Origin of the sequence: Streptomyces sp. NPDC050508, from assembly GCF_040655155.1 — a bacterium.
Lineage (GTDB): Bacteria > Actinomycetota > Actinomycetes > Streptomycetales > Streptomycetaceae > Streptomyces.
The window spans coordinates 1-56347 of the sequence record NZ_JBFAJJ010000020.1 but is presented as its reverse complement, the minus strand read 5'-3'; the positions used below and the strand labels follow the sequence as shown (position 1 = coordinate 56347).

Genomic DNA, 56347 nt, shown 5'->3' with positions numbered 1-56347 from the left:
TTGACCACGTCGGCCCGGTTGCTCTCCCGGCGGGACTCGGGCAGCAGTACGTCGGTGATCCTGGTCGACAGGTAGGGCGTACCGAGCGCGTTCTGCTGCCCGACGAACGGCGCGATGAAGTTCTCGGCGTCGGGGAAGTCCGGGAACCAGCCGCGCCCGAACACCGGGTACTCGCCCTTCTGGTAGCCCGTCACGTACGTCTTCCATGGGCGGCTCCTGAGGGTGATCGTGAAGAGCCCGGAGTCGTCCAACTGCCGCTTGAGTTCCCTGAATTCGAGGGCGGTCTCGGAGCCGTAGCGGTCGGTCGTGTACCAGAGGGTGAGCGGGACGCGCCGGTTGATGCCCGCGTCGGTGAGGAGCTTGCGTGCCTTGGGGACGCTGGGGTCGCCGAAGTCGTCGAAGAAGGCGGTGGTGTGGCCGGTGAGGCCCTTCGGGACCATCGAGTAGAGCGGGTCGACGGTGTCGCGGTAGATCTTGTGGGTGATCGCCCCGCGGTCGACGAGCTGGGCGACGGCCTTGCGGACGGCGAGGTTCCCGGCCCACTTGTCCTTGGGGTTGAACACCAGGTAGTTGATGTCGGTTCCGGAGCCGTCGACCAGTTGCAGGCTCTTCGAGGGGCGGCCCTGGAGGGCGATGATGTCGTCGGCGGCGAGGCCGCGGTAGGTGACGTCGATCTTCCCGGCCCGCAGCGCCTTGACCATGGTGCCGGAGTCCTGGAAGTAGCGGATCGTCACCGCGCTGTTCTCACGCTTGGCGAAGCCCTTGTAGTGGTCGTTGCGGACGAGTCGGGCCTGCTTGCCGTCGTCGTACGACTTCAGTGTGTACGGCCCGGAGCCGAAGACCTTGCCGTCCTTGCGCAGGGAGTTCGCGGGGTAGTCGTCGGGGTCGACGATCGACATGGCCGGGGTGGCGAGCACGAACGGGAAGGTGGCGTCGGGCTTGTTGAGGTGGAAGACGACGTCATGGTCGCCCAGCACCTGCACCCGGTCGAGGCTGCCCAGCAGACCCGCGGGGCCGCCCGGCACGTTGATCTTCCGGATCCGGTCGATGGAGTGCTTGACGGCCTGGGCGTCGAGGGTGTCCCCGTCGGCGAACTTCATGTCCGCGCGGAGTTGGCAGCGGTACGCCGTGTTCGAACTGTCCGTGAATTCACAGCTCTTGGCGGCGTCCGGCTCGGGCGTGGTCGCGCCGGTCGGGTAGGCGAGCAGCGTCTGGTAGATGTTGCGGAACAGCTCCCAGGAACCGTCCCATGAGGCGGCCGGGTCGAGCGTGCTGGGGGCGCTGGTGGTCCCGACGACGATGGGTCCCCGGTCGTCGGAATTCCCGTCCGAGAACACCCCGCATCCGGCCACCAGAGATATGGATGTGATCGCCGCGGCTCTGCGCAGGCCTCGGTTCCGGATGAACACGCGCACGCTCCTCGATCCGCCGTACCAAGGGTCGGCAGACCATACCGCAGTGCCCCGGCCGATAAAGCTGGTTCGGACGGGGCTGTTGAGCAGCGCTTATATGACGACGTTGTCATCCGGCTGTGCGCGTTTTATGTCTCGACACGGGCGCCGATTCCGTCAAGGGAACAGCAAAGAAAACGGCGCCCGGGTCGTTCGGTCAGCCGACTCCGGCGTTCAGGAGGATGCCGCCGTCGACGACGAGGGTCTGGCCGGTGATCCAGTCGGACTGGTCCGACGTCAGGAACGCGGCGGCGCCGCCGATGTCGGACGGGACGCCGAGCCGGCCCATCGGGTACGCGGCGGCGGCCTCCGCCTCGCGGCCCTCGTACAGGGCGGCGGCGAACTTGGTCTTCACGACCGCCGGGGCGATCGAGTTGACCCGCACGCCGGGCGCGAACTCGTGCGCCAGCTGGAGCGTCAGGTTGATCATCGCGGCCTTGCTGACACCGTACGCGCCGATGAACGGCGAGGCGGAGACGCCGGCCAGGGAGGCGATGTTGACGATGGCGCCGCCGTTGTCCTTCTGCCAGGCGTGCCAGGTCTTCTGGGCGAAGCCGAGCGCCGAGATGACGTTGGTCTCGAAGACCTTGCGGGCGATGTTCAGGTCGAGGTCGGCGATCGGGCCGAACACCGGGTTCGTACCGGCGTTGTTGACCAGGAAGTCGACGCGGCCGAAGGCCTCCATCGTGCGCTCGACGACGACGGCCTGGTGGGCCTCGTCGTGCGCCTTGCCGGCGACGCCGATGACGCGCTCGGCGCCGAGGGTCTCGACGGCCTCCTTGAGGGCGTCCTCGCTGCGGCCGGTGATGCAGACCCGGTCGCCTCGGGCGAGCAGCGCCTCGGCGACGCCGTAGCCGATGCCGCGGCTGGCGCCGGTGATGACGGCGACCTTGCCGGAGAGTTCAGGCAGTTCAGTCATGGTTTCCCGCGTTCCCGTGTTCCTGTGTTCCCTAGTTGAGCGGTCCGCCGGCGACGTACAGCACCTGGCCGGAGACGAAGCCGGCCGCCTCGTTGGTGAAGAAGGCGACGGCGTTGGCGATGTCGTCGGGCTCGCCGACGCGCTGGACCGGGATCTGGGTGGCGGCGGCGGCCTTGAAGTCGTCGAAGCCCATGCCGACGCGGGCGGCGGTCGCCGCGGTCATGTCGGTGGCGATGAAGCCGGGGGCGACGGCGTTGGCCGTGATGCCGAACTTGCCCAGTTCGATGGCGAGGGTCTTGGTGAAGCCCTGGAGACCGGCCTTGGCGGCGGAGTAGTTGGCCTGGCCGCGGTTGCCGAGGGCGGAGGACGAGGAGAGGTTGACGATGCGGCCGAAGCCCGCGTCGACCATGTGCTTCTGGACGGCCTTGGTCATCAGGAACGAGCCGCGCAGGTGCACGCCCAGGACGGTGTCCCAGTCGGCGACGCTCATCTTGAAGAGGAGGTTGTCGCGGAGCACGCCCGCGTTGTTGACGAGGATCGTCGGCGCGCCGAGTTCCGCGACGATCCGCGTGATCGCGGCCTCGACCTGCGCCTCGTCGGAGACGTCGGCGCCGACCGCGAGGGCCTTGCCGCCGGCCGCGGTGATCTTCTCCACGGTGTCCTTGCAGGCGGCCTCGTCGAGGTCGATCACGGCGACCGCACGGCCCTCGGCCGCGAGGCGTACGGCGGTGGCGGCGCCGATGCCCCGCGCCCCGCCGGTGACAATCGCGACCCGCTGCTCAGTGGTGGACATTGCTGGTTCTCCTCGCCCTTGAGAATCTCTCGCCCTTGAAACGCGGCCCGCCGGTGAGCGACCGCTTAGTACCTTCGGCAGTCGTGACGCTAGAAGCCCTGGCACTCGGTGTCAACGTGCGCGCGGCCGGGTGTGATCCATTACCTCACCAGCAGGTCCAGCAGGCGCTCCGCCTCGGCCGCCGGATCGACGGTCAGCCCGGTGTGCACGGGCCCCGGCTGGACCACCGTGGACCGGGGCGCGATCAGCCACCGAAAGCGCCGCCCGGCATCGTCGGCCGCCGCCTGCCCGGCCGCCGCACCACCCGCGCACACACCTTCCACGGCACCCAGCGCGGCCCGGATCCCGGCCACATCGGCCGCCGGGTCGAGAGCGAGCAGCCTTGCCTCGTCCAGATGGGTGCGGGCGCCGACGTAGGACTGGGCACGGCAGTAGACGAGCACCCCGGCGTTGACGCACTCGCCGCGCTCGATGCGCGGTACGACCCGGAGGAGGGCGTACTCGAAGACGTCCCGGGTGTTCGCCTCGCTGGGGCGGATGATGTGGCGCTCGGTCACTGGAGTCCCTTGATGCGCTCGTGGAGGAAGGGCACGCGCGCGAGGAGCGGTGCCATATACGCCTCACGGAGGAGGTCCGGGGTGTCGAAGCCGGGTTCGCCGGTCAGCCAGGCGTCCGGGATCTCGGCGGTGACCTCGGAGAGGAGTTCCTCGGTGACCTGGGGGGCGAGTTCCGCGGCGGCCAGGGCGACGTCCGGGGTGAAGCGGGCGAGGGCGTGGTCGGCGGCGTCGTAGGGGCGGGCCGCGGAGGCCTCGGCGCCGGGCCAGTTGTGGTGCCAGATCATGGTGGCGCCGTGGTCGATGAGCCACAGGTCGCCCTGCCACATCAGCAGGTTGGGGTTGCGCCAGGAGCGGTCGACGTTGTTCACCAGCGCGTCGAACCAGACGATCCGGCCGGCCTCCTCGGGGCTCACCGTGAAGGCGAGCGGGTCGAAGCCGAGCGCGCCGGACAGGAAGTCCATGCCGAGGTTCGTGCCGCCGCTGGACTTGAGCAGTTCCTGGACCTGCTGGTCGGGTTCGCCGAGGCCCAGCACGGGGTCGAGGTCGAGGGTCACCAGGCGGGGCACCCTGAAACCCAGCCGACGGGCCAGTTCCCCCACCACGACCTCGGCGACGAGCGTCTTGCGGCCCTGTCCGGCCCCGCTGAACTTCATGACGTACGCCGCGAAGTCGTCGCCCTCGACGAGCCCCGGCAGCGAGCCGCCCTCGCGCAGGGGCGTGATGTAGCGGGTCGCGATGACTTCCTTGAGCATCGCCCCAGGTTACTGGTGCCCGTTACCGGTGCCTGTTCAGGGCTTGTGCCGGGCCGACAGCGAAACGACAGGGACGTTTTACGCACACCTGATCTCGATAAGGCCAAGCTCTCGACACCGTCTGAACGACGGTCGCCCGCACCTCGTACCCCTTTGCACACCCACAGATGCTTTCCATGGAAGGAACGTCAGCATGACCAGCGAATCGTTCGAACCCGTTACAGCGCCGTCCCGTCGCACCGCGTTGGCGGCGGTCGGCGCGGCGGGACTCGCCGTCGCGCTGACCGCGTGCTCGTCCAACGACGACTCGTCGTCGGACTCCTCGGGCTCCACCAACACCGCGGGTTCGTCCACCGCCCAAGGTGCCGCCGGCGGCACCGCACTGGCGAAGACCACCGACATCCCCGAGGGCGGCGGCAAGATCTTCGCCAGCCAGGGCGTGGTGGTCACCCAGCCGACGGCGGGCACCTACAAGGCGTTCTCGTCGAAGTGCACCCACCAGGGCTGTGCGGTGAGCAGCATCAGCAACGGCGTCATCGTCTGCCCGTGCCACAAGAGCGAGTTCTCCGTCACGGACGGCAGCGTGAAGAAGGGTCCCGCGACCCAGGCGCTGCCCGCCGAGCAGATCACCGTGACCGGGGACTCCATCACGCTGGCGTGACGGTCAGCCTCGGCGTGGTCGTTTGAGACAGCCCAGCACCTCGTCCGTGGTCGCGACCGTAGCGACCAATGCGAGGGTGTTGCGGATCATCGCGGGGGTGTACTCCGAGGGCACCCCCGCGATGGCGTCCTTGGGGACGACGACGGTGTAGCCGCGGTTGACGGCGTCGAACACCGCGTTGGGGATCGCCACGTTGGCCGAGACGCCGGTGACGATCAGAGTGCGGCAGCCCAAGTTGCGCAGCAGCGCGTCGACTTCGGTGCCCTGGATCGGCGACAGACCGTGCAGCCGTCGTACGACGAAGTCCTCCTCGGCGACCTCGATCGGGGGCGCCACACGCACCGCCGTGGTGCCCGACAGCTGCTGTACGGGCAGGCGTTCGGCGGCGCGGAACAGCCGGGCGTTGTGGTTCGCGGCCCGGCCGTCCGGGCGGCGCTCGGCGATCGCGTGGATGACCTGCACCCCGCTCTCGTGCGCGGCGGCGACCAGCCGGGCCACGTTCGCGAGGGCGCCCGACGAGCGTGCCTCGCGGGCGAGTTCGGGCAGCGCGCTCTCCGGGCCGACCACCCCCTGCTGGCACTCGACGGTGAGCAGCACGGTGCTCACCGTGTCGAGGATCTCACTGAGTTGTTCGTGCGACGGCATGGCTCTCCCTTGTCGTCGACGGCCGGGGCGGGTGACAGTAACGAGCATCGCGTGCGTACGGAAGACGGCCGACAGCCTTTCCGGCCACTCTCCTGACGTACCGTCAGAAGCGGCTGCCCGCCGCTCGTGCCGTAGCCGAAGGGGATCGCATGACCGCCACTCAGCGCCGGGGCCGGAAGATCATGATGACACCCGAGGAGCTGGACGAGTTCCTCGCCACCGAGCGCACCTGTCGCGTCGCGACCGCCTCCGCGGACGGGGCCCCGCATGTCAGCCCGCTCTGGTTCGCCTGGGACGGCACGTCGTTGTGGCTGTACTCGATCACGCGCAGCAAGCGCTGGGCGGACCTGCGCCGCGACCCGCGCGTCGCGGTGGTGGTCGACGGCGGGCACGCCTACGACGAGCTGCGGGGCGTCGAGCTGTCCGGAACCGTCGAGTTCGTGGGCGAGGCCCCGCGCACGGGCGAGCCGCATCCCGAACTCGTCGCCGTGGAGAAGCTGTTCGCGCAGAAGAACTTCGGCCTCGACGCGATGCCGTACGACGGCCGGCACGCGTGGGTACGCCTGACACCGGACACGCTCGCGTCCTGGGACTTCCGCAAGTTGGCTGCTCTGTAAGGCAGTTGTTCCGCTCCGCTCAGGCGACGGTCTCGGCCGCCGCCTGCAGCGCCTCGACCGCCGCGCGGATGGACGGGCGGCGGTCGGCGTCCGCGCGCCAGACGACGTACACATGTCGGCGCACCCGCTGCTTCAGCGGGACGGTGACGACTCCGGCGGGCATCGGCCGACGGCCCAGCAAGGGGGCGACGCACACGCCCAACCCGGCTGCTACCAGGCTCAGTTGGGTGTGCGTCTCGGCGGCGCGGTGGCCGATGATCGGCTCGATGCCCCGGGAGCGCAGCGTGAACATCAGCCACTCGTGACAGAACTCGCCCTCCGCCCAGGTGATCCACTCGTCCTCGGCGAACTCCCCGAGGTCCACCTCGTCGCGCCCGGCCAGCGGATGACCGGTCGACATCGCCACGTCGGCGGGGTCGTCCAGGATCGGCGCCTTCACCAGGCCGTCGGGCAGCGGCATCGGCTTGTTGTACCAGTCGAGGACGACCGCGAGGTCGAGATCGCCGCGCACGACGCCGGCGATGCCGCTCTCCGGCTCCAGTTCGGTGGAACGGACGCGCAGCGCGGGGTGCTGGGCACGCAGGGCGGCGAGCGCGGTGGGGAACAGGCCACGGGCGGCGGTCGGGAACGCGGAGAGCCGCAACTCGCCCACGACTTGCCCTCGTTGGGCCTCCAGGTCGGCCTGGGCCAGCTCGACCTGGGACAGGATGCGCCCCGCGTGCTCCGCGAGCAGCCGTCCGGCGTCCGTGAGCCGCACCCCCCGCCCGTTCTTCGCGAGGAGCTGCTGCCCCACCTCGCGCTCCAGCTTGGACATCTGCTGCGACACGGCCGAGGTCGTCACGTGCAAGCCCTCGGCCGCACCGCTGACCGAGCCGTGCCGGGCCAGGGCGTCGAGGGTGCGCAGGCGTTCCAGGTTCAACATGTAAGCGATACTACGACTTACCAGGCGTGAAATCTCGCTTGTGCTACGAGGTCAGCTGCAGCATCTTCGTACCCATGAGCACTGTCCCCGCCCGCCGGAACCTGATCCCGGGCGCCGCCACCGCGCCCCTCCCCCTCCCCCGCCCCGCCCTCGACTGGCGACTGCGTTTCGGGGCGCTGTCCCTCATCTGGGGCTTCAGCTTCCTGCTCATCAAGGTGGGCACGCAGAGCTACGCGCCCTTCCAAGTCACGTTCGGGCGGCTGTTGTTCGGGACGGGGGTGCTCGCGGCGGCGATGGTGGTGAAGCGGGAGCGGCTGCCGCGGGGTGCGCGTACGTGGGGGCATCTCGCGGTCGCCGCGTTCCTCCTCAACGCGCTGCCGTTCTCGCTCTTCGCGTACGCGGAGCTGACGATCCCGTCCACGCTCGCGGGCATCTGCAACGCGACCTCGCCGTTGTGGGGCATGGCGCTCTCCCTGGTCGCCCTCTCCGAGGACCGGCCGACCCGCGTCCGCGTCGCCGGTCTCGGCCTCGGCTTCCTGGGCGTCCTGACGGTCCTCGGCGCCTGGCAGGGCTTCAGCGGCCTGGACGCCACAGGCACGGCGATGGCCCTGCTGGCCTCGCTCAGCTATCCGATCGGCTGGATCTACGTCCGCCGGACACTGGCGGGCTCCAGCCACTCCAACCTGTCCCTGATGGGCGCCCAACTGCTCCTGGCCGCCCTCCAACTGGCCGTGGTCACCCCGCTGTTCACCTCCCTGCCGACCCACTTCCCGGTCCTGCCCCTGCTGGCCGTCGCCGCACTGGGCGCCCTGGGCACGGGCCTCGCCCTCCTCCTCCAGTACGGCCTGGTCGCCGAGGTCGGCCCCACGACCGCCCAGATGGTCACGTACTTCATCCCGGTCATCGCCACGGCGGCGGGCGTAGCCATCCTGGACGAGTCGCTGACGTGGTCGACTCCGGTCGGGGCGGCGATCGTGCTGGCGGGGGCGGCGCTCACGCAGGTGAGGGGGAAGGCGGGGCGGTAGCGAGGACTCTGCCGTCGACTCACGCCCCACCCATGACCTCGTACACGCCCCCTACGCGTAACCCCGAACCGGCGCGAGGCCGCAGGCCGACGCGATGGCCTCCGCCAGGGCGGCCGTCTCGTCGGGGGCCAGGGTCGAGACGGTGATCCGGATGCCGGGCGGTGCGCCCATGCGGAATCGGGCGCCGGGGGCCACGGCCCAGCCGGCGTGGAGCAGGCGGGAGACCGCGCCGGTCTCGTCCGGTACCGGGATCCACACGTTGAGGCCGCTGCGGCCGTACGCCGCGACCCCGCGTTCGGCGAGCGCGGCGATGAGCGCGTCCCGGCGACCGCCGTAGGCGCCGGCCACCGCCGGGGTGTCCACCGCGCCGTCGGCCCACAGTCGGGCCACGGCGCGCTGGGTGATCCGGCTGACCCAGCCCGGTCCCAGGCGCTGGCGGCCACGGACCCGGTCGAGGGTGACGGCGTCCCCGGTGAGCACGGCGAGCCGTAGATCGGGGCCGTAGGCCTTGGCGACCGAGCGGACGAAGGCCCAGTTGCGGGTGGTGCCGGACAGGGGATGCAGGGGCTGGTCGACGATGCCGTGGCCGTGGTCGTCCTCGATCAGCAGGGTCTCCGGGTGGCCGCGGAGCACGGAGCGCAGCGCACGCGCGCGCGTGGCGCTCACCACGGCTCCGGTGGGGTTCTGCGCCCGGTCGGTGACGATCAGGGCCCGCGCGCCGGAGTCCAGCGCGGCGCGCACGTCGTCGGGGAGCGGTCCGTCGTCGACGACGCGGACGGGGGTGACGCGCAGTCCGAGCGCCGGTACGAGGTCGAGGAGGCTGCCCCATCCGGGATCCTCGACGGCGACGGTGTCGCCGGGCTTCAGGTGGGCGGCGAGGACGCGCTCGATGGCGTCCAGGGAGCCGGAGGCGACGGCCACGGGGCCGGCCGGTACGCCGTCGGCGTCCAGTTCGGCCCGCGCGATGCGCGCCAGTTCCGGTTCGACCGGGTCGTCGCCGTACATGACCGGTTCGCGGTCGGACCGCTCGGCCGCCGAGGTGAACGCCCGCACGAGGGAGGGCAACTGGGCCGGATCCGGGTTGCCGTGGGACACGTCACGCACCCCCTGCGGCACGTCCACCCGGATGTGCTCGCGCCCGGTCGTGGCCGGCTTGGGCCGCACCCGGCTGCCCCGGCGCCCGGCGGTCTCGATGACACCGCGCTCCCGCAGGGTCCGGTACGCCGCGGCGACCGTATTGGGATTCACCCCCAGCTCGACCGCCAACTCCCGCATGGGAGGCAGCACTTGACCGGGCTCCAGCTCCCCGGAACCCACCGCGCGCTCGACGTCCGCCGCAATGTCTGCTGCGCGCCGACCTTCGATCCGATATCCTCCTAGCACAAAGCACATTATGCACTAGTGCAAAACGCATGGCAAGCCGGCCGTGCAGCACACCCCGAACAGCAACGAACAATGGAGAGCACAATGCAGGGGACCACCTCACAGCCGACGTCGCCGCCCACCGCCTACACGCCGACCGACCGGACCGTCCCCACCCGTTCCGCGGACCGGGCGTCGTACGACAAGGACCTGGTGCACGCGATACTCGACGCGGCCTACGTCTGCCACCTCGGCTTCGTCCGCGACGGCGCGCCGGTCGTGCTGCCGACGCTGTACGGCCGGGTCGGCGAGCGGCTGTACGTGCACGGTTCGACGGGTGCGCGCCCGCTGCGGATGACGGGGAAGGCCGACCCGGGGCTCCCGGTGTGCCTGACGGTCACGCATGTCGACGGTCTGGTGCTGGCCCGCTCCGCCTTCCACCACTCGATCAACTACCGCTCCGTGGTGGTGCACGGCATCGCCCACCAGGTGACGGATCCCGAGGAGAAGTGGACGGCGCTGGACGCGCTGGTCGACCACGTCGTGCCGGGCCGGTCGGCGGACTCGCGGCCCGCCAACAAGAAGGAACTCGCCGCCACCATGGTGATCCGCCTCGATCTCGACGAGGTCTCCGCCAAGCTCCGCACCGGCGGCGCGAACGACGACCCCGAGGACCTGGACCTCCCCCACTGGGCCGGTGTCGTTCCCCTCCAGCCCGCGTACGGAGCCCCGCTGCCGAACGACGACCTGGCCCCCGGCACCGAACTCCCCGGCTACCTGGCGGCGTTGTAATGCTCATCCACCCCTGGGACGCACCCCACGACGACACCGAGTGGCAACACTGGCTCGCCGCCCACGACTTCGGCCAACTCGCGGTCAACGGCCCTCCCGGCGAACCCCCGTTCGTACAACCCCTCCACTTCGCCTACGACCCCGAGCACGGCGAGGCGATCACCCACCTCGCCCGCCCCAACCCCCTGTGGCCGTCGCTGCAGGCGAATCCCCAGGTGGTGCTGAGCGTCGTCGACGACTACGTGTACGTCCCCGGCCCCTGGCAGGCGGAACCGGACGGCCCGGCCGAACACGGTGTGCCGACGAGCTTCTACGCGGCGGTCCAACTCCGGTGCACCGCCCACCTGGTGGACGACCCGACCGAGAAGGCGGCCCTGCTCAACCGCCAGGTCGGCCACTTCCAGCCCGAGGGCGGCTCCTCGTCGGTCACGGCGGGCGAGGCGCCGTACGGACGACTGTTGTCCGGCATCCGTGTGCTGCGGCTCGAAGTGACCGGCGTGCGGGCGAAGTTCAAGTACGCGGGCAAGCGGTCGACGGAGGTCCAGGACCGTATCGCGGCGGGGCTCGCCGGGCGGGGCGGCCCGCGGGACGGAGTGGCGCGCGAGCATCTGCTGCGGCGGCGGGACGCCTGAGGGGCGAGTCTCTCGTCACCCGAGGACCGGTTCGTCGTCGGGCCTCGCCGTGCGTGCTTCCGCCACCGCAAGGCCGGTGACCGAGCCGAGCATCAGCAGGGTGCCTGCCACGGTCGTGGGCGTCAGTCGCTCGCCGAGCAGGACGACGGCGAGGCCGGCCGCGCTCACCGGTTCGAGGAGCATGATCACGGAGACGGTGGCGGAGCGTACGACGGCCGCGGCGGCGAAGTAGAGGGCGTAGGCGAGGGCCGTCGGAACCGTCGCAATGTACCCGAGCAGCCACAGGACCCGGCCCGGCTGGGCGGTGTGCGGTACCAGCCCCTCGGCCAGGGCGAACGGCAGCACGCACAGGCTGGTGACCGCGAACGTCCAGACGGCCGTCTCGGACGCCTCGGTCCCGCCGTCGCGGCCCCATCGCCGGGTCAGCAGGGTCATGGCCGAGCCGCCGGCCGCCGAGACGAGCGCGAGCAGGACCCCCGACGGGCGTACGGTCGCCGCCGGGCCCAGTGACAGAACGGCGAGGCCGGCGAGCGCCCCGCCGACGGCGACCGTGCCGCCGGTGCCGAGGCGTTCGCCCAGGGTCAGCCGCGCCCCGAGCGCGACGAGCACGGGTCCGGCACCGAGCGCGACGACGGTCGCCACGGCCAGGCCGGTGGCCTCGACGGACGCGAAGTACGCCGTCTGGAAGACGGCGAGCCCGAGGCCGGTCGCCATGGTCCGCAGCACCTTCCGGCGGAGCGGTTCGGACACGGCCACGGCGGGACGGACCCGCGAACGTCGGGACAGGCGGACGGCGAGCAGCAGCACGAACCCGGCCGCGCAGCGCCAGAAGGACAGGGCGAGGGGGCCGAGGTCACTGGCCCGGTAGACCAGGGAGGCGGCCGCGCCCGCGGTACCCCAGGCGACACCGGCGATGGTCAGGTAGAGCAGGCCTCGCCCGACGGGCAGGCCGAGAGCAGCATTCGACACGAGTGGTCTCCGCAGAGGTGCAGAAGTGCGAGGAGGAGCCCCTGTCGGCGGGGTCCGTGGACTTCTTCTGCGGGCAGCACCGTTCCGCCCGGCGGTGCCGGGCGTGGATTCCGGAGGCCCGCCTCAGGCGGCCGGAGGCGGAAGGACCAGCGCGTTCCGATGCATGATCGGCAGCCTAGGCGGGTGTTTCCCGGGGCGACAACTCCCTTTCGGGGCCGCCGCTCGCGACCGGTTCCCCGGAGCCCTTCGTGGGCGCGGAGGACTGTGCGATGAACGCACCGAGCAGTACGACCGCGCCCCCGATGATCTGCGGCGCGGAGAGGTGCTCGCCGAGGAGAACCCAGGCCAGTACGGTCGCGATGACCGCTTCGAGGCAGGCCACGACGCCGGCGACCTGGGGGGAGAGACGGCGGACGGAGACCACTCCGGTGACGTACGCCAGGACCGTGGCGATCAGCACGATCCAGGCGAGCAGGAAGGCGGCCGGAACCGGATTGCCGTTCATGTGGGCGTCGCCCTTGAGGACGGACCAGTCCATGGTCCAGGGGCGGGCCACGGCGGTCAGCACGAGGGCGCCGACGAGCAGGCCGTACGCGATCACGCCGAGCGGGTCGGGGGCCTCGTCGCCGGCGTCGCTGCCCTGGTCGGACAGGACGAAGTAGCCGACCTGACAACAGGCCGCGCAGAGCGCGAGCAGCAGTCCTACGGCGTCGAAGCTCAGGCCTGTCCACACCTCGACGACGCAGGCGAGTCCACCGGCCGCGAGGACCACACCGAGCGCGGCGGCGCGGGTGACCGGACGGTGCTGCACGAACCGCACCCAGCCGAGCACGAGGGCGGGTGCCAGGTACTCGACGAGCAGCGCGACCCCTACGGGTATGCGGGAGATCGCGGCGAAGTAGCAGGCCTGGACACCGGCGACGGCGAGCAGTCCGAAGCCGAGGAGCAGTGCGGGGCGGCGGCGGACGAGCGCGCGATGGCGTACGGCGAGCGGCAGCATCACGAGGGCCGCGCCGGCCACGCGCAGCCACACCACGTGCAGCGGGTCGAGGCCCGCCTCGATCAGCGGCTTCGCCGCGACACCGGATCCCCCGAAGGCCAACGCGGACCCGAGCGCCAGACCGAGCCCGACACCCTTCCCGCCTTCGGCGGCACTGCTCTCAGACGTATGCACCAGCACATGATGGCAGGCGATGACAGGAGCGTCATCCCTGTTGACACCTGTCTCGATGCTTGGACGGCTGGGTGATGGACGGGGCGGGGCGCGTGGGCGAGGGCCACGGGGGCGGCGAACCGACCGGTGCGGTCAGCAACCCGTCTCCGTGCCCCCGACGTACTCCCCCAACCGGCTCTCGATCCACACCAGCACCTCGGGCGACTCGATTCCGGCGCGGTGGAGGACCTCGACGGCGCGGGCCTCGGGGTCCGCGACGATCGCGGCGAGGAGGTCGATGCCGCAGGCCAGGTCGGCGTCGCGGAGTTCGGCGCGCTCGCAGGCGTACTCCAGGGCACCCGCGGCCAGGGGCGACCAGCCCTCCGCCGCGGTGACCACGGGGATCGCGCCGGAGTCCTCGACGGTGCCCTGCCAGCGGAGGCCGTAGCCGATGCTGCGTTGGACGAGGTAGCCGAGGAGCCGGGCGATCTGCGGGCCGTCGCCGAAGACGGCGCGTGCCTCGGGGTCGGACTCCAGGAGGCTGTGCAGCAGGTGGGCCGTGTCGATCTGGCGGTCCCCGTCCCGCAGAGCCCGGCGGCGCGCACCGGCGACCACCGCTGCCAGCTCTGCATTGAGCCTCGCATCGTGGTCCGCGCGGTGAATTCCCTGCTCGCGGGTCGACTGCCTGGGGATCTGGGGTTGCACACTCTCACCCCATCAGTCCCCCGCACTGAGGGCATCCCCGGAGGGAAGCATTTCGTCGTCCCACACAGAGTGGACCCGGTGCGACGGAATCTCCTCCTTACGGATGAGATCACGCGCCGCAACCCTGAGAGGCGCGCGCCTCCCCGCCGCGCGCCCCGTGCGCAACCGCGCTGCACCCGGCGTACGTCTTTCGCGAACGTGGAGAGCAGGTGCTGGCTGGTGGAGCTGCCGGCGGTCGACGGCAGGCAGTACGTGTACCGGGTGTACGCCCCGGAGGACGCACTGCTCGCCGACCTGTTCTGGGACGCGTGGCACTGTCACGACGAGAGCGCCCACCCGCGCGCGTGGGATCTGTTCGACGCGGCGGTGATACGACAGGTCAGCTGAACCCCGCGGGCACAGGGACGAGTGCACGCACACAATTCCTGACGGTTCATCAGTATTGAATGTTGCGCGCCCTGCGGCTACGTTCCGCGACACCGTAGCCCGATACGAAGAGGTGGTCGCATGGCCGAAATCAGCGCGGAGGCCCGCATCGAGGCCCCGGCCGAGAAGGTGTGGGCACAGCTCACGGACTGGTCCGCGTACGGCGAGTGGAACGCGACCCACACCAACTTCCCCAAGGGCGGCCCGGAAGTCCTCGAAGTGGGCGGGACCTTCCAGGAGAACATGAAGCTGATGGGCTTCCCGGCCGAAGTCGAGTGGACCGTCGCGGAGTTGGAACCGGCCCGCGTGCTGGCCATCCGCGGCAAGGGCCCGATGGCCGTGAACGTCGCCACGCGCTACACGCTCACACCCGACGGCGACGCCACGACGGTCCGTATCGACGGCGAGTTCACGGGTGCGGCGGTGTCGTTGATGGCCGGCAAGCTGAAGGACTCGGGGACGGCCGCCCTGAACGAGTCGCTGCGCAAACTGGCCGGGCTGGTGACCTGAGGACGGCGCCGGGGCACCGCAGGAACGGGAACGCGCACAGGGAAGGCGCCCCACGGAAGTTCCGTGAGGCGCCTTGGCCTGCCACCTCTTCCGACCCGGAGGACATCAGTCCTCGTCGGCCAGAATCAGGTACAGCTTCTTACGGGCGTCGTTGATGACGGTCAGCGCCTTCTCGCGCTGCTCCTTGCTGCCGGTCTTCCAGACCTGGCCGAAGGCCTCCATCAGACCGAAGCCGGCCTGGCGGATCTCAGTGAGGGCCTCCCAGTCGACACCGCGGGAAGCCTCTTCCCAGGGGGCGTCCGGGCCTTCCTCGGCCGCGGTGCGGCCGGCCTCGGTGAGGGCGAACAGCTTCTTGCCGCCCTCCGACTCACTGGCGATCAGGCCCTCGTCCTCCAGCAGCTGCAGGGTGGGGTAGACCGAGCCGGGGCTCGGCTTCCACGCGCCGCCACTGCGCTCGGCGATCTCCTGGATCATCTCGTAGCCGTGCATCGGCCGGTCCTTGAGGAGGGCCAGGATCGACGCACGTACGTCGCCGCGCCGCGCCCTGCCGCCCCTCGGGCCGCCGCGCCCTCGTCCGCCCCAGGGGCCGGGACCGAAGCCCGGTCCGAAGCCGGGGCCACCGGGACCGCCCGGCCCACCGGGCCCGAAGGGACCGAAAGCCCCACGCCGCCCGTCAGGGCCACCCCGGCCGCGCCGGGAGGGGCCGTCCTGTCCATGTCCACGCTCGTATCCGTGGGTACGCATCGCAATCACTCCATTCCATCGTTGATCTGTCGCGATGCGTCAACGATATATCGGGACCGTTCGGATGGCAACCCCTTCCGACAACCCGGTGCGACGGCCCGGTCCGGCAGTCCCGTCCGCCCCCTTCCGACGGCACCCCCTAGAGTCACCGGCGTGACCGAGCAGCCGCCTTCCTATCTCGCCGCGATCCGGGAGTCGTACGACACCGTCGCCGCCGACTACGCCCAACTCGTCAAGGAACCGGGCGAGTTGGACCCGCTGTCACGTGCGATGCTGGCCGCGTTCGCCGAGGCCGTGCGGGCGGCCGACCTCGGGCCGGTGGCGGATCTGGGGTGCGGGCCCGGCAAGATCACGGCCCATCTGGCGGGCCTTGGGGTCCCGGTCTTCGGTATCGATCTCTCCCCGAAGATGATCGAACTGGCCCGGCGCGCCCACCCGAGCCTGACCTTCACCGTGGGCTCGATGACCGCACCGCCGATCGAGGACGACGAGCTCGGCGGCATCCTCGCCCACTACTCCACCCACCACACGCCGCCCGACCAACTACCCGGCGTCTACGCCGAGTTCCACCGCACACTCGCGCCCGGCGGCCTTTTGATGCTGGCCGGCCATGTCGGAGACGACCAACTCGTGCGCCCGACGCAGGCGTACGGCGGACACCCCGTGTCCTACGAGTCCCACCTGCTCCCGCCGGACCGGATCGCCGAGTTGCTCGCCCGGGCCGGACTCACACTCACCGCACGCCTCGTCCTGGAACCGGCCGAGGGGGCGAAGCGGACGCACGCAGCCTTCCTGGCCCGGAAACCGGAACGCTCCTCGGCGTCCTAGGCCGTGTCCGCAAAGTCCTGCCTACCCCTCTTCGGGCGGACGACGGGACTTTGCCGACACGACCCAGCGGCCCGCGGTGCAGGTGGGCCGGTGGCACCCGTTCGCCAGCCACCGCCACCGTCGCCGCAACCGGCAATTCGCCGACGGCACCCCGCACTTCGCCCCCGTCCCCGCCAGGTCCCCGCCCCCGCCCCCGCCCCCGAATCGGTCCAGTCCCCCCGAATTGGCCTTGGCCCGCGGCTCCACGCAGCCCCTAGCGTCGAGCCATGCGGATTCGAATCGTGGACGCCTTCACCGACCGTCCCTTCGCCGGCAACCCGGCCGGGGTGCTGCTTCTCGACGCCTTTCCGGCGGACGACTGGCTCCGGCACGTCGCGCTGGAGGTCAATCACGCCGAGACGGCGTTCGCGCACCGGCTGCCCGAGGGCGGGGACGCCGACTGGGCGTTGCGGTGGTTCACGCCGACCACCGAGGTCGCGATGTGCGGGCACGCGACCCTCGCCACGGCCCATGTCCTGCACACCACCGGCGCCCACGAGGGCACCGTGCGGTTCGCCACCCGCAGTGGTGTGCTCATCGCCACGCCGGCACCGGACGGGTCCGTCACCCTCGACTTCCCGACCGCCCCGCTCACCCCCGTCGAGATCCCGGACGGCGTCGCCGAGGCCCTGGGTGCCGAGCCGCTCACCGCGTTCGACACCGGCCGGAACATCCGCGACCTCCTCGTCGAACTCGCCGACGAGAAGACCGTCGTAGGACTCGCCCCGGACCACAAGGCCCTCGCCGCCCACTCCGAGCGCGGCATCATCGCCACCGCCCGTGCCGAAGACCCCGGCCGGGGCTACGACTTCGTCTCCCGCTGCTTCTTCCCGAACGTCGGTATCGACGAGGACCCGGTCACCGGGAGTGCGCACACGGCGCTGGCTCCCTACTGGTCCGAGCGGCTCGGGAGCACCGTCCTCACCGGCTTGCAGGCCTCGGCCCGCTCCGGGCTCGTCCGTACCGAACTGCGCGGCGACCGGACTCTGTTGACCGGTCGCGCGGTCACGGTCATCGAGGGTGAGTTGCTCGCCTGAGCCTCAAGAGGCCTGCCCCGCACAGGACTTACGCCGTCGGCAGCCAGCCCACCTTTCCCGCGAGCAGCGCATAGCCGACGAACGCCCCGATGTCGAGCAGGGAATGCGCCACCACCAAGGGACCCACCCGGCCCCAGCGCCGGTACAGGTACACGAACACCACGCCCATCACCATGTTGCCGACGAAGCCGCCGATGCCCTGGTAGAGGTGGTAGCTACCGCGCAGTACGGAACTGGCCACGAGCGCGGTGCCCGGCGTCCAGCCCAACTGGCCGAGGCGGCGCAGGAGATAGCCCACCACGATCACTTCTTCGAGGATCGCGTTCTGCATCGCGGAGAGGATCAGGACCGGGTACTTCCACCAGACGTCGGGCAGCGCCTCCGGCACCACCGTGAGGTTGAAGCCGAGGCCGCGGGCCGCCAGGTAGAAGGCGATTCCGGTGCTGCCGATCACCGCCGCGATCCCCGCCCCGCGGCCCAGGTCGGGCCAGGGGCGGGTGCGGTCGAAGCCGATCGTGCGCAGGCTCGCGCCCTCTCTCAGAAGGAAGTGCGCGACGAGCGCGACGGGGACGAGTGCCGACGCGATCCCGAACAACTGCCAGGCGAGATCCAGCCAGGGACGGCCCGGTGCGGCCGAGGCGTTGAGGGTGGCCGCCTGGTCCTTGAGGCCCCCCGGTTTCGTGACCGATCCGACAAAGCTGATCAGGGCGGACACTCCACTCGCACCGAGCGAAAGCCCCAGAACGAGCAGTGCCTCGGACCGGAGAATCCGCCGCGTCGGCCGCTCCAGCGGAAAAGTTTCGGCCACCTGCCCTGCCTCCACCTGCACACCTGCCTTCAGTTCGGAAATCCCGCCTCATGCCCATCTTCGCCCCGCTAGGGTCTCGAAAGAACATACGAAGATCGTGCGCGACAGGCCGTTGGGGGGACGGACGCCGTACGGGGCGAACCTTCCCCATGTCTGCCATACGGCCGCATACCGGCACGAGGTTCAACAGGGAGGGGCACCACCGTCATGGGACGTCACAGCTTGCCCGATCAGTACGGGGCGGGCGGCAGCGACCCCCGGCCTCGGGCGCGCCGCCGTTCGGTGGCCATCGCCACGGTGCTCGTGCTGACCGTCGCCGGCGGTACCGCGGTAGCGGTGCAGAGCGGGTTGCTCTCCTTCGGTTCCTCCTGCCGGAAGGACGCGGTACGGCTGAAGCTCGCCGCCTCCCCGGACATGGCTCCCGCGCTGCGTGCGGCGGCCGGACAGGCGCGCGACGAGAACATCACGTCCGACGGGCAGTGCCTGAACATCTCGGTGACCGCCCAGGAGTCGTACAAGTTCGCGGACACGCTCAAGGCGGGCAAGCACCCGGACGTTCAGGTGTGGGTGCCCGACTCGGAGCTGTGGGTGAGCCAGGTGACGTCGGCTGCCGACGCCGACGCGACGGAGGTGACCCCTGCGGGCAACGTGGCCTCCACGCCGGTCGGTATGGCGATGGTCCCGACCGCCGCGAAGTCGCTGGGGTGGCCGCAGAAGACGTACACCTGGCTGGACCTGGCCGGTGCCACCCTGCGGGACGACTCGCTCCGGCTGGGTGCGGCCGACCCGGCGCGCAGCGCGACCGGGCTGCTCGCGCTGACGCAGCTGAGTACGGCCGCCGCCAAGGTCAAGGACGGGGCCACGCAGGCCGCGGCGATGATGAAGACGTTGTCGCAGCGGATCTCGGACACCGACAGCCAGGTCCTGGACACGCTGCCGCGCAACTCCTCGGGCACCGAGCAGGGCAATCCGAAGCGCAACCAGGCGCTGGTCCTCAGCGAGCAGTCGGCGTTCGCGTACAACGCCTCGGCCGACGGCGACGGACGTCTCGACCTCTTCTATCCGAAGGACGGCTCCCCGCGGCTCGACTACCCGTACAACCTGGTCGACCAGGAGCGGCTGACGACGGACGAGAGCCGGGCCGCGATCCGGTTCATCACCTATCTGAACCAGCCGGCGCAGCAGAAGCTCATGGAGAAGCACGGCTTCCGCACCGATGACGACGACGCGCCGAAGGCGGTGGTCGCCGAGGCCGGCGGCATCAGTCCGCAGCCGTACGCCGCCGCCCCGGTCGAGGCGGCATCCGACGCGGCGCTTCAAGAGGCCCTGGGTACCTGGACGATCACGGTGCAGAGCGCGCGGATCACCACGGTCGTCGACGCGTCCGCCTCGATGTCGGAGTCGGTGCCGGGAACCGGGCAGTCGCGGATGGACGTCACCAAGGCGTCGCTGCTGCAGGCGCTGGCCACGTTCACGCCCGAGGACGAGATCGGGCTGTGGGAGTTCTCGACGAAGCTCGACGGCGACAAGGACTACCGCGTCCTGGTGCCGACCGAGCGGCTCGGCGACCGCAAGGGCAGCGGCACCCAACGGGACTCCCTGTCGGCGGCGTTCGGCTCGCTGAAGCCCGTACCGAACGGGGCGACCGGGCTCTACGACACCACGCTCGCCGCGTACAGGGCGGCCACGTCCTCTTATGTGAAGGGGAAGTTCAACGCGCTGGTCATTCTGACCGACGGGGTCAACCAGGATCCGGGCAGCATCTCCCGCTCGACGCTCGTCAAGGAGTTGCAGCAACTCGCCAGCCCCGAGCGGCCGGTGCCGCTGATCATGATCGCGGTGGGTCCGGAGGCCGACAAGGACGAGGCCCGGCAGATCGCCGAGGCGACCGGCGGCTCGGGCCACGAGGTGAGCAACCCGGCCCAGATCCAGTCGGTGATCCTCCAGGCCATCGTGGCGGCGGGCGCGTCGGGCGCCTCCGCCAACGCGGGCTGAAACAGCCGCAGTTCACCCCAGCGGCACCGGCTCCGGCAGCCCCACGGGCCACGTGTGGACGGGCTCCCCGAGGTGCATCAACTCGCTGTAGCGGCGGGTGGTGGCGGCCAGCGCGGCCTCCCTGCCGAGGCCCTGTTCCAGGGCGCGGTGGAAGGTGGCGGACTGCCAGGTCGCGCCGTTGGCCCGGCGCCGACACCGTTCGTCGATCACGCCCAAGTACAGGTCCCGGTCGGCCGGTTCGACCCCCCACGCGTCCAGGCCGGCCTCCGCGAGCGGCAGCAGTTCGTCGCGTACGAGGGCCACCGCGTCGATCTCGGTGGTGCCGCCGAGGCGTCCGCGCCGGGGCCAGAGCAGGCGGGCGTCGATGCCGTGGCGGCAGGCGGTGTCGAAGTTGGCGGCGGCGGCCTCGAAGGGCAGCCGGGTCCACACCGGCCGCGACTCCTCGGCGAGGGCGCGGACGACGCCGTAGTAGAAGGCGGTGTTGGCGATGACGTCGGTGACGGTGGGGCCTGCGGGCAGGACGCGGTTCTCGACGCGCAGGTGCGGGACGCCGTCGGCGATGCCGTAGACCGGGCGGTTCCAGCGGTACACCGTGCCGTTGTGCAGGACGAGTTCGGCGAGGGTGGGGATGCCGCCGGTGTCGAGGACGTCGAGGGGTTCCTCGTCGTCGTGGATCGGGAGCAGGGGCGGGAAGTAGCGCAGGTTCTCCTCGAAGAGGTCGTACGCCGACGTGACCCAGCGTTCGCCGAACCAGGTGCGGGGGCGGACGCCCTGGGCCTGGAGTTCGGGCGGGCGGGTGTCGGTGGCCTGCTGGAACAGCGGGGGCCGGGACTCGCTCCACAGCTCGCGGCCGAACAGGAAGGGCGAGTTGGCTCCTACGGCGACCTGTACGGCGGCGACGGCCTGGGCCGCGTTCCACACGTCGGCGAAGCGGTCCGGGGTGACCTGGAGGTGCAACTGCACGGAGGTGCAGGCGGCTTCGGGTGCGATGGAGCCCGAGGTGCAGGTGAGGTGCTCGACGCCGTCGATGTCGAGGACGAAATCCTCGCCGCGGGCGGCCACGATCTGGTCGTTGAGCAGGGTGTAGCGGTCGACCGCGGAGAGGTTCGAGGAGACCAGGTCGTCCCGGTCGAGCGTCGGCAGAATGCCGATCATCAGTATTCCGGCGTCGACCTCGCCCGCTTTCCGATGGGCATATGCCAGCGACGTGCGGATCTCCTCGGCGAGCCGGTCGAATACCCGGCCTTCCAATCGGTGTGGGGCAATGTTGACTTCCAGATTGAACATGGCGAGTTCTGTTTGGAAATCTCGGCTTGCGATGCGTTCCAGCACTTGCCCATTCAGCATTCTCGGCATGCCGTCGGCACCGACGAGGTTGAGCTCGATCTCCAGCCCCATGAGGTTCTTGGGGCGGTCGAACCGCTTCTCGGCCAGCAGCCGCTCCAGTCCCGTCAGGCACCGCCGCAGCTTGTCGCGGTAGCGCCGGCGGTCGGCCAGCTCGATCGGCCCTGCCACGACCTTCTCCCCCACGATGCGTCACCTCCTCGTCACACTCGTCCCCGGGTCAGGAAGGATGATGCCCAGACCTGGCGATCGATAACGTCCCCGGACCGGCCCGGAGCCCGCTACTCTGGTCGGACGTGATCCGCGGCACATTCACGAGGCATGCGGCAGCGAGCAGTTCCCGCACAATGAAGACCTCGTGAAAAACGCCGACGAGAATTGGCCGACCGCGCGGGTGACATATCCCGAGGTCATCGCCGTATACGCCGTTCGGAACCGGGATGATTCCCGTGAATCGCTGGCCGAATAGCCCCTTGTTGTTCATACGGGAAACGGTTAGACGAAACATCGCCTGAACACGTGTCGTATAAACTCCGCGAACAAGGCAGAAGGTTGGCGCCCACGGTCATGGTCCTGCCGTCCAGGTGACGTGCGGCAGGCCGTACGCATGTTCACAGCACCCGGCCCCGGCCTCCCTGACCCCGAGAGCTGACAGCGCCGTCCGCCCCCCGTCCCGCCCTCGCGCCACCGTGCCTGTCGAATGAGAGGCGACCCATCATGCCGCTGCATGTCCCCCCGGCTCCCGCGCCCGCCCTGCGCTCCGTTCTCACGGCACTCGGTTCCCCCACCGCAGTCCGCGAGGCCCGAACACCGTCCCTGCGCGCGGCCCAGGGACCGGCAACCCCCGAACTCCCTCTGCCCGTCCATGTGTTGGACAGCGTCACCCCGGAAGGGACGGCCGTCACCCGGCTGGCCGGGTGGCGTTTCCTGATCCGCTGCGGTGACCGCGCGGTCGCCGCGGCCGAGACGATGCTGACTCCCGACGGCTGGGCGTTCTCGCACTTCTTCGAGGGCCCCTACATCGCCGCGACCGAGCGGGCCCTGCGCCAGGCCGAGAACATGAAGGGCGCCTACCAGCCGCGCCTCCTGTCCGTGCCCGGCCTCTACATGCTCACGCTGTGGCTGCACGGCGATCTCACCGCGGACGGCGCCGACGGCCACCCCGCCGCGTCCGATCTGCTGGTCCCGCTGGCCCCGGCACCGCCCGGCATCGCGGCCCACCGGCCGCACCGGGTCGCCGAGTTGCTGCCGGTGCTGACCCATCGGGTGACTCCCGCGCCCCTGCTCGGCTCCCCCGCCTGACTTTCCCCTCCGTCACCTCCGTACCCCGCCGCCGAATTCCCGGCAGCGGGGTACGATCGCGTTTCCGGCCCTTATTACGCTCGTAACGCTCGTACGAGCAGGAAAAAGCTCGTACGAGCCGGGAATTGGGATGAACCGTCCGCGCGGGTGATGCGTCATCAACCTGTGAGAAGCGGTGCTGCTAAATCCCTGCGGATTGACGTCCATGGGGCAACACTGGGTTCGGACCGACTCAACACCACGGGGGACGGACATGACCACAACAGAGCGAGAGATCCCACCAATGTGCAAGCACCAGCCACCGTGTCCCACAGCCGAATCCGCCGACCGGGAATCCGCCCGCCTCATGGCGCACCACCCGGAACAGGGCTGGAGCCTGCTGTGCAACGGCGTTCTCCTGTTCGAGGACACCGGTGAGCTCCTGCCCGACGGCCAGATCATCGCCCCGCACCGCCAGGTGGTGACGGCCGCCTGAACACCACCACGGGCGGTACCGCCGCACCGCCCGTCGCTGTGCACTGCAAGAACTAGAGGGGCCGGCCGCACACACTCGGTGCGCACCGGCCCCGACGCGTATCCGGGGTTGTTCACTCCCCGTAGTCGGCCGTTATCGCAACGCCTCACGGAGCGCGTAATAGGCCGGTTTCGCATTCAGTTGCTCGTCCCACGGAAGTGCCGCCCCCTCGCCCGGGAAGAACGCCGGAATCCACGAATACCTGTCCGTGTAATCCCAGACGGTCACCCCCACACACCGGCGCACCGCGAGGCACGCCCCGGTCAGGTCCCGGTACCAGGTCGCCTGCTCCGTCAACTTGGCGTCGGTCGCCGGAAGTTGCATACGGACGTCGACCTCGGTGAACGCGGTATCCAGCCCGAGGCGGGAGAAGCGGCGGAGGTTGTTCTCCAGGGTCGTCGGATAGCCGTACTGGAGGGCCAGGTGCGCCTGGAGCCCGATGCCGTCCAACGGCACGTGCTGGGCCTTGAGTTGCTTCGCGAGGGCGTAGTACGCGTCGCTCTTCGGGCCGGTCGCCTCGATGTTGTAGTCGTTGAGGTACAACTTGGCCTGCGGGTCGGCCTGGTGCGCCCAGCGCAGGGCGTCGGCGATGTAGCCGGGGCCGAGCGTCCGGTACCAGATGGTGTCGCGGTAGGTACCGTCCTCGTTGAGCGCCTCGTTGACGACGTCCCAGGAGTAGACCTTGCCGCGGTAGTGCCGTACCTCGGTGGTGATGTGCTTCTTGAGTACGGCCCTCAGCTCGTCCGCCGTCCAGGTGCCGGACGTGAGCCAGTCGGGCAGTTGGCTGTGCCAGACCAGGGTGTGGGCGCGGACCCGCTGGTGGTTCGCGCGGGCGAGGTCGACGATCTGGTCGCCGTTCGTCCAGTCGAAGACGCCCTGTCGGGGCTCGGTGGCGTACCACTTCATGCCGTTGCCCGGGGTGATCATGTCGAACTCGCTGCCGAGGATCGAGGTGTACGCGGTGTCGGTCAGCTCCGGGTTGTCGGTGGCGCTGCCGAAGTAACGGCCGTGGCGCTCGGCGAGTTGGGCGAGGGTGCGCGGACTCTCGTGAGCCTGGGCGGGCGGGCCGGTGGCGATGCCCGCCGCGATGAGGACGGCGACGAGGGTGCCCGCGAGTCTCAGTCTGTTTCTGGGCATGGTGCGACTCCTGTCCATGGGTGAGTGGTACGTGAAGTGGCGCCCGTGCTGGCGAGGATCGAAACTTTCGGAGTCAATCCAGAAAGTTGTGCTACTGCCGCTCGTAGTCGAACCAGTCGAAGGCCGCCTCGCCCTCGGTCACGAACATGCCGATCACCCGCCCGGTGAAGCCTCCGGCGACCTGGGTGGAGAGATAGCGCCCGTCCAACTCGGCGAGTTCTACGGCTCCTTCGGGGCCCACGACGGAGAAGGCGAGGGTGTCGGGGCCGCGTGTGCCGACGTCGGCCGTGCTGATGCCGACGGCCAGGGTGACCGGCCCCGGCTCCACCGGGTGCTCGGCGATCCGCTGCCGTACCGGACCGATCCGGGCGACCACGCTCACCACTCCCCCGGCGACCTCGATGTCGTAGTGATGGGCCTCGTCCATGCGGACGGAGAGGCCGGCGCGGCCGGAGCCGGGGTCGATCCGGGCGGACGCGCGGCAGTTGGAGTGCTGCTGCCTGCGCCCGAGGAACGCGGGGCCGGACTTCGCGTCGAGGGTCAGCCGGCCCGGACGGCGAGTCAGTGACCAGCTGTCGTCCGGCCTGGTGCGTGGGGAGATCCAGGAGAAGGCGAGGGTCGGGGCGTCGAAATCGTCGCGTACCGGCGGGAGTTCGAGGGGGTGCCAGGCCGCCGGAGCCGGGTGCTGTTCCCGTACCGGGCCGACCCTTGGCCAGCCGTCCACCCACTCCACCGGGGTCAGGAACGTCTCGCGGCCCAGCACGTGAAAGCCGGGGAACCAGCCCCGGGGCCGGGTGCCGAGCAGCACCATCCACCAGGTGCCGTCGGGGGCGGTGACCAGGTCGGCGTGGCCGGTGCTCTGGATGGGGAGGTCGGTGCTGCGGTGGGAGAGGATCGGGTTGGCGGGGGCCGGTTCGTAGGGGCCGCGCGGGGAGCAGGCGCGGGCGATGGAGACGCTGTGGCCGTCCGCGGTGCCGCCCTCGGCCAGCATCAGGTACCACCAGTCGCCCACGCGGTAGAGGTGCGGGGCTTCCGGGTGTTGGAGTCCGGTGCCGGACCAGATCGGGAGCGGGCCCTCCAGGACCTTGCCGGTCGTGGGGTCGATGCGGGCCACTTTCACTCCCGCGACGGCGCACCAGCAGTTGCCGTCCTCGTCCCAGGCGAGGTCGGGGTCGATACCGGGCACGTCGACGAGCACCGGGTCCGACCAGGGGCCCTCGGGCCGGTCGGCGGTGACGAGGAAATTGCCCTTGCCGCCCACCTCGGTGGTGATCAGGTAGAAGCGGCCGTCGTGGTGGCGGAGGGTCGGGGCGTAGATGCCGGCCGAGGCGGGGGTGTCGGCCGGGAGGTTCAACTGGCTCGGCCGGTCAAGGACGTTGCCCAGTTGGCGCCAGTGCACCAGGTCCCGGCTGTGGAAGAGCGGGACCCCGGGGAAGTACTCGAAGCTGGAGCACGCGAGGTAGTAGTCCTCGCCGACCCGGCACACGCTGGGATCGGGATGGAACCCGCCGATGACCGGGTTGTCGTAGGTCCGCATGCGCGTCAGCCCCTCCGTCCGGCCCGTTTTCGAAAGTTTCGGGCTGATTGACGAACGTTACGAAGCGGGACTGTAGGTGGATCCGTCAGCGGGGGCAAGGTCGGGCGCGGGGGCGAGTTGCAGGCTGAGCACCATGGTGAGGCCGCCGCCGGGTGTGTCCTCCGCGCTGAGCGTGCCGCCGAGGGCCTCGGTGAAGCCGCGGGCGACGGCGAGTCCGAGGCCCACTCCGGCGCCGCGCGGGGCGTCGCCGTAGCGCTGGAAGGGTTCGAAGATGCGGTTCTTGGCCTCGTCGGGGACGCCGGGGCCGCGGTCGACGACCCGGATCTCGACGCGGTCGGCGATGGCACTTGCCTTGACCAGTACGGGAGTTCGCTCCGGGCTGTACTTGACCGCGTTCTCGACGATGTTGGCGACGGCCCTTTCCAGCAGGCCCTTGTCGACAGGGACCATGGGCAGGCTTTCGGGGATGTCGAGTTCGACGCTGTCCTCGGGGACCCCGCCCAGTGCCATCGGGATCACCTCGTCGAGGTCCGCCTCGCGGATGATCGGGGTGACCGTGCCGGTCTGGAGGCGGGACATGTCGAGGAGGTTCCCGACGAGGTTGTCGAGGCGGTCGGCGCCGTCCTCGATGCCTTCCAGCAGCTCCGCCTGGTCCTCGTCCGACCAGGCGACGTCCTCGGAGCGGAGCGAGGAGACGGCCGCCTTGATGCCGGCGAGGGGCGTGCGCAGGTCGTGGCTCACGGCGGCGAGGAGTGCCGTGCGGATGCGGTTGCCCTCGGCCAACGCGCGTGCCTGGTCGGCCTCTTCGCGCAGGCGACGGCGGTCCAGGACGACGACGGCCTGTGCGGCGAAGGCGGCCAGGACGCGACGGTCCTCGGCCGGCAGGACCCGGCCGGAGAGGGCGAGGGCCATGTGGTCGCCGACCGGTACGTCGACGTCCGCGTCCTCCGGGTTCTGGCAGGGGCGGGGGCCCACGCTGCCCGCGCAGGTCCAGGGTTCGACGTCGCTCGCGCGCTCCAGCAGGGCGGCGGACTCCATGCCGAAGGTCTCCCGGACCCGCTCCAGGAGCGCTTCGAGGCTGGTCTCGCCGCGCAGCACATTGCCCGCGAGGAAGGAGAGGATCTCCGACTCGGCGCGCAGGCGGGCCGCTTGGTGCGTGCGCCTTGCCGCCAGGTCGACCACCGACGCGACGGACACCGCTACGGCCACGAAGATCGCGATGGCGACGATGTTCTTGGGGTCGGCGATGGTGAAGGTGTGCACGGGCGGGGTGAAGTACCAGTTCAGGAGCAGCGATCCGACCGCCGCCGAGGCCAGCGCCGGGAACAGCCCACCGAGCAGGGCCGCCGCTACGGTCAGGGTCAGGTACAGCAACATGTCGTTGGCCAGGCCCACTTCGGGCGCGACACTGCTCAACAGCCAGGTCAGCAGCAGCGGTCCGCCGATTCCGGCCAGCCAGCCCCAGACGATCCGGGCCCGGCCGAGCCGCGCGCCCCGGTTCACGGGCAGTCCGCGCCCCTTGCCCGCCTCGTCGTGGGTGATGAGGTGGACGTCGAGATCGGGACCGGACTCACGGGCGACCGTCGAGCCGACGCCGGGTCCGAAGACGTACTGCCATCCCTTGCGGCGGGAGACGCCGAGGACGATCTGGGTGGCGTTCACTCCGCGCGCGAAGTCCAGCAGCGCCACCGGGATGTTCTCGCCCACGACTTGGTGGAAGGTGCCGCCCAAGTCCTCGACCAGGGTGCGCTGTTGGGCCAATTCTTTCGGGGAGGCGGAGGTCAGTCCGTCGCTGCGGGAGATGTAGACCGCCAACACCTCACCGCCCGCGCCCTTTTCGGCGAGGCGCGCGGCCCGGCGGATGAGCGTACGTCCCTCCGGACCGCCGGTCAGGCCTACGACGATCCGCTCGCGCGAACCCCAGATCGCCGAGACGCGATGTTCGCTGCGGTACTCCTGGAGGTAGGCGTCGACCCGGTCGGCGAGCCAGAGCAGCGCCAACTCCCTTAGGGCGGTGAGGTTTCCGGGCCGGAAGTAGTTCGAGAGGGCCGCGTCGACCTTGTCCGGCTTGTAGATGTTGCCGTGGGCCATCCGGCGTCGTAGCGCGGGTGGTGACATGTCGACCAGCTCGATCTGGTCGGCGCGGCGGACGACCTCGTCCGGGACGGTCTCCTGTTGCCGTACGCCGGTGATGGACTCGACGATGTCGCCCAGGGATTCCAGGTGTTGGATGTTGACGGTCGAGACGACGTCGATGCCGGCGGCGAGGATTTCCTCGATGTCCTGCCAGCGCTTGGCGTTGCGGGAGCCGGGGATGTTGGTGTGCGGCAGTTCGTCGACCAGGGCCACCTCGGGGTGGCGGGCGAGGACCGCGTCGACGTCCATCTCGGTGAACTGCGTGTCCCGGTAGGAGAGTTCGCGGCGCGGGATCTCCTCCAGGCCGTGCAGCATCACCTCGGTGCGCGGTCTGCTGTGGTGTTCCACGAAGGCGACCACGCAGTCGGTGCCCCGCTCGATTCGCCGGTGCGCCTCGGACAGCATCGCGTACGTCTTGCCGACGCCCGGTGCCGCGCCGAGGTAGATCCGGAGCTTGCCGCGTCCCATGTCATCCTTCGAAGCGGTAGCCCATGCCGGGCTCGGTGATCAGATAGCGGGGGCTCGACGGATCCCCCTCCAACTTCCGGCGCAACTGGGCCATGTAGACCCGGAGATAGTTGGTCTTGTTGCTCTGGGACACCCCCCACACCTCCTGCAACAGGTACTTCTGGGTGATCAGGCGGCCCGGGTTGGTGACCAGGATCTCCAGCAGATGCCACTCGGTGGGGGTGAGCCGGATGTCGTGTCCGGCGCGGGTGGCCTTCTTGGCGAGCAGGTCGATGGTGAAGTCGTCGGTGGTGACCAGGGTGGTCGCCGGGGCGAGCGGCACGTCCTCGACGCGGCGGACGGCGGCCCGTAGTCGGGCCAGGAGTTCGTCCATGCTGAACGGCTTGGTGATGTAGTCGTCGGCGCCCGCGTCGAGGGCGGCGACCTTCTCGTCGGAGGCCTGCCGCGCCGACAGCACCAGGATCGGGACCCGGGTCCAGCCGCGCAGCGCCTTGATGACGTCGACGCCGTCCATGTCGGGCAGTCCGAGGTCGAGCATCACGACGTCCGGCTGCCGCGCGGCCGCGAGCCGGAGCGCGGTGGCTCCGTCGGGGGCCGCGTCGACGCCGTACTGGCGGGCCTGCATGTTGATCACGAGGGCCCGTACGAGCTGCGGGTCGTCCTCCACCACCAGCACCCGTGTCATGGAGGTGTGCCTTTCGTGTGGTCCCTGGCATGGCGGCGGGAGTCGGCGGCGCCGGGATCTCTCCCGGGTCGCCGACTCCCCTGCCGGTCGCGTAACGCCATCAGCTCTTCGTCACAAGGGACTTGAGCGCGATGTTGAGCTCCAGCACGTTCACTGTGGGCTCGCCGATGAAGCCGAGGGTGCGGCCGTCGGTGTGCGCGTCGACCAGCTTCCGCACCTGGGCGACGGACAGGCCGTTCTTCTCGGCGATGCGGTGGACCTGGAGGTCCGCGTACGCCGGGGAGATGTCCGGGTCCAGGCCGGAGCCGGAGGACGTCACCGCGTCGGCGGGCACCTGGGACGCCTTGACCGTGTAGCCGGGCACCGAGTTGTCCTTGATGACGGCGGCCTTGGCGTCCTTCACCTGCTGGACCAGCACCTTGCTGTCGGCGGAGAGGTTGGTGGCACCGGAGAGGATCAGCTTGTACTGGGTGTTGATGCTGTTGGCGCCGAGACCGTTCTGCGGGCGGCCCTGGAACCACTTCAGGTCCGGGTCCGGGGTCTCCTGGCCCTTCTTCAACGGCAGGTTGTACGACTGCCCGATGAGCGAGGAGCCGACGACCTTGCCGTCCGCCTTGATCTCCGAGCCGTTCGCCTTGCCGGGGAAGATCCCCTGGGCGATGCCGGTGACGACCAGCGGGTAGATGACGCCCGTCACCAGGGTCAGCACGAGCAGGGCGCGCAGGCCCGCCCAGAGCAACCGGGCTGTATTCGATAGCGAGTTGTTCATGCCGATCAGCCGATTCCGGGGATGAGTGAGATGAGGAGGTCGATGATCTTGATGCCGATGAAGGGGGCGATCAGTCCGCCGATGCCGTAGATCCCGAGGTTGCGGCGGAGCATCTTGTCGGCGCTGACCGGCCGGTACTGCACGCCCCGCAGGGAGAGCGGGACCAGCGCGATGATGACCAGCGCGTTGAAGATGACCGCGGAGAGGATCGCGGAGTCGGGCGAGGCCAGGTGCATGATGTTGAGCTTGTCCAGGCCCGGGTAGACGGCCGCGAACAGCGCCGGGATGATCGCGAAGTACTTCGCGACGTCGTTGGCGATGGAGAACGTCGTCAACGCGCCCCGGGTGATGAGGAGTTGCTTGCCGATCTCGACGATCTCGATGAGCTTGGTCGGGTTCGAGTCGAGGTCGACCATGTTGCCGGCCTCCTTCGCGGCCGACGTGCCCGTGTTCATCGCGACGCCGACGTCCGCCTGGGCCAACGCGGGCGCGTCGTTCGTCCCGTCACCGGTCATCGCGACCAGCTTGCCGCCGGCCTGCTCCCGCTTGATGAGCGCCATCTTGTCCTCGGGAGTGGCCTCCGCGAGGAAGTCGTCGACGCCCGCCTCCTCGGCGATCGCCTTGGCGGTCAGCGGGTTGTCGCCCGTGATCATGACGGTCTTGATGCCCATGCGGCGCAGCTCGTCGAACCGTTCGCGCATGCCCGCCTTGACGACGTCCTTGAGGTGGATGACGCCCAACACCCGTGCGCCTTCGGTGTCTTCGACCGCCACGAGCAGCGGGGTGCCGCCGGCCGCGGAGATCCGGTCGGTGAGCGCTCCGGCATCCTCGGACACCTCGCCGCCCCGCTCCCGGACCCAGGTGACGACCGAACCGGCCGCGCCCTTGCGGATCTTGCGCCCGTCGACGTCCACACCCGACATACGGGTCTGGGCGGTGAAGGCGATCCACTCGGCGTGGGCCAACTCGCCTTGGTGGCGCTCGCGCAGGCCGTACTTCTCCTTCGCGAGGACGACGATGGAACGGCCCTCGGGCGTCTCGTCGGCCAGCGAGGAGAGCTGGGCGGCGTCGGCCACCTCGGCCTCGGTGGTGCCGGTCACCGGTACGAACTCGGAGGCCTGACGGTTGCCGAGGGTGATGGTGCCGGTCTTGTCCAGCAGCAGCGTGGACACATCGCCCGCGGCCTCAACTGCCCTGCCGGACATGGCCAGTACGTTCCGCTGGACGAGGCGGTCCATGCCCGCGATGCCGATCGCGGAGAGCAGCGCGCCGATCGTGGTCGGGATGAGGCAGACCAGCAGAGCCACCAGCACGATCATCGTCAGGTGGGTGCCCGCGTAGTCGGCGAACGGCGGCAGCGTGGCACAGGCGAGCAGGAACACGATGGTGAGGGACGCCAACAGGATGTTCAGGGCGATCTCGTTGGGCGTCTTCTGCCGGGCGGCGCCCTCGACCAGGGCGATCATCCGGTCGATGAAGGTCTCGCCGGGCTTCGTCGTGATCTTGATGACGATGCGGTCGGAGAGGACCTTCGTACCACCGGTGACAGCGCTGCGGTCGCCGCCGGACTCACGGATGACGGGCGCGGACTCGCCGGTGATGGCCGACTCGTCGACGCTCGCGACGCCCTCTACGACGTCACCGTCGCCGGGGATGATGTCGCCGGCTTCGCAGACGACCAGATCACCGATACGCAGCTCGGTGCCGGGGACCTGCTCCTCGACGGTGCCGTTGAGGCGACGGGCCACCGTGTCGGTCTTGGCCTTGCGCAGGGTGTCGGCCTGCGCCTTGCCGCGGCCCTCGGCGACGGCCTCCGCCAGGTTGGCGAAGATGACGGTCAGCCACAGCCAGACACTGATCGCCCAGCCGAACCAGTCGCCCGGGTCCTTGAAGGAGAAGATCGTGGTCAGCACGGACCCGATCCACACCACGAACATCACGGGCGACTTGACCATCACCCGCGGGTCCAGCTTGCGGCAGGCGTCGGGCAGGGACCTGATCAGCTGCTTCGGGTCGAACAGGCCCGCGCCGACACGTCCCTCGTCCTTGTGACCGGTCGGCACATCGCTGTGCGGCGCCCGGGTCGGAGTGGCAGTGGACATCGAGTCCTCTTGGTTTTCTTGGTTGTCTATGCGGGTGGTCATGACGCCAGCCCCTCGGCCAGCGGTCCCAGCGCCAGCGCCGGGAAGTAGGTCAGACCGGTGATGATGAGGATCGCGCCCACCAACAGGCCGGTGAACAGCGGCTTTTCGGTGCGCAGAGTTCCTGCCGTGACCGGCACCGGCTTCTGCTCGGCGAGCGAACCGGCCAGCGCCAGCACGAACACCATCGGCAGGAAACGGCCGAGCACCATCGCGAGTCCGGTCATGGTGTTGAACCAGTCGGTGTTCGCGTTCAGACCGGCGAATGCCGAGCCGTTGTTGTTGGCGGCTGAGGTGAAGGCGTACAGCACCTCGGAGAAGCCGTGCGCGCCGGAGTTCAGCATGGAGTGCGGCGGGGTCGGCAGCGCCATGGAGGCGGCCGCGAAGATCAGCACCAGGGCCGGGGTAATCAGGATGTAGCAGGCCGCGAGCTTCATCTCGCGGGTGCCGATCTTCTTGCCCAGGTACTCGGGCGTACGGCCGACCATGAGCCCGGCGATGAACACCGCGATGACTGCCATGATCAGCATTCCGTACAGCCCGGAGCCGGTACCACCGGGCGCGATCTCGCCCAACTGCATTCCCAGGATGGTGATTCCGCCGCCGAGACCGGTGAACGAGGAGTGGAAGGAGTCCACCGCGCCCGTCGAGGTCAGCGTCGTCGACACCGCGAAGATCGAGGAGGCGCCGACACCGATGCGCGTCTCCTTGCCCTCCATCGCTCCGCCCGCGGCCTGCAACGCCGCGCCGTGGTGGGCGAATTCGGTCCACATCATCAGGGCGACGAAGCCGACCCAGATGGTGGCCATGGTGGCGAGGATCGCGTAGCCCTGCTTGATCGAGCCGACCATCACGCCGAAGGTGCGGGTCAGTGCGAACGGGATGACCAGCAGCAGGAAGATCTCGAAGAGGTTCGTGAAGGGCGTCGGGTTCTCGAAGGGGTGGGCGGAGTTGGCGTTGAAGTAGCCGCCGCCGTTGGTGCCGACTTCCTTGATGGCCTCCTGCGAGGCGACCGCGCCGCCGTTCCACTGCTGGTGCCCGCCCATGCTGCGCCCATTAAAAAATTGCCCGACCTCGTGAATGCCGGAGAAGTTCTGAATGGCGCCGCACGCCACGAGCACGAGCGCGGCGACGACCGACAGCGGCACCAGGATGCGGATGACGCCACGCACCAAGTCGGCCCAGAAGTTGCCGAGTTCACCGGTGCGCGAGCGCGCGAAGCCGCGTACGAGAGCCACGGCCACGGCGATACCGACGGCCGCGGAGACGAAGTTCTGCACGGCGAGACCGGCGGTCTGCACGACGTGACCCATGGTCTGCTCGCCGTAGTACGACTGCCAGTTGGTGTTCGTCACGAACGACACGGCCGTGTTGAACGACTGCGCCGGATTGACCGAGGAGAAGCCCAACGAGCCAGGCAGGATCCCTTGGATCCGCTGGAGGAGATAGAGGAAGAGAACACCGACCGCCGAGAAGGCGAGCACGCCGCGCAGGTACGCGGGCCAGCGCATCTCGGTGTTCGGATCGGCACCGATGCCCTTGTAGATCCACTTCTCGACCCGCCAGTGCTTGTCGGAGGAGTAGACCCTGGCCATGTAGTTGCCGAGGGGGATGTAGGCGAGTGCCAGCGCGCCTATGAGGGCGAGCAACTGGAGGACGCCTGCGAGTACGGGACCCATGTCGTGGCTCAGAACCTCTCCGGGAAGATCAGGGCGAGGACGAGATAGCCCAGCAGGGCGACGGCCACGACGAGGCCGACGATGTTCTCGGCGGTCACAGCTTCGTCACCCCCTTGGCGACGAGGGCCACCAGCGCGAAGACCGCGATCGTGGTGACGACGAAGGCCAGATCGGCCATCGTGAGCTCCTGGAATGAGGTTCGGATCGAACGGACGCTTAGAGGTAACCGCGCCCGTGACCGGATTTGGCCACCGTTGACGTGTCCCTTACGGCGGCGCACACGCCTTTGACGCGACTCTTACGGCGACAGTGCGAAGTCGGCGTGTGCGCCTCGCCCCCGCGTCAGAACAACCGGAACCGCAACCGGCAGATCACCGCGTCCGTGTCCCGCCGTACCGCATGGGCGACGACGGCCCCCCGCTGGTTCTGCAGCAGCCGCTGCCACAGCCGTACCGGCTCCACCTCGGCGATCAGGACGGTGACCCGGGTGTCCGGTTCCGTCGCCGACACGTCCCGTACGTAGGCGGCGATGGGGCGGCCCAGCGTGCGGCGTTCGCAGGCGAGCCGGACCAGGGGTACGCCGGGGTTCCACTGGGCCCAGTCCCGCTCCAGGGCGTGGAGGTGGGCGCGGTCCTCGGGGTCGGGGTAGCAGACGGTGACCGCGCGCACCTCGTCGCCGAGGGAGGCGGCGGCCGTCAGGGCCTCGGAGGTGAGCCGGGACAGGGACGAGACCGGCACGATCACCACCGACCGGTCACGGTGCGGGGGTTCCGGGATACGGCCGAGGCCGAGCCGTTCGCCGATGTGCGCGTAGGCGCGGTGCACGGTCTCGAAGGCGAGCACGAGCAGCGGCAGGGTGATCACGATCAGCCAGGCGCCCTCCTCGAACTTGCTCGCGGTGACGACGACGGCCGCGACGCCGGTGAGGACCGCGCCGAAGCCGTTCAGGAGAGCTTTGCCGCGCCAGCCGGGTCCGCGTTCGCCGCGCCAGTGCCGGACCATGCCGACCTGGGCGACGGTGAAGCCGACGAAGACACCGATCGCGAAGAGCGGCACGAGGGTGTTGGTGTCACCCCCGGAGAACACCAGCAGGGCCGCCGACACCGCGGCCAGCGCGAGCACGCCGTGCCGGTGCACCTGGCGGTCGGCCTTGAGGGCGAAGACGTGCGGGAGGTAGTTGTCCCGGGCGAGCAGCTTCAGCAGCACCGGCAGCCCGCCGAAGGACGTGTTCGCGGAGAGGGCGAGCAGGATCATCGTCGCGAACTGGATGACGTAGAAAGCCCAGTTGTGGCCGAGGGAGGCGTCCGCGAGCTGGGCGAGGACGGTGACTCCCTGGACCGGCTGGAGGTGGAAGCGGGAGATCAGGACCGACAGGCCGATCAGCATCACGCCGAGCACCGCGCCGAGGGCGACCTCCGCGCGCTGGGCCCGCTTGACCCGGGGTGCGCGGAAGGAGGGCACGGCGTTGGCGATGGCCTCGACGCCGGTGAGGGCGCTGCAGCCGGAGGCGAATGCTTTCAGCAGGAGCAGGACACCGACGCTTGTGGCATTGCCGGTCACCACGGACTCGCTGTTGACCCGGTTCACAGGCGCATCGCGAAAGAGTCCGATCACAATCAGGACGAAGATCGAGCCGATGAACACCACGGTCGGCACGATGAACACCCGCGCCGACTCGGCGATCCCGCGCAGGTTCACAGCTGTGACCAGTGTCAACACCGCCAGGCAGAGCCACAGCCGTTCACCGTAGAGCGACGGGAAAGCGGAGGTGAGCGCCGCGACTCCGGCGGTGACGGCCACGGCCACGTTCAGTACGTAGTCCAGCACCAGCGAGCCCGCCGCCACCAGGCTGGTCCGCGCGCCCAGGTGGGTCTTCGCCACGGCGTAGGAGCCGCCGCCGTCCGGGAAGGCCGCGATCACCTGCCGGTACGAGGCGACGAGCACCGCGAGCAGGGCGGCGATGGCGAGCGTGACCGGCAGGGTGAAGCCGAGCCCGTGCGCACCGGCGGCGGCCAGCACGAGGACGATCGCCTCGGGACCGTAGGCCACCGACGCCATGGCGTCCAGGGAGAGGGCGGCGAACCCGGCGAGGGCGGTCAGCCGATGACGCTCGCCGGTATCCGGAGGCTCCTCGTCGGCCGGCGTCGCGCCCGGCTGGACGGTCAGAACGGTCATGCTGGTGACTCCTTCACGTACGGACGCGCGGTGACGGGAACGCGCGAGTGCGCTCCAGGTTGCGTCCCGCCGCCGCCGGTTTCCCCTTCTCCTTGCGTCTTCTTCGCGCCGAACACGCGTTCCTTGACACGAACTTGACGAGCGTGTGACCTGCGCGACTGCCCTCTGCCGCTGCGACGGCGTCAAGAAGCGCGGGCCGCCCGTCAGAGTCGCGTCAAGGCCCGGCCTCCGTACGTCCGGAGTCCCTACCGTCGCCACCATGGGACGCCCCGACGACGCACACGCGCAGCAGCCGCGGGCAGTGGCACACGACCGCCGGTGGGCGCGGGACCTGCGCGACACGTTCCGCTGCGCGGGCGCGCTGCTCGGACTCCTGCTGCTCGTCGACCACTTCAGCGGGCATCTCACCCTCCGGCGCGGCGCGCTCTGGCTCACCCTCGCCGTACTGCTGCTCGTGGTGCTGTACCCGGCCCGGGTCCGGGCGGGCGAGGGCTGGCTGTCCGCACGCGGGCTGCTGCGCGAGCGACGCGTCCGCACGGACCGGCTGGTGTCGGTGCGCTGTCTGGACGGCGTCTCTCAACGGCTGTTGCTGCGGGACGAGTTGGGCGGCCGGGTCAAGATCGATCCCGATGTGCTGGTGCACAACCCCGACCTGTGGCACCGCGTCTCCGAGGACACCCGCCGGTCCCTCGCCTCCGGCTCGCTCACGTGCGGGGCGACCGCGCTGCGCCGGATCGCGGAACGCGTGGAGCGCGAGACCGCGGAAACCGTGTTCAAGGTGTCGGGCCTGGAGTGACAACCGCAGTTGAGGCTGCTAGATCTGCCCGTTCGGCCAGCGGCAAGGACACGACCATGGTCAGGCCGCCGCCCGGTGTGTCCTCGGGCGTGAGCGTCCCGTTCATCGCCTCGGTGAGGCCGCGCGCGAGGGCGAGGCCCAGCCCGAGCCCGGTGGTGTTGTCCGTGTCACCGAGCCGCTGGAAGGGCTCAAAGAGCGTCTCACGTCCGGTAGTTGGCAGCCCAGGCCCTCGGTCCACGACCCTCAACTCCACCCGGCCGCCCAGCGCACTGGCGGTGACCATGACCCGCCGCCCGGCCGGGGTGTGCCGGGCCGCGTTTCCGGCCAGGTTGGCGATCACGCGCTCCAGCAGCGGCGGATCGACGAGCACCGGCGGAATCGACTCCACGTCCCGCAGATCCACATCGGGCACGTCCGCGAGCGCCATCGGCAATACCTCCTCCAGGCTCGTGGCCCGCAGGTTCAGCGGGAGGACACCCGCTTCCAGCCGACTGAGGTCGAGGAGGTTCTCCAGCAACCGGTTCAGCTTGGCCATGGACTCGTCGGCGGTGGCGAGGAGTTCGTCCCGGTCCTCTTCCGAGAACTCCACGTCCCGCCCGCGCAACGAGGTCACGGCCGCCCAGCCCGCCGCGAGCGGAGTCCGCAGATCGTGTCCCACGGCCCGCAGCAGCGCGGTACGCAGCCGGTCGGCGGCCTTCACCGGCTCGATCTCGGCTGCTGCTTCGGCGAGTTGGGCCCGCTCGACGGCGGAGCCGACGTGCGCGGCGAAGGCGGCGAGCACCCGGCGCTCCGAGGAGGACAGGGTGCGTCCACGCAGGACGAGGAAGGCGCCGGGGCCGGCCGGGACGGTGGTGGCACCGGCGCCGACTTCGTGATCCGGTGGCTCGTCGACGAGTTCCGCCGAGTCGGTGCCGAAGGTCTCGCGGGTGCGTTCCAGGAGCGCCGGGATCGTCTGGCCGCCGCGCACGATGCTGCCCGCGAGGGACGACATCGTCTCGGCCTCGGCGGTGGCACGCGCCGAGCGCCGGGACAGTCGTAGCGAACGGTCGACCACGGCGGCCACGGTCGCCGCCACGACCGTGAACACCCCTAGCGCCAAAAGGGCGTTGGGGTCGTCCAGGGTGAACTGGCCGATGGGCGGGATGAACCAGTAGTTGAGCAGCAGCGAGGCGGTCACGGACGCGATGACCGCCGAGGTGACGCCGCCTATGCAGGCGACGCCGACGACGGCGAGCAGGAACAGCAGTGCCTCGCTGGTGAGGTTGACCGTGCCGCGCACCTGGGCGAGGCAGACGGTGAGCAGCACCGGCAGCACAAGTCCCGTCACCGGACCGGCAATCAGCCGTGCCGTCGACAACGTACGCCGCCCGGACGGTAGCAGCGTGCCGCGTCCGGCGCGCTCGTGCGTGACTCGATGGACGTCGATGTCACCGGACAACTCGGTCACGGTCTCGCCCGTGCCGGGTCCGGTCAGGAACCGCTCGAACCTGCCCCGGCGGCTGGTGCCGAGGACGAGTTGGGTGGCGTTCTCGGTGCGGGCGAACTCGACCAGGGCGGTGGCGACACCGTCGCCGACCACCGAGTGGTAGCTGCCGCCGAGGTCCTCGACAAGGCGCCGCTGCCGAGCGAGGGAGGCATGGGACACCCCGGCGGCGAGTCCGTCGCTGCGGGCCACGTGCACGGCGAGCAGGTCACCGCCGGCGATGGGGGTCCCCCCGGTCGAGCGAAGCCGAGAGTGGGGGAGGTCGGCGATGCGGGCGGCCCGCCGGATGAGTGTGTCGCCCTCGGGCCCGCCGGTGAGGGCGACGACCACCCGCTCCCGGGTCTCCCACACCCCGCCGATGGCGTGCTCGGCACGATACGCATGCAGCGCCTCGTCGACCCGGTCGGCGACCCACAGCAGCGCCAACTGCCGTAGGGCGGTGAGGTTTCCGGGCCGGAAGTAGTTGGCGAGGGCCGCGTCGATCTTCTCGGGCGTGTAGATGTTGCCGTGCGCCATGCGGCGCCGCAGTCCCTCGGGCGGCATGTCGATCAGCTCGATCTGCTGGGCCCGGCGTACGACGTCGTCGGGCACCGTCTCGTGCTGCGGGACCCCGGTGATCTTCTCGACGACGTCCTTGAGGGAGGCCAGGTGCTGCACGTTGACGGCGGTGACGACGTCGATGCCGGCCGCGAGCAGCACGTCGATGTCCTGCCGGCGCTTGGCGTTGCGCCCACCGCCGGGCACGTTGCTGTGCGCGAACTCGTCGACGACGGCCACCTCCGGGCGCCGTTCGAGGACCGCCGCGAGGTCCATCTCCTCGAACTCCCCGCCCCGGTAGTCGCATTGGGCCCGCGCGACGACCTCCAGGCCGTCAAGCATCGACTCGGTGCGCGGGCGCCCGTGGCATTCGGCGAACCCCACCACCACATCGGCGCCGCGAGCGGCCCGGCGCCGTGCCTCGTCGAGCATGCGGTAGGTCTTGCCGACACCCGGGGCCGCACCGAGGTAGACCTTCAGTCGCCCGCGTCGTAGTACGTCGTTCATCGCCTCCCAGAGAAGCGCTCCGCAGGCCCGCGGGCAGGCTTCTTGATGCGTCCCTGGCGCCGCCCGCGAGGACGTTGACACTGTCTTGACGGCGCCGGGCCGGGTTAGGGTGACCGTGGTGTGCCGGGAAGTCTGGTCGGCGGGGAGTCCGCATGGGCTCGTCCAAGCCCCAGGGGGACGGCATGCGCAGCGTCGGTACGGTTCTCGCTCTCGTGGTACTGGCGACGCTGGTGGCGACGTTCGCCCGCCGGTGGCGGATTCCCGCACCCTCCCTCCTCGTGGTCGCCGGTCTCGCCGTAGCACTGCTGCCGGGCACCCCGTCGATCGAGATCAGCCCCGACGTGATCGGCCTGGTCGTCCTGCCGCCACTCCTGTACGCCAGCGCCGAGGACATGTCGTGGCGCGAGCTGAAGGCGGTGTGGAAGCCGGTCGGGATCCTCGCGATCGGCCTGGTCCTCGCGTCGGCGGCGGCGGTCGGCTGGGTCGCGTCGACGGTGACCCCGCTCTCCTGGCAGATGGCGCTCGTGCTCGGCGCGGTCCTGGCCAGCACCGACCCGGTCGCCGTCACCGCGCTGGGCCGACGGCTCGCCCTGCCACCCCGTGTCCAGGTGCTCGTCCAGGCGGAGTCCCTGTTCAACGACGCGACCTCGCTGGTCCTCTTCCGGGTCGCGGTGAGCGTCGCCGTGGCCTCGGCGGCGGCCAACTGGGGTGCTGCGGGCGGTGAGTTCGTCGTGCTCGCGGGCGGCGGCACGGTCATCGGGGCGGCCGTCGCCTACGTCGTGACACTGATCCGGCGCCGCACCGAGGACCCGGTCCTGGAGACGGTGATCGCCCTGGTCACCCCGTACGCGGCCTACGTCCTGGCGGAGGGCGCCCACACCTCCGGCGTGACCTCGGTCGTGGTCGCCGGGGTCGTCCTCGGCGGTCGCGGCGACCGGCTCACCAACGCCCGCATCCGGCTCCAACTGCACGCCGTCTACGGCACGGTGGTGTTCCTGCTGGAGAGCGTGGTGTTCTCGCTCATCGGACTGGCGCTGCCCGCGCAGGTGCGGGCGCTGTCCGACGGCGACCGCGCGTGGCCGCTGTACGCGTTCGCGGTGGCGGGCACCCTGATCGCCGTACGACTGCTGTGGCTGGCGCCGTTGTCGGCGGTGGTGCAGCGCAAGGGCGGGGTGCACAGGGTGAATTGGCGGGTGCCGATGGTGCTGACGTGGGCGGGCACCCGGGGTGTCCTCCCGCTGGCCGCGGCCCTGTCGATCCCCGAGGTGACCAAGACCGGCGCCACCCTCACCGACCGCCCCCTGGTCCTGGTCCTCACCACCTCGGTCGTGGTCGTCACCCTCGTCGTGCAGGGCTTCACGCTCGCGCCGGTGGTCCGCCGCTCCGGAATCGCCCTGGAACCCGACCACACGGAACGCGAAGAGGCGTCCGCCCGCTGCCGGTTGGCCGACGCGGGCATCCGCCGCCTCGACGAACTCGCCGAGCTGGAAGCCGTACCGGACGTCGTCCTCGACCGCCTCCGCCGCGGCCTCAACGCCCGCCTGGACGACGCCCGAGACCGCCTCTCCGACAACAACGGCCAAGCGGCCCACGCGGAATCGGCCGACCTGGTCTACCGCCAACTCCGCCGCGACCTGATCGCCGTCGAGACGGTCGAACTACAGCGCCTCTACGACGACCACGCCATCAGCGACACGACCCGCAGACGGCTCCAGCGATCGCTGGACCTGGAGGAGGCGAGGCTGGCGGACGTGTGACTCCCCTGACTCCCCGGAACTCCGCGAGCATCGGCCACAGCCCGCCCCGGCCCCAACCTCGACCGCAGCACCCCGCCCGCGGTAACGCTCGGTGTCCACCACCCCGTACCGCCCGCCCGCGCCCCCCATACAGCCCAACGCACCCCCAACCAGCCCCATCCCCCCTTTCCTGATGCGCCTCCTCCGGCAACCCGGCCAGTCTTAACGCAAGATTGACGCCGAAGGCCCCCGCATCCGTGGGCCCACGCGTCACTCTCCGCTTACGCTGGTGCCGCCGTCCGCGTGATGGCCAGAAACCGCACGCTGACCCGCAGCTCAGGAGCACGCCGATGGCCACGACCGAACACCCTCCTCCCAGTCGTATGCGCGCCTGGATGCTGGAGGGCCTGGCCGACATGGGCAAGGGCGGCTCGCACGCTTCGCAGGCCGCGCCGGAGCCGGAGCAGCACGTCCACCAGGGGCAGCGCTGGTGGCGGGTGATGTGCCTGACCGGTGTCGACTACTTCTCCACCCTCGGCTACCAGCCGGGCATCGCGGCCCTCGCGGCCGGACTGCTCTCGCCCGTCGCGACGATCGTGCTCGTGATCGTCACCCTGGCCGGCGCCCTGCCCGTGTACCGGCGGGTCGCCGAGGAGAGTCCGCACGGCGAGGGTTCGATCGCGATGCTGGAGCGGCTGCTGTCGTTCTGGAAGGGCAAGCTGTTCGTGCTGACCCTGCTCGGGTTCGCGGCGACGGACTTCCTGATCACGATCACCCTGTCGGCGGCGGACGCCTCCACCCACCTCGTGGAGAACCCGCACCTGACGAGCGTGCTGCACGACAAGCAGATGCTGATCACGCTCATCCTGGTGGCCCTGCTCGGCGCGGTGTTCCTCAAGGGCTTCATGGAGGCGATCGGCGTCGCCGTGTACCTGGTGGCGGCCTATCTCAGCCTCAACGTGGTGGTCGTGATCGTCGGCATGTGGCACGTGGCCACCGAGGGCCATGTGGTCACCGACTGGACCAGCGCCCTGACCACCGAGCACGGCAACGTCTTCGCGATGATCGGTGTGTCCCTGCTGGTCTTCCCCAAGCTGGCGCTCGGCCTCTCCGGCTTCGAGACCGGCGTGGCCGTCATGCCGCACGTCGAGGGCGACCCCGACGACACCCACGAGAACCCCAAGGGCCGTATCCGCGACACCAAGAAGCTGCTGACGACCGCCGCGCTCATCATGAGCGTGTTCCTGATCGCCACCAGCTTCATCACCACCGTGCTGATCCCGGAGAAGGAGTTCAAGGCCGGCGGCCAGGCCAACGGCCGCGCGCTCGCCTACCTCGCGCACGAGTACCTGGGCAACGCCTTCGGCACGGTCTACGACGTCTCCACGATCGCCATCCTGTGGTTCGCCGGCGCCTCCGCGATGGCCGGCCTGCTCAACCTGATGCCGCGCTATCTGCCCCGCTACGGCATGGCCCCGCACTGGGCCCGCGCCGTGCGCCCCATGGTGATCGTCTTCACGCTGATCGCGTTCCTGGTCACCTGGATCTTCGACGCCAGCGTCGACGCCCAGGGCGGCGCCTACGCCACCGGCGTCCTCGTCCTGATGTCCTCGGCGGCCATCGCGGTGACCATCGCGGCCCGCCGCGCCCAGCAGCGCAACTGGACCGTCGTCTTCGGCATCGTCTCCGCGGTCCTCCTCTACGTCACCGTCGTGAACGTCATCGAACGCCCCGACGGTGTGAAGATCGGCGCCTGCTTCATCGCCGGCATCATCCTGGTCTCCCTGCTGTCCCGGCTGGCCCGCGCCTTCGAACTGCGCGTGACGAGCGTGCAGTTGGACTCCATGGCGGAACGATTCATCCGCGACATGGCCAGCCGGAAGATCCGCTTCGTCGCCAACGAGCCCGACCGGCGCGACAAGGCCGAGTACCGGGACAAGATCGAGCAGATCCGCAACGACAACGACATCCCCGGCGAGGACTTCGTCTTCGTGGAGGTGACGGTCCTCGACGCCTCCGAGTTCGAGGCGGGCCTGACCGTGCGCGGCGAGGTCCTCCACAACCGCTACCGGGTGCTGACCCTGGAGTCCTCCTCCATCCCCAACGCCCTGGCCGCGCTGCTCCTCCACGTCCGCGACACGACGGGCCGCACCCCGCACATCTACTTCGAGTGGACCGAGGGCAACCCCTTCGCCAACTTCCTGCGCTTCTTCCTCTTCGGGCAGGGCGAGGTCGCCCCGGTCACCCGCGAGGTCCTGCGCGAGGCGGAACCGGACCGCGCACGGCGCCCGCGCGTACACACCGGCTGACCGGCACACGGGGTCCGCGTATGGACACCGGCCGACCGTTCGTGGTTGCGCAAGCCGACATCACCGTAAGAGGCACGACAAAATCCGGTCCCTCCGCGTAAGAGCCCCGTCAGCGGCCCCCGCACCGCGCTCGTGGCGGCCTACGGTCGGCCTCATGCGGCACAGCGCACCACCACCGGACCCGGCCGGCGACCGCCACTGGCGTGGCGACGCCCGGCTGGCGACGGGCTGCGCGCTCGGCTTCCTCGGCATGACTCTGCTGGTCGACTGGAACGCGGGAACGCTGACCCTGACTCGCGCACTGCTGTGGTTCGCCCTGTCGGCGGCGCTCTTCGCCGTCCTGCTGCCGCACCGCGTCACCGCGGGCCCCGGCTGGCTCACCGTGGACAGCCCGCTGCTCCGCCGCACCGTGCACACGGACGCACTGACCGTCGTACGGCAGTACGGCGACGTCTCCGCCCGCCTGGTCCTGCGCGACGCGCACGGGCACTGGCTCGAACTGGACCCCCGGGTCCTGGTCGCCAACCCCCTGCTCTGGCACGAGCTGGACACGGGCATGCGGCACTCGACGGAACGCGGCACACTGCGCCAGGGCACCGATGTCCGGCGTCACCTGGGCCATCTGATCGACGACGAGACCGCGCGGTCGGTCCTCAGGGCGTCGGGGATTTCCTGACCGCGCGCCGCGTCCGGCGCACCACGACCTTCCCGAGCCGTATCTGCCCGACGATCTCGATCCGCAGGTCGACCGGCGCACCGGCGTCGGCGCGCCCGCGCGTCTTGATCTTCCCGTAGCTGAACACCAGGGAGTCGGTGTCCACCACGACGCCCGGCGGGATCACCAGTCGCAGCGCACCCAGGTGCATGTCCAGGTCGATGTGCAACGTGCCCTCGGTGATCACCGCCCGCGTGAAGTCGAGGGTCACATCGCCCAGGCTCGACCGGATCTCCAGCCTGCGCGGCACCACCCAGCCGTCGCCGCGGTGCGCCGAACCGCCGTGCTGCTCGATGCGCACGACATCCCTGACCTCCGCCGCGACCGCACCGGCCACCACCGGCAGATCGGCCGTCAGAACCGCCAACTCCCCCAGCGTGCGGGCAGTCAGGGCCGCCTCCACGCGCTCGTCCAGCTCCTCGGTGGTCAGCCGTCCGTCACCGGCCGCGCCGGTCAGCACGTCCACGACGCGGTCCCGGTCCGCGTGCGAGGCTCGCAACGCGGTCGTGCCCATCAGTTCACCCGACATACCCTCACCCCGATCGACGGACTGACGCTATATCGCGTTATACCTCAGCGCCAACCCCCCGGTCCACCGTCTTTCGTTTCTGGCCCTAGGGTGGCGCGTATGCAGTCCTACACAATCGGCCAGGCGGCGCGGCTGCTCGGCGTGAGCCCGGACACCGCGCGCCGGTGGGCGGACGCGGGTCGGGTGACGACCCACCGCGACGAGGGCGGGCGTCGTCTCATCGACGGGGTCGCCCTGGCCGCGTTCTCGGTCGAGTTGGCGAAGGCGGGCGGTGTCGAGGAGGACCCTTCCTACACCTCGGTGCGCAACGCCTTCCCCGGCATCGTCACCGCGATCAAGCTCGGCGACGTCGCGGCCCAGGTCGAGATCCAGGCGGGCCCGCACCGGCTGGTCTCCCTGCTGACCCGCGAGGCCGTCGAGGAACTCGGCCTGGAGGTGGGCATGGAGGCCACCGCCCGCGTGAAGTCGACGAACGTGCACATCGACCGGGTGTGAAGCGGGCCGTGGCCTCCCCCCGTCACTTGTTGACCGAGTAGGAGTGCGCGCCGGTACCCGCCAACGCGCCCCCGTCCACGATCAGATACTCGTCCCGGATCGGCCGCCCCGCGAAGAACGCCTCCAGGATCTCCCGCGTGCCTGCCGCGTACCGGGCCTGCGCCGACAGCGACGACCCGGAGATGTGCGGGGTCATCCCGTGGTGCGGCATGGTGCGCCACGGATGGTCCGCCGGAGCGGGCTGCGGGAACCACACGTCACCGGCGTAACCCGCCAACTGCCCACTGCGCAGCGCCCGGTCGACGGCATCACGGTCGACGATCTTCGCCCGCGCGGTGTTGATGAGATACGCCCCGCGCTTCATCTGCGCGAGCAGCTTGTCGCCGAACAGCCCCTCCGTCTCGGGGTGCAGCGGCGCGTTGATGGTCACGACGTCGCAGTGCGGCACCATGTCCTCGGCGCTCTCGTGCCAGGTCAGCCCCAACTCCCGCTCCACGTCCTCGGGGAGCCGGTGCCGGTCGGTGTAGTGCAGCTTGACGTCGAAGGGCGCGAGCCGCCGCAGCACAGCGAGCCCGATCCGCCCGGCGGCGACCGTTCCGACGTGCATGCCTTCGAGGTCGTACGAACGGGCCACGCAGTCCGCGATGTTCCAGCCGCCGTCGAGCACGACCTGGTGGGACGGCAGGTAGTTGCGCACGAGGGACAGCGTCATCATCACGACGTGCTCGGCGACGCTGATGCTGTTGCAGTACGTCACCTCGGCGACCGTCACGCCGTGCGAGATCGCCGAGTCGAGGTCGACGTGGTCGGAGCCGATGCCGGCGGTGACCGCCAGCTTGAGGTTCTTGGCGGCGGCGATCCGCTCCGGGGTGAGGTACGCGGGCCAGAACGGCTGCGAGATCACGATGTCGGCGTCGACCAGTTCACGGTCGAAGACCGAGCCCTCGCCGTCCTTGTCGGAGGTGACGACGAGGGTGTGCCCGGCCGCCTCCAGGTAGGCGCGCAGGCCGAGTTCACCGGAAACGCTGCCGAGGAGGTGCCCCGGGGTGAAGTCGACCGCCTCGGGAGTGGGGGTGGTCTGCCCGCCCGGGTAGTGGTCGATCACAGGCAGGTCGTCGCGGGCGTACGAGGTCGGGTATCCGTCTTTGGGGTCGTCGTACAGGACACAGAGAACCTTGGCCATGTCGCGGCTCCTCAACTCCGTTGTCGGAAGATGCACTTCACGATCCTCGGGGTCGATCGCCCTGGTCAAAGCGAACGTCGCTATGCCCGGATAGCCGACGCCTATCAGCGAACGTCGCCCAGGTGGGCGGTGAGCTGCTCGTCGAGCGCGTCCCGTACGCCCGCCTCCCTGGCCACCTTCAACAGCGCCTCCGCCAGCACCGATCGGGGCTCGCTGCGAGCGACGACCAGTCCGACCCGGGGACCGTGCGCAGGCCCGTTCAGTGGTACGACCCGCATGCCGTCCGGCACGTCGAACATGTGCAGCCAGGCGTGCGAGATCACGCTGGACCAACGGCCCCCGGGCAGCATCGTGTACAGCCCCGCGACGCTGTCCGACTCGACCGCGGGGGAGGCCGTCGCGCCCTCGGCGGCGAAGCACTCGTCGATGATGCGGCGGTTGCGCATCCGTGTGTTGAGCAGACAGAGGGGAAGCGTGGCCGCCTGTGCCCAACTCGCCCTGGAGACACCGCCGAGCGGTCCGTCGACGGGGGTCAGGAGGACGTACCGCTCCTCGTAGAGCGGGAGGCGGCGGACGTTGCGGAGGGTGTCGTCGTCCAGGTACGTCATCGCCGCGTCCAGCTCGAACTCGGCGAGTCCCTGGGTGATGCCGACGGACGACAGCGACTCCAGGGCGACCCGGGCGTGGGGATGCCGTACGCAGAACGGGGTGGTGAGGAGGGAGGCGGCGGGCAGCGCGGTCGGCACCACGCCCAGCCGCAGCGTGCCGGTCAGTCCGCCCCGCAGCGCCGACAACTCCTGGCGCAGCGCGTCCTGTTCGGCCAGGATGCGGTGCGCCCAGGCCAACACCACCTCGCCCTCCGGGGTCAGCCCCTCGTACCGTCTGCCGCGCCGCACGATCGGCACGTCCAACTCGTGCTCCAGACGCCGGATCGCGGCCGAGAGCGAAGGCTGCGAGACATAGCAGGCCGCGGCAGCGCGCGCGAAGTGCCGCTGACGGGCGAGCGCGACCAGGTACTCCAGCTGACGCAGCAGCACGCCCAACCTCCCCTGGAATGTCGGAACGTAGGAACGTGCAGGTTAGGCGCTGTCCGTCCGGCACAACAGGGCCGCCCACAGGTCGAGTCGGTCGTAGAGGCGGGAGAGGTCACGGCCGGTGAAGTGCTCGATGCGCCCGATCCGGTAGTGCACGGAGTTGACGTGCAGATGCAGCGCCTCCGCCGTCCGCGCCCAGGAACCGTCGCAGGCCAGGAAGGTTTCCAGAGTCTCCAACAGGACGGCGTTGGACCGCAGTTCACCGAGAACGGTCCGGCTGTAGGCGGTACGGACCTCGGCCGGAACACCGGTGAGAAGCGCATCGAGCCCCGTGAGCGTCGCGGCATCGGTGAGCGCCGGCCCGCCCACCGCAGCGGTGCTCCGCGCCGAGGCAAGCGCGTAACGCGCCTCCGCCAGCGCCCCGTTGAGCTCCCGCGCGGCGGTAACGGGCGCCCCGGTCCCGCCGTAGAGCGGCACGGCCGGTTCGGCTGCGGCGACGAGCGGCCACACCTCGTGCAGCACATCGGCCTCCGCCCCGGCCACGACCGCGAACGCGACACCGTCCGGCAACCGCCCCACAGCACCCGCAACCGTCGTACCCTCCGGCACCGCATGCGCGACCACCTCCGCCAACGCCCCCTCCGCCAGCCCCGCCCGCTGCGCCCCAGTCTCCGCGACGAGCACCCGATACGGCCCGTCGTCCGGCAACCCACAGGCCCGTACCGCCGCCGCCACAGCCGCACCATCGACACCCGGCACGGCGAGCAACGCCCCCAACTCATCGGCCGTCTGCCGCTCTTCGGCCCGCGCTCGCACCCGCGCCTCCTGGCAACGCCCCAGCACCGAGGCCAGCTCGTGCAGCATGCGCGGCGGCGCGTCGTCGGGGTCGGGAAGGTAGAGATGCCAACGCTCGTACGGCGAGACCCCGTCGGCATCGACGGGCACGGCCTCCGCCAGCAGCCCGGCCGCCTTCCCCACCGGTATCGCGTCCGCACCCGGCGTAGCCGCGACCGTCCGACCGGAGGGCGTGAGGACATACGCGACGGCTCGTTCAAGATGAGCGAAAGCAGTCGCCAGAATCACCCCCGGCCCCGCACCCTGCGCGGTCATCCGACTCAGCCGCCCCCGCACCTTCTCCGGCAAGGTGTGCTGACGGCTCAGCTCGCCCCACCGCCCGAGGTACACGGTGTCGGTGATCGCCCGGAACATGATGTGCGCCGGTACGGCGGCCACCGGAACCCCGTGCCGCACACAGGCCTCGACAAGATCGTCCGGCACCGAGCCGTGCGTCTCCTCCCCCGCGAGCAGCGCGGCGGCCCCCGCACCACGCAGAGCGGACACGAACCGCTCGGCCCGCCCGGGCCCGTCCTCGGCGGACCACCACACGAGCCCACTCAGCACGACCTCGTCCCGCCGCACGAACCGCGCGGGGTCCTCCAGGTCGGTCACGGTCACTCCGCTGATCTCCCGGGCCAGCTGGGCGTCCTCGGCCCACAGCAGGCGCAGGCCGAGGGACTCGTCCTGAAGAAGGTGTTCGACGTGCATGGTTCCGGCTCCTCGTATCTCGCATTCGCCAGGTGAATGCGAGTGATTGCATGGTAAGTGCAAGACCAATCGGCCGAAACGCCTCTTGGTTGATCCTCCAGTGTCCGGCCGTGGAACGTCGGCTTTTCCGTGCTGTGAACCAGTCGTCCGGACCCGGTCCGCGTTGCTTCACTGGCGGTCATGGACCTGAACACGGTGGCCGAGATCCTCGACGCCCGGCAGCCGACACCCTGGCGGCCGAGCGACGCCTGGCTCGGCGGCGGCACGTATCTCTTCTCCGAGCCGCAACCGCACCTGCGCCGCCTGGTGGACCTGAGCCGAACCGGCTGGACGCCCGTCGAGCGGCACCCGGACGGTTCCCTGGAGATCGCCGCGACCTGCACGATCGCCCAACTCTCCCGTTTCGCGCAGGAGTTGACGACCGCCGCGGCCCCGCTCTTCGAGCAGTGCTGCCGCGCCTTCCTCGCCTCCTTCAAGATCTGGAACATGGCGACGGTCGGCGGCAACCTCTGCAACGCCCTCCCCGCAGGCCCGATGATCTCCCTCACGGCCGCCCTGGACGCCGAGTGCCTCCTCCTGTCCCAGGACGGCCTACGGCGCCGGGTCCGCGTCGCCGACTTCGTCACCGGCGCAGGCCGCAAGGACCTCGCCGACGGCGAACTCCTCCGCTCGATCACCGTCCCGGCCCGCGCCCTGACCTGCCGTACGGCCTTCCGCCAGGCCTCGCTCTACGGCCTCGGCCGCTCCGGAGTCCTGGTCATCGGCACCCTGGACCCGCTCGACGGCTCACTCGCGCTGACGATCACCGCGTCGACGGTCCGCCCGTTCCGCCTGTGGTTCCCCCTGCCACCGACAGCGGAGCAACTGCGCACAGCCATCGCCTCCTCCATCGCGGACGACGAGTGGTTCGACGACATCCACGGGCTGCCCGAGTGGCGGGCACACATGACGTTCCGGTACGCGGAGGAGATCCGCCGGAAGCTGGAAGAGGCGGCAGCATGAAGATCGAGATCAACGGCCGCTCCTTCGCCGAAGAACCCCGCCCGGGTCAGTGCCTGCGCACCTACCTCCGCGAGCGCGGCTGGTTCGGCGTGAAGAAGGGCTGCGACGCGGGTGACTGCGGCGCCTGCACGGTCCACGTGGACGGCGAGCCGGTACACAGCTGCCTCTACCCGGCCTTCCGCGCCGACGGCCACACCGTCACCACGGTCGAGGGGCTGGCCGCCAAGGACGGCGAACTCCACCCGGTACAGCGGAAGTTCCTCGACGCCCAGGGCTTCCAGTGCGGCTTCTGCACAGCCGGCTTCCTGATGACGACGGCCGCCCTGAACGAGGACCAACTCACCGACCTCCCAAGGGCGTTCAAGGGCAACCTGTGCCGCTGCACCGGCTACCGCGCCATCGAGGACGCGGTACGAGGCGTCTGCCACGCCGAGGCGCCGGGCGCGGGCGAGGCAGTCGGCCGCAACCTCCCCGCCCCGGCCGGCCCCCAAGTGGTCACGGGAACGGCCCGCTACACCTTCGACATCGACGTCCCCGACCTGCTCCACATGAAGCTCCTCCGCTCCCCGCACGCCCACGCCCGCATCACCGCGATCGACACCACCGCAGCCCTGCAAGTCCCGGGCGTGCACGCAGCGTTCACCCACTACGACGCCCCTGAACGCCACTTCTCCACGGCCCGCCACGAGCACCCCACGGAGGACCCGGACGACACCCGCGTCCTCGACGACACGGTCCGCTACGTCGGCCAACGCGTAGCCGCAGTCGTCGCCGACAGCGAGGCCGCCGCGGAGGAAGGCTGCAGGCGCATCGAGGTGACGTACGAGATCCTCCCTTCGGTCCTCGACCCGGAGGAGGCTATGCGCCCCGGCGCCCCGGTCGTCCACGACAAGGACGCTGCTACGGCGAGGATTTCGCGCCCCCACGACAACGTGGTCGGCGAGGCACACGGCGAGATCGGCAGTGTGGAAGCGGGCTTCGCGGACGCCGACGCCGTCTACGAGGACACCTACCGCACCCAGCGCGTCCAGCACGCCAGCCTGGAGACGCACGGCGCGGTGGCGTGGTTCGACGAGGACAACAGGCTTACGGTACGCACCAGTTCACAGACCCCGTTCCTCACCCGCCGCGCCCTCTGCGCGCTGTACGACCTCCCCGAGGAGCAGGTCCGGGTCGTCGCCGGCCGGGTCGGCGGCGGCTTCGGCGGCAAGCAGGAGATGCTCGTCGAGGACATCGTGGCCCTCGCGGTCCTGCGCCTGCGCCGCCCGGTGAAACTGGAGTACACCCGCGCCGAACAGTTCTACGGCGCGACCACCCGCCACCCGTTCACGATCAACGTCAAGGCGGGCGCCCGCCGCGACGGCCAACTCACCGCACTCCAGCTACGAGTTGTCGCCGACACGGGCGCCTACGGCAACCACGGCCCCGCCGTCATGTTCCACAGCGTCGGCGAGTCGATGGCCGTCCACCGCGCCCCGCACAAGAAGGTCGACGCCTTCTCGGTCTACACGCACACCGTCCCGGCGGGCGCCTTCCGCGGCTACGGCCTCGGCCAGGTGATGTTCGCCGTGGAGTCGGCCCTCGACGAACTCGCCCGTCAACTGGACCTGGACCCGCTGGAGTTCAAGGCGAAGAACATCATCGGCCCCGGCGAGCCGATGCTGTCTCCAGGCGGCGAGGAGGAGGACCTGCACATCGCGAGCTACGGCCTCGACCAGTGCGTGTCGATCGTGCGCCGCGCGCAGACCGAACCCTGGGACGCGGCTCCTGACGGCTGGCTGGTGGGCGAAGGAGCAGCATTGGCGATGATCGCGACCGGCCCACCCGGCGGCCACATCGCCGACGCGAAGGCGAGCCTGCTCCCCGACGGCGGCTTCGATCTCGCCGTAGGCACAGCGGAGTTCGGCAACGGCACCACCACGGTCCACCGCCAGATCGCGGCCGGTGAACTCGCCACCACCGTCGACCGGATCACCGTCCGCCAGTCCGACACGGACGTCGTACGCCATGACACGGGCGCCTTCGCCTCCACGGGCACGGTGGTGGCGGGCAAGGCCACCCTCCGCGCCGCCCGCGCCCTCGCCGACCAGCTGCTCGACTTCGCCGCCGCCCATCTCCAACTCCCGTGCTCAGCCTGCACGTTGGCCGAGGAATCCGTACTGCACCCGGGCGGCCGTCTCACCCTGAAGGAGCTGCACGCGGCGGGTGCGGCGGTCGGCGTGGAGTTCACCGCCGACGGGCACTTCGGCGGAACGCCCCGCTCGGTGGCCTTCAACGCGCAGTGGTTCAGGGTCGCCGTCGATCCGGGCACCGGCGAGATCCGCATCCTGCGAAGCGTGCACGCGGCCGACGCGGGCAAGGTGATGAACCCGATGCAGTGCCGGGGCCAGGTGGAGGGCGGGGTCGCGCAAGCGCTCGGCGCGACCCTCTTCGAGAACGTCCGCATCGACGGGCAGGGTGCGGTGGAGACGGCAGACTTCCGGCGTTACCGGCTCCCCCAGTACGCGGACGTACCGCGCACCGAGGTCCACTTCATGGAAACGGCGGACGCCATCGGCCCGTTGGGCGCCAAGTCGATGAGCGAGAGCCCTTTCAACCCGGTCGCACCCGCCTTCGCCAACGCCCTGCGGGACGCAACAGGCGTGCGCTTCACCGAACTTCCGCTGACCCGCGACCGGGTGTGGCTGGCACTGACCAAGGCGCCCCATACCCGCCGTCCACCCGTATCGCCCTGATCCCACTGATGTGCCGGGCCCCGCAACGGTCCTGCGGAAGCACCAGTTGCGGTCCGGCCCGGTCCAACGGGGTGTCGTCGATGCTGACAGCGAGCAGAACAGGGGCATGAGCGAAGTCGGGGTCGATCTCGGCCCAGGACAGCAGCGCGTGGTGCCCGTCCGCTCCGCTGACCGCGATCAGGAAACGCAACCGGTCCTTGCGGCGGACGGGGTCGAAGCCAGGACCGGCCGCGGACAGGACGTCGTAGAGCCGCGGTCCCGCGAAGCGGTGCACCTGGGTGCCGCTGGTGGCGCACTCGAAGCTGACCCGCACCCGGTGCAGCGGCCAGTCGAACAGGTCGGGCACGGTCAGCCGGACGGGGCGGGCCAGGTCCCCGGTCAGGTCGAGCTGCGCGAGCGTCACGAGCCATCACCTCCCGGAATGTGGTACCCGGACGGCACTCCCGTACAAACGCACATGCGCATCCCACAAGTGGATAGTGCAGCTCATGCGATGCGACAGGAGACTTATGCCTTGCAAATGCGGCAGTATCATCGCGGCACGGCCGTTGCGGTCGTCCCAGGGCGCGACAACCCCTTTCATGAGCCCCTTTCATGAAGAGACCAGAGGAGTAGAACCGTGATGACCCGTTCCGCGCGTCGGACCCGCCGGACCCTGCAGGTGGCCGGTGCTGGAGCCGCCGCGCTGCTGGCCCTGAGCGCCTGCTCCTCCAGCGACGACTCGTCCTCCTCGAAGTCCGACACCTCGGCGTCCGCGTCCCCGAAGATGTCCGGCACCGTCACCGTCTTCGCCGCCGCCTCGCTCCAGGAGTCGTTCACGACCCTGGGCAAGGAGTTCGAGAAGGCGAACCCGGGCACCAAGGTCACCTTCAACTTCGGCGGCAGCGACACCCTCGCCGCGAGCATCACCGGCGGCGCCCCCGCCGACGTGTTCGCCGCCGCGAGCCCCAAGACCATGGCGATCGTGACGGACAAGAAGGACGCGGTGGGCACGCCGGCCACCTTCGTCCGCAACCAGCTGGAGATCGCCACCCTGCCGGGCAACCCCGACAAGGTCTCCTCCCTGAAGGACCTCACGAAGTCGTCGCTGAAGGTCGTGCTCTGCGACAAGACGGTGCCGTGCGGCGCCGCGGCCCAAAAGGCCCTGACGGCAAGCAAGTTGAAGCTCACCCCGGTGTCGTACGAGCAGGACGTGAAGAGCGCTCTGACGAAGGTGGAGCTGAAGGAGGCCGACGCCGCGGTCGTCTACAAGACCGATGTGCACGCGGCCGGCAGCAAGGTGCAGGGCGTGGAGTTCCCCGAGTCCGCCGACGCCATCAACGACTACCCGATCGTCCTCCTCAAGAACGCGCCCAACGCCGTCGCCGCCAAGGCGTTCATCGCGCTGGTGCAGTCCGCCGAGGGCCAGAAGGTGCTGTCCGCGGCAGGCTTCCTCAAGCCGTGACCCAGCTCGACACCTCCGACGCCGCGACCGAGACCCTCAAGGGCGGGCCGCGGCGTCGCCGTGTCCGGACGGCGGGGCGGGGAGTGCCACTCCCCCTCCTACTGCCCGCGCTCGTAGGACTGGCGTTCCTGCTCCTCCCCCTGATCGCCCTTCTCGTACGGGCCCCTTGGCGCTCCCTGCCGTCCCAGCTGACCAGCACGGAGGTCTGGCAGGCGCTCCAACTCTCCCTGTTCAGCGCGACCGCGGCGACGGCCGTGAGCCTGGTCCTGGGCGTGCCGCTCGCCTGGGTGCTGGCCCGCACGGAGTTCCCCGGCCGCGGCTTCGTCCGCGCCCTGGTGACGCTCCCGCTGGTCCTGCCCCCAGTGGTCGGCGGTGTGGCGCTCTTGCTCGCCCTCGGCCGCAACGGCGTCGTGGGCCAGTGGCTGGACTCATGGTTCGGCATCACGCTCCCCTTCACCACGACCGGCGTCGTGGTCGCCGAGGCCTTCGTGGCGATGCCGTTCCTGGTCATCAGCGTGGAGGGCACCCTGCGTGCCGCAGACCCCCGCTACGAGGAGGCGGCCCAAACCCTGGGCGCCTCCCGCTTCACGGCGTTCCGCCGGGTCACGCTCCCCCTGATCGCCCCGGGCATCGCGGCGGGCGCGGTCCTCGCCTGGGCCCGTGCGCTGGGCGAGTTCGGCGCGACGATCACCTTCGCCGGCAACTTCCCCGGCCGCACCCAGACGATGCCGCTGGCGGTCTACTTGGCTCTCCAGAACGACCCGGAGGCGGCCATCGCGTTGAGCCTGGTCCTGCTGGCCGTGTCGATCGCGGTGCTGGCAGGCCTACGGGACCGCTGGATGACCACGTCATGAGCAACAGCCGTACGACCGCCCGCAGATCAGCCCCCTGGACGTGCACGCCATGACCGACACCACCGACGTCGAACTCACCGGCGCCCAGGGCCTCGACGCCCATCTCGTCGTGGACCGCGGCACGTTCCGCCTGGACGTCACGCTGTCCGCCGCCCCCGGAGACGTCGTCGCCCTGCTCGGCCCGAACGGCGCAGGCAAGACGACCGCGCTACGCGCCCTGGCGGGCCTGGTCCGCCTGACGGACGGTCACCTACGTCTGGACGGGGCGGAGTTGGACCGCACACCACCGGAGTCCCGCCCGGTAGGAGTCGTCTTCCAGGACTACCTACTGTTCCCCCACCTGACCGCCCTGGACAACGTCGCCTTCGGCCCACGCTGCCAGGGCGCGACGAAGGCGGAGTCCCGCGCGGTGGCCGCCGAGTGGCTGGACCGCATGGGGCTCGCCGAGCACGCGGCCGCCAAGCCCCGCAGACTCTCCGGCGGCCAGGCCCAACGCGTAGCCGTGGCAAGAGCGTTGGCAACCCGCCCGCGCCTGCTCCTCCTCGACGAACCCCTCGCCGCCCTCGACGCCCGCACCCGCCTCGACGTACGGGCCCAACTCCGCCGCCACCTGGCCGAGTTCGAGGCGGTCGCCGTCCTGGTCACCCACGACCCGCTGGACGCCATGGTGTTGGCCGACCGCCTGGTGGTGATCGAGCAGGGCACGATCGTCCAGGAGGGCGCCCCCGCAGACATCGCCCGCCACCCGCGCACGGACTACATCGCCCAACTCGTAGGCCTCAACCTCTACAAGGGCACGGCCGACGGCCACACGGTCACCCTCGACACGGGCCCCACGATCACGACCACGGAGGACCTACAGGGCGAGGTCTTCGTGGCATTCCCGCCAAGCGGGGTCACCCTCTTCCGGGACCGCCCTACCGGCACCAGCGCCCGCAACCTCTGGCACTGCGAGGTAGCGGGCCTGGAAACCCACGGCGACCAGATCCGCGTAGACCTGACGGGCGAACTCCCCCTGACCGCCGACCTCACGACGGTCGCAGCAGCCGAACTGAACCTGCACCAGGGCGCGTCGGTCTGGGCCACGGTCAAGGCAACCCAGACGCACGCGTACCCGGCCTAGTGCTGTGACCGCATCGGTTGGCCGGGTTGGTGGTCGTGGCGGTTGGATGTGCGGTGACGTCCGATCCGATCGCTGGAGGTGCGGTGGCCGA

Annotated in this window: 51 protein-coding genes (1 of these 51 cut by a window edge); 22 read left to right on the top strand and 29 right to left on the bottom strand. The window is 70.3% G+C overall.

The features are described 5' to 3' along the window. The 5 genes from AB0I69_RS40090 to AB0I69_RS40070 all read right to left on the bottom strand — a co-directional run. Positions 1-1409, bottom strand: partial view of an ABC transporter substrate-binding protein gene (locus AB0I69_RS40090; RefSeq protein WP_363100706.1) — the 5' portion only. 169 nt of this gene lie to the left of the window's left edge; 1409 of the gene's 1578 nt are visible here — the first part of the coding sequence; the start codon lies at positions 1407-1409; the stop codon falls past the left edge of the window. Between the two features lie 199 nt (positions 1410-1608). After that, positions 1609-2370 (bottom strand): SDR family oxidoreductase, encoded by a 762-nt coding sequence (locus AB0I69_RS40085; RefSeq protein ID WP_363100705.1) that lies wholly within the window; start codon positions 2368-2370, stop codon positions 1609-1611. A 31-nt stretch (positions 2371-2401) separates the two neighbouring features. Continuing rightward, entirely contained in the window at positions 2402-3163 is a 762-nt protein-coding gene (gene fabG / locus AB0I69_RS40080; RefSeq protein ID WP_019059411.1) for a 3-oxoacyl-ACP reductase FabG, read from the bottom strand. A gap of 140 nt (positions 3164-3303) precedes the next feature. Next, positions 3304-3720 carry a DUF3037 domain-containing protein gene (locus AB0I69_RS40075; RefSeq protein ID WP_363100704.1) on the bottom strand — a complete coding sequence of 139 codons (417 nt, stop codon included), beginning with the start codon at positions 3718-3720 and terminating at the stop codon, positions 3304-3306. Beyond that, positions 3717-4472, bottom strand: a complete 756-nt coding sequence (locus AB0I69_RS40070; RefSeq protein ID WP_363100703.1) for a HipA family kinase — start codon at positions 4470-4472, stop codon at positions 3717-3719. Before AB0I69_RS40070 ends, AB0I69_RS40075 begins: the two co-directional genes overlap by 4 nt. 193 nt (positions 4473-4665) lie before the next feature. Here AB0I69_RS40070 and AB0I69_RS40065 point away from each other — a divergent pair, with 193 nt between their 5' ends. Further along, on the top strand, positions 4666-5133 hold the full coding sequence (locus tag AB0I69_RS40065) for a Rieske (2Fe-2S) protein (RefSeq protein ID WP_363100702.1): 468 nt from the start codon (positions 4666-4668) through the stop codon (positions 5131-5133). A 3-nt stretch (positions 5134-5136) separates the two neighbouring features. Here AB0I69_RS40065 and AB0I69_RS40060 read toward each other — a convergent pair whose 3' ends face one another. Beyond that, a complete protein-coding gene (locus AB0I69_RS40060) occupies positions 5137-5778 on the bottom strand; it encodes a cysteine hydrolase (protein WP_363100701.1) in 642 nt (213 codons plus the stop codon). Positions 5779-5927: 149 nt separating this feature from the next. Between AB0I69_RS40060 and AB0I69_RS40055 the strand changes: the two genes are divergently transcribed. Continuing rightward, positions 5928-6395 (top strand): pyridoxamine 5'-phosphate oxidase family protein, encoded by a 468-nt coding sequence (locus tag AB0I69_RS40055; protein WP_363100700.1) that lies wholly within the window; start codon positions 5928-5930, stop codon positions 6393-6395. A gap of 19 nt (positions 6396-6414) precedes the next feature. On the opposite strand, the gene AB0I69_RS40050 is transcribed toward AB0I69_RS40055, so the two are convergent. Beyond that, complete coding sequence (locus tag AB0I69_RS40050) at positions 6415-7317, bottom strand: LysR family transcriptional regulator (protein WP_363100699.1); 903 nt, start codon at positions 7315-7317, stop codon at positions 6415-6417. A 74-nt stretch (positions 7318-7391) separates the two neighbouring features. Between AB0I69_RS40050 and AB0I69_RS40045 the strand changes: the two genes are divergently transcribed. Beyond that, positions 7392-8342, top strand: coding sequence for a DMT family transporter (locus AB0I69_RS40045; RefSeq protein WP_363100698.1), 951 nt, complete (start codon positions 7392-7394; stop codon positions 8340-8342). A 51-nt stretch (positions 8343-8393) separates the two neighbouring features. On the opposite strand, the gene AB0I69_RS40040 is transcribed toward AB0I69_RS40045, so the two are convergent. Further along, entirely contained in the window at positions 8394-9725 is a 1332-nt protein-coding gene (locus AB0I69_RS40040) for an aminotransferase class I/II-fold pyridoxal phosphate-dependent enzyme (protein ID WP_363100697.1), read from the bottom strand. Between the two features lie 84 nt (positions 9726-9809). On the opposite strand from AB0I69_RS40040, the gene AB0I69_RS40035 reads away from it, so the two are divergent. Next, positions 9810-10496, top strand: coding sequence for a pyridoxamine 5'-phosphate oxidase family protein (locus AB0I69_RS40035; RefSeq protein ID WP_363100696.1), 687 nt, complete (start codon positions 9810-9812; stop codon positions 10494-10496). Then, a complete protein-coding gene (locus AB0I69_RS40030; protein WP_363100695.1) occupies positions 10496-11128 on the top strand; it encodes an FMN-binding negative transcriptional regulator in 633 nt (210 codons plus the stop codon). The genes AB0I69_RS40035 and AB0I69_RS40030 overlap by 1 nt, the downstream gene beginning before the upstream one ends. Before the next feature lie 15 nt (positions 11129-11143). Here AB0I69_RS40030 and AB0I69_RS40025 read toward each other — a convergent pair whose 3' ends face one another. The 3 genes from AB0I69_RS40025 to AB0I69_RS40015 form a co-directional block, all read right to left on the bottom strand. Then, positions 11144-12097 carry an EamA family transporter gene (locus AB0I69_RS40025; RefSeq protein WP_363100694.1) on the bottom strand — a complete coding sequence of 318 codons (954 nt, stop codon included), beginning with the start codon at positions 12095-12097 and terminating at the stop codon, positions 11144-11146. A gap of 175 nt (positions 12098-12272) precedes the next feature. Then, complete coding sequence (locus AB0I69_RS40020) at positions 12273-13277, bottom strand: EamA family transporter (protein WP_363100693.1); 1005 nt, start codon at positions 13275-13277, stop codon at positions 12273-12275. Positions 13278-13403: 126 nt separating this feature from the next. Continuing rightward, positions 13404-13955 carry a Clp protease N-terminal domain-containing protein gene (locus AB0I69_RS40015; RefSeq protein ID WP_363100692.1) on the bottom strand — a complete coding sequence of 184 codons (552 nt, stop codon included), beginning with the start codon at positions 13953-13955 and terminating at the stop codon, positions 13404-13406. Between the two features lie 219 nt (positions 13956-14174). On the opposite strand from AB0I69_RS40015, the gene AB0I69_RS40010 reads away from it, so the two are divergent. Together AB0I69_RS40010 and AB0I69_RS40005 are read left to right on the top strand one after the other, a co-directional pair. Further along, positions 14175-14342 (top strand): hypothetical protein, encoded by a 168-nt coding sequence (locus AB0I69_RS40010; RefSeq protein ID WP_363100691.1) that lies wholly within the window; start codon positions 14175-14177, stop codon positions 14340-14342. Positions 14343-14462: 120 nt separating this feature from the next. After that, positions 14463-14891, top strand: a complete 429-nt coding sequence (locus tag AB0I69_RS40005; RefSeq protein WP_363100690.1) for an SRPBCC family protein — start codon at positions 14463-14465, stop codon at positions 14889-14891. Positions 14892-14996: 105 nt separating this feature from the next. Here the strand turns inward: AB0I69_RS40005 and AB0I69_RS40000 are convergent, their stop codons facing one another. Continuing rightward, a complete protein-coding gene (locus AB0I69_RS40000; protein WP_363100689.1) occupies positions 14997-15635 on the bottom strand; it encodes a PadR family transcriptional regulator in 639 nt (212 codons plus the stop codon). Positions 15636-15788: 153 nt separating this feature from the next. Here AB0I69_RS40000 and AB0I69_RS39995 point away from each other — a divergent pair, with 153 nt between their 5' ends. Both AB0I69_RS39995 and AB0I69_RS39990 read left to right on the top strand, forming a co-directional pair. Next, positions 15789-16463 carry a class I SAM-dependent methyltransferase gene (locus AB0I69_RS39995; protein ID WP_363100688.1) on the top strand — a complete coding sequence of 225 codons (675 nt, stop codon included), beginning with the start codon at positions 15789-15791 and terminating at the stop codon, positions 16461-16463. A 266-nt stretch (positions 16464-16729) separates the two neighbouring features. Next, positions 16730-17539, top strand: a complete 810-nt coding sequence (locus tag AB0I69_RS39990) for a PhzF family phenazine biosynthesis protein (RefSeq protein WP_363100687.1) — start codon at positions 16730-16732, stop codon at positions 17537-17539. Positions 17540-17567: 28 nt separating this feature from the next. Here AB0I69_RS39990 and AB0I69_RS39985 read toward each other — a convergent pair whose 3' ends face one another. After that, positions 17568-18368 (bottom strand): type II CAAX endopeptidase family protein, encoded by an 801-nt coding sequence (locus AB0I69_RS39985; RefSeq protein ID WP_363100686.1) that lies wholly within the window; start codon positions 18366-18368, stop codon positions 17568-17570. Positions 18369-18554: 186 nt separating this feature from the next. Between AB0I69_RS39985 and AB0I69_RS39980 the strand changes: the two genes are divergently transcribed. Next, positions 18555-20342 (top strand): substrate-binding and VWA domain-containing protein, encoded by a 1788-nt coding sequence (locus AB0I69_RS39980; protein ID WP_363100685.1) that lies wholly within the window; start codon positions 18555-18557, stop codon positions 20340-20342. Between the two features lie 12 nt (positions 20343-20354). Here the strand turns inward: AB0I69_RS39980 and AB0I69_RS39975 are convergent, their stop codons facing one another. After that, a complete protein-coding gene (locus AB0I69_RS39975) occupies positions 20355-21872 on the bottom strand; it encodes a glutamate-cysteine ligase family protein (protein WP_363100684.1) in 1518 nt (505 codons plus the stop codon). Between the two features lie 531 nt (positions 21873-22403). Between AB0I69_RS39975 and AB0I69_RS39970 the strand changes: the two genes are divergently transcribed. Both AB0I69_RS39970 and AB0I69_RS39965 read left to right on the top strand, forming a co-directional pair. Next, positions 22404-22988 carry a hypothetical protein gene (locus AB0I69_RS39970; RefSeq protein WP_363100683.1) on the top strand — a complete coding sequence of 195 codons (585 nt, stop codon included), beginning with the start codon at positions 22404-22406 and terminating at the stop codon, positions 22986-22988. Positions 22989-23271: 283 nt separating this feature from the next. Then, positions 23272-23463 carry a DUF5999 family protein gene (locus AB0I69_RS39965; RefSeq protein ID WP_033283380.1) on the top strand — a complete coding sequence of 64 codons (192 nt, stop codon included), beginning with the start codon at positions 23272-23274 and terminating at the stop codon, positions 23461-23463. Between the two features lie 132 nt (positions 23464-23595). Here the strand turns inward: AB0I69_RS39965 and AB0I69_RS39960 are convergent, their stop codons facing one another. The 9 genes from AB0I69_RS39960 to AB0I69_RS39920 form a co-directional block, all read right to left on the bottom strand. Beyond that, the gene (locus tag AB0I69_RS39960; RefSeq protein ID WP_363100682.1) at positions 23596-24639 is read right to left on the bottom strand and encodes an endo-1,4-beta-xylanase; all 1044 of its coding nucleotides are present in this window, start codon (positions 24637-24639) and stop codon (positions 23596-23598) included. Positions 24640-24730: 91 nt separating this feature from the next. Next, positions 24731-26176 carry a glycoside hydrolase family 43 protein gene (locus tag AB0I69_RS39955; RefSeq protein ID WP_363100681.1) on the bottom strand — a complete coding sequence of 482 codons (1446 nt, stop codon included), beginning with the start codon at positions 26174-26176 and terminating at the stop codon, positions 24731-24733. 57 nt (positions 26177-26233) lie between these two features. Continuing rightward, positions 26234-28780 carry a sensor histidine kinase KdpD gene (locus AB0I69_RS39950; protein ID WP_363100680.1) on the bottom strand — a complete coding sequence of 849 codons (2547 nt, stop codon included), beginning with the start codon at positions 28778-28780 and terminating at the stop codon, positions 26234-26236. 1 nt (position 28781) lies between these two features. After that, on the bottom strand, positions 28782-29465 hold the full coding sequence (locus AB0I69_RS39945) for a response regulator transcription factor (RefSeq protein WP_363100679.1): 684 nt from the start codon (positions 29463-29465) through the stop codon (positions 28782-28784). A gap of 100 nt (positions 29466-29565) precedes the next feature. Continuing rightward, a complete protein-coding gene (locus tag AB0I69_RS39940) occupies positions 29566-30234 on the bottom strand; it encodes a potassium-transporting ATPase subunit C (protein ID WP_363100678.1) in 669 nt (222 codons plus the stop codon). A 5-nt stretch (positions 30235-30239) separates the two neighbouring features. After that, entirely contained in the window at positions 30240-32336 is a 2097-nt protein-coding gene (kdpB, locus tag AB0I69_RS39935; protein ID WP_363100677.1) for a potassium-transporting ATPase subunit KdpB, read from the bottom strand. A 38-nt stretch (positions 32337-32374) separates the two neighbouring features. Continuing rightward, positions 32375-34054 carry a potassium-transporting ATPase subunit KdpA gene (gene kdpA, locus AB0I69_RS39930; RefSeq protein WP_363100676.1) on the bottom strand — a complete coding sequence of 560 codons (1680 nt, stop codon included), beginning with the start codon at positions 34052-34054 and terminating at the stop codon, positions 32375-32377. Positions 34055-34062: 8 nt separating this feature from the next. Beyond that, on the bottom strand, positions 34063-34152 hold the full coding sequence (gene kdpF, locus AB0I69_RS39925) for a K(+)-transporting ATPase subunit F (protein ID WP_016434100.1): 90 nt from the start codon (positions 34150-34152) through the stop codon (positions 34063-34065). 244 nt (positions 34153-34396) lie between these two features. Further along, positions 34397-36229: an APC family permease gene (locus AB0I69_RS39920; RefSeq protein WP_363100675.1), complete on the bottom strand. Its 1833-nt coding sequence runs from the start codon at positions 36227-36229 to the stop codon at positions 34397-34399. Between the two features lie 259 nt (positions 36230-36488). On the opposite strand from AB0I69_RS39920, the gene AB0I69_RS39915 reads away from it, so the two are divergent. Next, a complete protein-coding gene (locus AB0I69_RS39915) occupies positions 36489-37025 on the top strand; it encodes a hypothetical protein (RefSeq protein ID WP_363100674.1) in 537 nt (178 codons plus the stop codon). Here the strand turns inward: AB0I69_RS39915 and AB0I69_RS39910 are convergent. After that, positions 37003-39552 (bottom strand): ATP-binding protein, encoded by a 2550-nt coding sequence (locus tag AB0I69_RS39910; RefSeq protein ID WP_363100673.1) that lies wholly within the window; start codon positions 39550-39552, stop codon positions 37003-37005. The genes AB0I69_RS39915 and AB0I69_RS39910 overlap by 23 nt on opposite strands. Before the next feature lie 152 nt (positions 39553-39704). Here AB0I69_RS39910 and AB0I69_RS39905 point away from each other — a divergent pair, with 152 nt between their 5' ends. The 3 genes from AB0I69_RS39905 to AB0I69_RS39895 all read left to right on the top strand — a co-directional run bounded on the left by AB0I69_RS39905 (position 39705) and on the right by AB0I69_RS39895 (position 44273). Further along, positions 39705-41309 (top strand): Na+/H+ antiporter, encoded by a 1605-nt coding sequence (locus AB0I69_RS39905; RefSeq protein ID WP_363100672.1) that lies wholly within the window; start codon positions 39705-39707, stop codon positions 41307-41309. A 329-nt stretch (positions 41310-41638) separates the two neighbouring features. Further along, the gene (locus AB0I69_RS39900; RefSeq protein ID WP_363100671.1) at positions 41639-43597 is read left to right on the top strand and encodes an amino acid transporter; all 1959 of its coding nucleotides are present in this window, start codon (positions 41639-41641) and stop codon (positions 43595-43597) included. 154 nt (positions 43598-43751) lie between these two features. Next, positions 43752-44273, top strand: a complete 522-nt coding sequence (locus AB0I69_RS39895) for a hypothetical protein (protein WP_363100670.1) — start codon at positions 43752-43754, stop codon at positions 44271-44273. Here AB0I69_RS39895 and AB0I69_RS39890 read toward each other — a convergent pair. After that, positions 44251-44841 (bottom strand): DUF1707 domain-containing protein, encoded by a 591-nt coding sequence (locus AB0I69_RS39890; protein WP_363100669.1) that lies wholly within the window; start codon positions 44839-44841, stop codon positions 44251-44253. The two genes, AB0I69_RS39895 and AB0I69_RS39890, sit on opposite strands and share 23 nt — an antisense overlap. A 99-nt stretch (positions 44842-44940) precedes the next feature. Here AB0I69_RS39890 and AB0I69_RS39885 point away from each other — a divergent pair, with 99 nt between their 5' ends. Beyond that, positions 44941-45336, top strand: coding sequence for a helix-turn-helix transcriptional regulator (locus tag AB0I69_RS39885; protein ID WP_355903787.1), 396 nt, complete (start codon positions 44941-44943; stop codon positions 45334-45336). Positions 45337-45358: 22 nt separating this feature from the next. On the opposite strand, the gene AB0I69_RS39880 is transcribed toward AB0I69_RS39885, so the two are convergent. From AB0I69_RS39880 to AB0I69_RS39870, 3 genes are all read right to left on the bottom strand, one after another. Then, a complete protein-coding gene (locus AB0I69_RS39880; RefSeq protein WP_363100668.1) occupies positions 45359-46519 on the bottom strand; it encodes an NAD-dependent formate dehydrogenase in 1161 nt (386 codons plus the stop codon). 104 nt (positions 46520-46623) lie between these two features. Beyond that, positions 46624-47556, bottom strand: a complete 933-nt coding sequence (locus AB0I69_RS39875) for a LysR family transcriptional regulator (protein WP_363100667.1) — start codon at positions 47554-47556, stop codon at positions 46624-46626. 42 nt (positions 47557-47598) lie between these two features. Next, positions 47599-49098 carry a helix-turn-helix domain-containing protein gene (locus AB0I69_RS39870; RefSeq protein WP_363100666.1) on the bottom strand — a complete coding sequence of 500 codons (1500 nt, stop codon included), beginning with the start codon at positions 49096-49098 and terminating at the stop codon, positions 47599-47601. 180 nt (positions 49099-49278) lie between these two features. Between AB0I69_RS39870 and AB0I69_RS39865 the strand changes: the two genes are divergently transcribed. Both AB0I69_RS39865 and AB0I69_RS39860 read left to right on the top strand, forming a co-directional pair. Continuing rightward, on the top strand, positions 49279-50100 hold the full coding sequence (locus AB0I69_RS39865) for an FAD binding domain-containing protein (protein WP_363100665.1): 822 nt from the start codon (positions 49279-49281) through the stop codon (positions 50098-50100). Next, positions 50097-52835 carry a molybdopterin cofactor-binding domain-containing protein gene (locus AB0I69_RS39860; protein ID WP_363100664.1) on the top strand — a complete coding sequence of 913 codons (2739 nt, stop codon included), beginning with the start codon at positions 50097-50099 and terminating at the stop codon, positions 52833-52835. The genes AB0I69_RS39865 and AB0I69_RS39860 overlap by 4 nt, the downstream gene beginning before the upstream one ends. Here AB0I69_RS39860 and AB0I69_RS39855 read toward each other — a convergent pair. Further along, positions 52750-53238 (bottom strand): molybdopterin-dependent oxidoreductase, encoded by a 489-nt coding sequence (locus AB0I69_RS39855; protein ID WP_363100663.1) that lies wholly within the window; start codon positions 53236-53238, stop codon positions 52750-52752. The two genes, AB0I69_RS39860 and AB0I69_RS39855, sit on opposite strands and share 86 nt — an antisense overlap. Positions 53239-53457: 219 nt before the next feature. Between AB0I69_RS39855 and modA the strand changes: the two genes are divergently transcribed. The 3 genes from modA to AB0I69_RS39840 are packed head-to-tail and all read left to right on the top strand — an operon-like array spanning position 53458 to position 56256. Beyond that, complete coding sequence (gene modA / locus AB0I69_RS39850) at positions 53458-54279, top strand: molybdate ABC transporter substrate-binding protein (protein ID WP_363100662.1); 822 nt, start codon at positions 53458-53460, stop codon at positions 54277-54279. Further along, positions 54276-55133: a molybdate ABC transporter permease subunit gene (gene modB, locus AB0I69_RS39845; protein WP_363100661.1), complete on the top strand. Its 858-nt coding sequence runs from the start codon at positions 54276-54278 to the stop codon at positions 55131-55133. The genes modA and modB overlap by 4 nt, the downstream gene beginning before the upstream one ends. A 49-nt stretch (positions 55134-55182) precedes the next feature. Then, a complete protein-coding gene (locus AB0I69_RS39840) occupies positions 55183-56256 on the top strand; it encodes an ABC transporter ATP-binding protein (RefSeq protein WP_363100660.1) in 1074 nt (357 codons plus the stop codon). Positions 56257-56347 lie beyond the last annotated feature (91 nt).

What these genes read in the sequence shown, in the direction of transcription:
- AB0I69_RS39865 (WP_363100665.1), top strand. Translation starts at nt 49,279, where the DNA reads ATGGACCTGAACACGGTGGCCGAGATCCTCGACGCCCGGCAGCCGACA.
- AB0I69_RS39885 (WP_355903787.1), top strand. Translation starts at nt 44,941, where the DNA reads ATGCAGTCCTACACAATCGGCCAGGCGGCGCGGCTGCTCGGCGTGAGC.
- kdpA (WP_363100676.1), bottom strand. Translation starts at nt 34,054, where the DNA reads ATGGGTCCCGTACTCGCAGGCGTCCTCCAGTTGCTCGCCCTCATAGGC.
- AB0I69_RS39970 (WP_363100683.1), top strand. Translation starts at nt 22,404, where the DNA reads ATGCCGCTGCATGTCCCCCCGGCTCCCGCGCCCGCCCTGCGCTCCGTT.
- AB0I69_RS39895 (WP_363100670.1), top strand. Translation starts at nt 43,752, where the DNA reads ATGCGGCACAGCGCACCACCACCGGACCCGGCCGGCGACCGCCACTGG.
- AB0I69_RS39990 (WP_363100687.1), top strand. Translation starts at nt 16,730, where the DNA reads ATGCGGATTCGAATCGTGGACGCCTTCACCGACCGTCCCTTCGCCGGC.
- AB0I69_RS40045 (WP_363100698.1), top strand. Translation starts at nt 7,392, where the DNA reads ATGAGCACTGTCCCCGCCCGCCGGAACCTGATCCCGGGCGCCGCCACC.
- AB0I69_RS40035 (WP_363100696.1), top strand. Translation starts at nt 9,810, where the DNA reads ATGCAGGGGACCACCTCACAGCCGACGTCGCCGCCCACCGCCTACACG.
- AB0I69_RS39910 (WP_363100673.1), bottom strand. Translation starts at nt 39,552, where the DNA reads ATGAACGACGTACTACGACGCGGGCGACTGAAGGTCTACCTCGGTGCG.
- AB0I69_RS39965 (WP_033283380.1), top strand. Translation starts at nt 23,272, where the DNA reads ATGTGCAAGCACCAGCCACCGTGTCCCACAGCCGAATCCGCCGACCGG.
- AB0I69_RS39945 (WP_363100679.1), bottom strand. Translation starts at nt 29,465, where the DNA reads ATGACACGGGTGCTGGTGGTGGAGGACGACCCGCAGCTCGTACGGGCC.
- AB0I69_RS40005 (WP_363100690.1), top strand. Translation starts at nt 14,463, where the DNA reads ATGGCCGAAATCAGCGCGGAGGCCCGCATCGAGGCCCCGGCCGAGAAG.
- AB0I69_RS40050 (WP_363100699.1), bottom strand. Translation starts at nt 7,317, where the DNA reads ATGTTGAACCTGGAACGCCTGCGCACCCTCGACGCCCTGGCCCGGCAC.
- fabG (WP_019059411.1), bottom strand. Translation starts at nt 3,163, where the DNA reads ATGTCCACCACTGAGCAGCGGGTCGCGATTGTCACCGGCGGGGCGCGG.
- AB0I69_RS39890 (WP_363100669.1), bottom strand. Translation starts at nt 44,841, where the DNA reads ATGTCGGGTGAACTGATGGGCACGACCGCGTTGCGAGCCTCGCACGCG.
- AB0I69_RS40000 (WP_363100689.1), bottom strand. Translation starts at nt 15,635, where the DNA reads ATGCGTACCCACGGATACGAGCGTGGACATGGACAGGACGGCCCCTCC.
- AB0I69_RS39960 (WP_363100682.1), bottom strand. Translation starts at nt 24,639, where the DNA reads ATGCCCAGAAACAGACTGAGACTCGCGGGCACCCTCGTCGCCGTCCTC.
- AB0I69_RS39950 (WP_363100680.1), bottom strand. Translation starts at nt 28,780, where the DNA reads ATGGGACGCGGCAAGCTCCGGATCTACCTCGGCGCGGCACCGGGCGTC.
- AB0I69_RS39920 (WP_363100675.1), bottom strand. Translation starts at nt 36,229, where the DNA reads ATGACCGTTCTGACCGTCCAGCCGGGCGCGACGCCGGCCGACGAGGAG.
- AB0I69_RS40070 (WP_363100703.1), bottom strand. Translation starts at nt 4,472, where the DNA reads ATGCTCAAGGAAGTCATCGCGACCCGCTACATCACGCCCCTGCGCGAG.
- AB0I69_RS40055 (WP_363100700.1), top strand. Translation starts at nt 5,928, where the DNA reads ATGACCGCCACTCAGCGCCGGGGCCGGAAGATCATGATGACACCCGAG.
- AB0I69_RS40065 (WP_363100702.1), top strand. Translation starts at nt 4,666, where the DNA reads ATGACCAGCGAATCGTTCGAACCCGTTACAGCGCCGTCCCGTCGCACC.
- modA (WP_363100662.1), top strand. Translation starts at nt 53,458, where the DNA reads ATGACCCGTTCCGCGCGTCGGACCCGCCGGACCCTGCAGGTGGCCGGT.
- AB0I69_RS39840 (WP_363100660.1), top strand. Translation starts at nt 55,183, where the DNA reads ATGACCGACACCACCGACGTCGAACTCACCGGCGCCCAGGGCCTCGAC.
- AB0I69_RS39905 (WP_363100672.1), top strand. Translation starts at nt 39,705, where the DNA reads ATGGGCTCGTCCAAGCCCCAGGGGGACGGCATGCGCAGCGTCGGTACG.
- AB0I69_RS39900 (WP_363100671.1), top strand. Translation starts at nt 41,639, where the DNA reads ATGGCCACGACCGAACACCCTCCTCCCAGTCGTATGCGCGCCTGGATG.
- kdpB (WP_363100677.1), bottom strand. Translation starts at nt 32,336, where the DNA reads ATGTCCACTGCCACTCCGACCCGGGCGCCGCACAGCGATGTGCCGACC.
- AB0I69_RS40060 (WP_363100701.1), bottom strand. Translation starts at nt 5,778, where the DNA reads ATGCCGTCGCACGAACAACTCAGTGAGATCCTCGACACGGTGAGCACC.
- AB0I69_RS40030 (WP_363100695.1), top strand. Translation starts at nt 10,496, where the DNA reads ATGCTCATCCACCCCTGGGACGCACCCCACGACGACACCGAGTGGCAA.
- AB0I69_RS39870 (WP_363100666.1), bottom strand. Translation starts at nt 49,098, where the DNA reads ATGCACGTCGAACACCTTCTTCAGGACGAGTCCCTCGGCCTGCGCCTG.
- AB0I69_RS39955 (WP_363100681.1), bottom strand. Translation starts at nt 26,176, where the DNA reads ATGCGGACCTACGACAACCCGGTCATCGGCGGGTTCCATCCCGATCCC.
- AB0I69_RS39880 (WP_363100668.1), bottom strand. Translation starts at nt 46,519, where the DNA reads ATGGCCAAGGTTCTCTGTGTCCTGTACGACGACCCCAAAGACGGATAC.
- AB0I69_RS39940 (WP_363100678.1), bottom strand. Translation starts at nt 30,234, where the DNA reads ATGAACAACTCGCTATCGAATACAGCCCGGTTGCTCTGGGCGGGCCTG.
- AB0I69_RS39860 (WP_363100664.1), top strand. Translation starts at nt 50,097, where the DNA reads ATGAAGATCGAGATCAACGGCCGCTCCTTCGCCGAAGAACCCCGCCCG.
- AB0I69_RS39915 (WP_363100674.1), top strand. Translation starts at nt 36,489, where the DNA reads ATGGGACGCCCCGACGACGCACACGCGCAGCAGCCGCGGGCAGTGGCA.
- AB0I69_RS40085 (WP_363100705.1), bottom strand. Translation starts at nt 2,370, where the DNA reads ATGACTGAACTGCCTGAACTCTCCGGCAAGGTCGCCGTCATCACCGGC.
- AB0I69_RS39980 (WP_363100685.1), top strand. Translation starts at nt 18,555, where the DNA reads ATGGGACGTCACAGCTTGCCCGATCAGTACGGGGCGGGCGGCAGCGAC.